Origin of the sequence: Actinospineispora eucalypti (assembly GCF_039543365.1) — a bacterium.
GTDB lineage: Bacteria > Actinomycetota > Actinomycetes > Mycobacteriales > Pseudonocardiaceae > Pseudonocardia > Pseudonocardia eucalypti.
Map to the genome: position 1 here is coordinate 1 of NZ_BAABJP010000044.1, position 56,859 is coordinate 56,859.

Annotated in this window: 52 protein-coding genes and 2 pseudogenes (1 of these 54 only partly in view); 26 read left to right on the plus strand and 28 right to left on the minus strand. The window is 72.7% G+C overall.

Going from position 1 to position 56,859, the window contains the following annotated elements; all coding sequences use genetic code 11:
- From ABEB12_RS33300 to ABEB12_RS42285, 5 genes and pseudogenes are all read right to left on the minus strand, one after another.
- Positions 1-202: pseudogene (locus tag ABEB12_RS33300) on the minus strand (sulfate adenylyltransferase subunit CysD); the annotation flags it as partial.
- 58 nt (positions 203-260) lie between these two features.
- Positions 261-962: a phosphoadenylyl-sulfate reductase gene (locus ABEB12_RS33305; RefSeq protein ID WP_185059963.1), complete on the minus strand. Its 702-nt coding sequence runs from the start codon at positions 960-962 to the stop codon at positions 261-263.
- On the minus strand, positions 959-1,120 hold the full coding sequence (locus ABEB12_RS33310; RefSeq protein ID WP_185059964.1) for an Insertion element protein: 162 nt from the start codon (positions 1,118-1,120) through the stop codon (positions 959-961). Before ABEB12_RS33310 ends, ABEB12_RS33305 begins: the two co-directional genes overlap by 4 nt.
- Entirely contained in the window at positions 1,117-2,829 is a 1,713-nt protein-coding gene (locus ABEB12_RS33315) for a nitrite/sulfite reductase (protein WP_185059965.1), read from the minus strand. The genes ABEB12_RS33310 and ABEB12_RS33315 overlap by 4 nt, the downstream gene beginning before the upstream one ends.
- 116 nt (positions 2,830-2,945) lie before the next feature.
- Positions 2,946-3,107: a putative leader peptide gene (locus ABEB12_RS42285; RefSeq protein WP_425572300.1), complete on the minus strand. Its 162-nt coding sequence runs from the start codon at positions 3,105-3,107 to the stop codon at positions 2,946-2,948.
- Positions 3,108-3,248: 141 nt separating this feature from the next.
- On the opposite strand from ABEB12_RS42285, the gene ABEB12_RS33320 reads away from it, so the two are divergent.
- Together ABEB12_RS33320 and hemW are read left to right on the plus strand one after the other, a co-directional pair.
- Complete coding sequence (locus tag ABEB12_RS33320) at positions 3,249-3,734, plus strand: DUF2867 domain-containing protein (protein WP_221497614.1); 486 nt, start codon at positions 3,249-3,251, stop codon at positions 3,732-3,734.
- Between the two features lie 5 nt (positions 3,735-3,739).
- Positions 3,740-4,954: a radical SAM family heme chaperone HemW gene (gene hemW, locus ABEB12_RS33325; RefSeq protein ID WP_185059967.1), complete on the plus strand. Its 1,215-nt coding sequence runs from the start codon at positions 3,740-3,742 to the stop codon at positions 4,952-4,954.
- Between the two features lie 105 nt (positions 4,955-5,059).
- Here the strand turns inward: hemW and ABEB12_RS33330 are convergent, their stop codons facing one another.
- The gene (locus ABEB12_RS33330; protein WP_185059968.1) at positions 5,060-5,965 is read right to left on the minus strand and encodes a LysR substrate-binding domain-containing protein; all 906 of its coding nucleotides are present in this window, start codon (positions 5,963-5,965) and stop codon (positions 5,060-5,062) included.
- Between the two features lie 75 nt (positions 5,966-6,040).
- On the opposite strand from ABEB12_RS33330, the gene ABEB12_RS33335 reads away from it, so the two are divergent.
- The gene (locus ABEB12_RS33335; RefSeq protein WP_345703361.1) at positions 6,041-7,432 is read left to right on the plus strand and encodes an MFS transporter; all 1,392 of its coding nucleotides are present in this window, start codon (positions 6,041-6,043) and stop codon (positions 7,430-7,432) included.
- 55 nt (positions 7,433-7,487) lie between these two features.
- On the opposite strand, the gene ABEB12_RS33340 is transcribed toward ABEB12_RS33335, so the two are convergent.
- Positions 7,488-9,647, minus strand: coding sequence for a BUD32 family EKC/KEOPS complex subunit (locus tag ABEB12_RS33340; protein WP_185059969.1), 2,160 nt, complete (start codon positions 9,645-9,647; stop codon positions 7,488-7,490).
- Between the two features lie 57 nt (positions 9,648-9,704).
- Positions 9,705-10,625 carry a sucrase ferredoxin gene (locus tag ABEB12_RS33345; RefSeq protein ID WP_185059970.1) on the minus strand — a complete coding sequence of 307 codons (921 nt, stop codon included), beginning with the start codon at positions 10,623-10,625 and terminating at the stop codon, positions 9,705-9,707.
- A 364-nt stretch (positions 10,626-10,989) separates the two neighbouring features.
- Between ABEB12_RS33345 and ABEB12_RS33350 the strand changes: the two genes are divergently transcribed.
- Positions 10,990-12,141, plus strand: coding sequence for a JmjC domain-containing protein (locus tag ABEB12_RS33350; protein ID WP_185059971.1), 1,152 nt, complete (start codon positions 10,990-10,992; stop codon positions 12,139-12,141).
- Positions 12,142-12,164: 23 nt separating this feature from the next.
- Positions 12,165-12,311 (plus strand): hypothetical protein, encoded by a 147-nt coding sequence (locus ABEB12_RS33355; RefSeq protein WP_185059972.1) that lies wholly within the window; start codon positions 12,165-12,167, stop codon positions 12,309-12,311.
- A gap of 235 nt (positions 12,312-12,546) precedes the next feature.
- Here the strand turns inward: ABEB12_RS33355 and ABEB12_RS33360 are convergent, their stop codons facing one another.
- The 8 genes from ABEB12_RS33360 to ABEB12_RS33395 all read right to left on the minus strand — a co-directional run bounded on the left by ABEB12_RS33360 (position 12,547) and on the right by ABEB12_RS33395 (position 20,395).
- Positions 12,547-13,527, minus strand: a complete 981-nt coding sequence (locus ABEB12_RS33360; RefSeq protein WP_185059973.1) for a substrate-binding domain-containing protein — start codon at positions 13,525-13,527, stop codon at positions 12,547-12,549.
- A complete protein-coding gene (locus tag ABEB12_RS33365) occupies positions 13,524-14,555 on the minus strand; it encodes an ABC transporter permease (RefSeq protein WP_345703362.1) in 1,032 nt (343 codons plus the stop codon). Before ABEB12_RS33365 ends, ABEB12_RS33360 begins: the two co-directional genes overlap by 4 nt.
- Positions 14,552-15,316, minus strand: a complete 765-nt coding sequence (locus tag ABEB12_RS33370) for an ATP-binding cassette domain-containing protein (RefSeq protein ID WP_185059974.1) — start codon at positions 15,314-15,316, stop codon at positions 14,552-14,554. Before ABEB12_RS33370 ends, ABEB12_RS33365 begins: the two co-directional genes overlap by 4 nt.
- A 31-nt stretch (positions 15,317-15,347) precedes the next feature.
- Complete coding sequence (locus ABEB12_RS33375; protein WP_185059975.1) at positions 15,348-16,259, minus strand: tagatose-bisphosphate aldolase; 912 nt, start codon at positions 16,257-16,259, stop codon at positions 15,348-15,350.
- The gene (locus tag ABEB12_RS33380) at positions 16,256-17,758 is read right to left on the minus strand and encodes an FGGY family carbohydrate kinase (protein ID WP_185059976.1); all 1,503 of its coding nucleotides are present in this window, start codon (positions 17,756-17,758) and stop codon (positions 16,256-16,258) included. Before ABEB12_RS33380 ends, ABEB12_RS33375 begins: the two co-directional genes overlap by 4 nt.
- Entirely contained in the window at positions 17,755-18,741 is a 987-nt protein-coding gene (locus tag ABEB12_RS33385; RefSeq protein ID WP_185059977.1) for a substrate-binding domain-containing protein, read from the minus strand. Before ABEB12_RS33385 ends, ABEB12_RS33380 begins: the two co-directional genes overlap by 4 nt.
- Positions 18,738-19,709: a PfkB family carbohydrate kinase gene (locus tag ABEB12_RS33390; RefSeq protein ID WP_185059978.1), complete on the minus strand. Its 972-nt coding sequence runs from the start codon at positions 19,707-19,709 to the stop codon at positions 18,738-18,740. Before ABEB12_RS33390 ends, ABEB12_RS33385 begins: the two co-directional genes overlap by 4 nt.
- 104 nt (positions 19,710-19,813) lie before the next feature.
- Positions 19,814-20,395 carry an AAA family ATPase gene (locus ABEB12_RS33395; RefSeq protein WP_185059979.1) on the minus strand — a complete coding sequence of 194 codons (582 nt, stop codon included), beginning with the start codon at positions 20,393-20,395 and terminating at the stop codon, positions 19,814-19,816.
- 358 nt (positions 20,396-20,753) lie between these two features.
- On the opposite strand from ABEB12_RS33395, the gene ABEB12_RS33400 reads away from it, so the two are divergent.
- The 3 genes from ABEB12_RS33400 (at position 20,754) to ABEB12_RS33410 (ending at position 24,367) form a co-directional block, all read left to right on the plus strand.
- Positions 20,754-21,572: a DUF1932 domain-containing protein gene (locus ABEB12_RS33400; RefSeq protein ID WP_185059980.1), complete on the plus strand. Its 819-nt coding sequence runs from the start codon at positions 20,754-20,756 to the stop codon at positions 21,570-21,572.
- A gap of 9 nt (positions 21,573-21,581) precedes the next feature.
- Positions 21,582-23,123, plus strand: coding sequence for an AMP-binding protein (locus tag ABEB12_RS33405; protein ID WP_185059981.1), 1,542 nt, complete (start codon positions 21,582-21,584; stop codon positions 23,121-23,123).
- 377 nt (positions 23,124-23,500) lie between these two features.
- Complete coding sequence (locus tag ABEB12_RS33410) at positions 23,501-24,367, plus strand: alpha/beta fold hydrolase (protein WP_345703363.1); 867 nt, start codon at positions 23,501-23,503, stop codon at positions 24,365-24,367.
- Between the two features lie 63 nt (positions 24,368-24,430).
- Here the strand turns inward: ABEB12_RS33410 and ABEB12_RS33415 are convergent, their stop codons facing one another.
- Positions 24,431-25,078, minus strand: coding sequence for a TetR family transcriptional regulator (locus ABEB12_RS33415; RefSeq protein ID WP_185059982.1), 648 nt, complete (start codon positions 25,076-25,078; stop codon positions 24,431-24,433).
- A 195-nt stretch (positions 25,079-25,273) separates the two neighbouring features.
- Entirely contained in the window at positions 25,274-26,587 is a 1,314-nt protein-coding gene (locus tag ABEB12_RS33420; RefSeq protein ID WP_185059983.1) for an FAD-dependent oxidoreductase, read from the minus strand.
- Between the two features lie 59 nt (positions 26,588-26,646).
- Between ABEB12_RS33420 and ABEB12_RS33425 the strand changes: the two genes are divergently transcribed.
- Both ABEB12_RS33425 and ABEB12_RS33430 read left to right on the plus strand, forming a co-directional pair.
- Entirely contained in the window at positions 26,647-28,059 is a 1,413-nt protein-coding gene (locus ABEB12_RS33425) for an acyl-CoA synthetase (protein ID WP_345703364.1), read from the plus strand.
- 123 nt (positions 28,060-28,182) lie between these two features.
- Positions 28,183-28,800, plus strand: coding sequence for a VOC family protein (locus ABEB12_RS33430; protein ID WP_345703365.1), 618 nt, complete (start codon positions 28,183-28,185; stop codon positions 28,798-28,800).
- Between the two features lie 50 nt (positions 28,801-28,850).
- On the opposite strand, the gene ABEB12_RS33435 is transcribed toward ABEB12_RS33430, so the two are convergent.
- From ABEB12_RS33435 to ABEB12_RS33460, 6 genes are all read right to left on the minus strand, one after another.
- Positions 28,851-29,342 carry a flavin reductase gene (locus ABEB12_RS33435; RefSeq protein WP_185059984.1) on the minus strand — a complete coding sequence of 164 codons (492 nt, stop codon included), beginning with the start codon at positions 29,340-29,342 and terminating at the stop codon, positions 28,851-28,853.
- On the minus strand, positions 29,339-30,532 hold the full coding sequence (locus ABEB12_RS33440) for an acyl-CoA dehydrogenase family protein (protein ID WP_185059985.1): 1,194 nt from the start codon (positions 30,530-30,532) through the stop codon (positions 29,339-29,341). The genes ABEB12_RS33435 and ABEB12_RS33440 overlap by 4 nt, the downstream gene beginning before the upstream one ends.
- On the minus strand, positions 30,529-31,641 hold the full coding sequence (locus ABEB12_RS33445; RefSeq protein WP_345703366.1) for an acyl-CoA dehydrogenase family protein: 1,113 nt from the start codon (positions 31,639-31,641) through the stop codon (positions 30,529-30,531). Before ABEB12_RS33445 ends, ABEB12_RS33440 begins: the two co-directional genes overlap by 4 nt.
- 115 nt (positions 31,642-31,756) lie before the next feature.
- Positions 31,757-32,446, minus strand: coding sequence for an HAD-IA family hydrolase (locus ABEB12_RS33450; protein WP_185059986.1), 690 nt, complete (start codon positions 32,444-32,446; stop codon positions 31,757-31,759).
- Between the two features lie 21 nt (positions 32,447-32,467).
- Complete coding sequence (locus tag ABEB12_RS33455) at positions 32,468-32,860, minus strand: PIN domain-containing protein (RefSeq protein WP_185059987.1); 393 nt, start codon at positions 32,858-32,860, stop codon at positions 32,468-32,470.
- A complete protein-coding gene (locus ABEB12_RS33460; RefSeq protein ID WP_185059988.1) occupies positions 32,857-33,105 on the minus strand; it encodes a FitA-like ribbon-helix-helix domain-containing protein in 249 nt (82 codons plus the stop codon). Before ABEB12_RS33460 ends, ABEB12_RS33455 begins: the two co-directional genes overlap by 4 nt.
- Before the next feature lie 121 nt (positions 33,106-33,226).
- Here ABEB12_RS33460 and ABEB12_RS33465 point away from each other — a divergent pair, with 121 nt between their 5' ends.
- The 3 genes from ABEB12_RS33465 to ABEB12_RS33475 all read left to right on the plus strand — a co-directional run bounded on the left by ABEB12_RS33465 (position 33,227) and on the right by ABEB12_RS33475 (position 37,550).
- Positions 33,227-35,803: a Tex family protein gene (locus ABEB12_RS33465; RefSeq protein ID WP_345703367.1), complete on the plus strand. Its 2,577-nt coding sequence runs from the start codon at positions 33,227-33,229 to the stop codon at positions 35,801-35,803.
- A 142-nt stretch (positions 35,804-35,945) separates the two neighbouring features.
- Positions 35,946-37,118: an ABC transporter permease gene (locus ABEB12_RS33470; RefSeq protein ID WP_185059989.1), complete on the plus strand. Its 1,173-nt coding sequence runs from the start codon at positions 35,946-35,948 to the stop codon at positions 37,116-37,118.
- 168 nt (positions 37,119-37,286) lie between these two features.
- Complete coding sequence (locus tag ABEB12_RS33475) at positions 37,287-37,550, plus strand: antibiotic biosynthesis monooxygenase (RefSeq protein ID WP_185059990.1); 264 nt, start codon at positions 37,287-37,289, stop codon at positions 37,548-37,550.
- 13 nt (positions 37,551-37,563) lie between these two features.
- On the opposite strand, the gene ABEB12_RS33480 is transcribed toward ABEB12_RS33475, so the two are convergent.
- The gene (locus ABEB12_RS33480) at positions 37,564-38,631 is read right to left on the minus strand and encodes an NAD(P)H-dependent flavin oxidoreductase (RefSeq protein WP_345703368.1); all 1,068 of its coding nucleotides are present in this window, start codon (positions 38,629-38,631) and stop codon (positions 37,564-37,566) included.
- 96 nt (positions 38,632-38,727) lie between these two features.
- Between ABEB12_RS33480 and ABEB12_RS33485 the strand changes: the two genes are divergently transcribed.
- Genes ABEB12_RS33485 through ABEB12_RS33525 form a run of 9 tightly spaced genes read left to right on the plus strand, consistent with a single transcriptional unit; the run spans position 38,728 to position 47,083 of the window.
- Positions 38,728-39,849 (plus strand): LLM class flavin-dependent oxidoreductase, encoded by a 1,122-nt coding sequence (locus ABEB12_RS33485; protein ID WP_185059992.1) that lies wholly within the window; start codon positions 38,728-38,730, stop codon positions 39,847-39,849.
- Positions 39,850-39,852: 3 nt separating this feature from the next.
- Complete coding sequence (locus ABEB12_RS33490; protein WP_185059993.1) at positions 39,853-40,626, plus strand: cyclase family protein; 774 nt, start codon at positions 39,853-39,855, stop codon at positions 40,624-40,626.
- Positions 40,623-42,383 (plus strand): thiamine pyrophosphate-binding protein, encoded by a 1,761-nt coding sequence (locus ABEB12_RS33495; RefSeq protein WP_185059994.1) that lies wholly within the window; start codon positions 40,623-40,625, stop codon positions 42,381-42,383. Before ABEB12_RS33490 ends, ABEB12_RS33495 begins: the two co-directional genes overlap by 4 nt.
- Positions 42,384-42,397: 14 nt before the next feature.
- Positions 42,398-42,922: a GNAT family N-acetyltransferase gene (locus ABEB12_RS33500; RefSeq protein ID WP_185059995.1), complete on the plus strand. Its 525-nt coding sequence runs from the start codon at positions 42,398-42,400 to the stop codon at positions 42,920-42,922.
- A 2-nt stretch (positions 42,923-42,924) separates the two neighbouring features.
- Positions 42,925-43,857, plus strand: coding sequence for a DUF4129 domain-containing protein (locus tag ABEB12_RS33505; RefSeq protein WP_185059996.1), 933 nt, complete (start codon positions 42,925-42,927; stop codon positions 43,855-43,857).
- Complete coding sequence (locus ABEB12_RS33510; RefSeq protein WP_185059997.1) at positions 43,854-44,300, plus strand: hypothetical protein; 447 nt, start codon at positions 43,854-43,856, stop codon at positions 44,298-44,300. The genes ABEB12_RS33505 and ABEB12_RS33510 overlap by 4 nt, the downstream gene beginning before the upstream one ends.
- Positions 44,297-45,277: an AAA family ATPase gene (locus tag ABEB12_RS33515; RefSeq protein ID WP_185059998.1), complete on the plus strand. Its 981-nt coding sequence runs from the start codon at positions 44,297-44,299 to the stop codon at positions 45,275-45,277. Before ABEB12_RS33510 ends, ABEB12_RS33515 begins: the two co-directional genes overlap by 4 nt.
- A complete protein-coding gene (locus ABEB12_RS33520; protein ID WP_185059999.1) occupies positions 45,274-46,542 on the plus strand; it encodes a DUF58 domain-containing protein in 1,269 nt (422 codons plus the stop codon). The genes ABEB12_RS33515 and ABEB12_RS33520 overlap by 4 nt, the downstream gene beginning before the upstream one ends.
- A gap of 13 nt (positions 46,543-46,555) precedes the next feature.
- Entirely contained in the window at positions 46,556-47,083 is a 528-nt protein-coding gene (locus tag ABEB12_RS33525; RefSeq protein WP_185060000.1) for a hypothetical protein, read from the plus strand.
- 130 nt (positions 47,084-47,213) lie between these two features.
- Here the strand turns inward: ABEB12_RS33525 and ABEB12_RS33530 are convergent, their stop codons facing one another.
- Entirely contained in the window at positions 47,214-48,161 is a 948-nt protein-coding gene (locus tag ABEB12_RS33530; RefSeq protein WP_185060001.1) for a hypothetical protein, read from the minus strand.
- A gap of 229 nt (positions 48,162-48,390) precedes the next feature.
- Here ABEB12_RS33530 and ABEB12_RS33535 point away from each other — a divergent pair, with 229 nt between their 5' ends.
- The gene (locus ABEB12_RS33535; RefSeq protein WP_185060002.1) at positions 48,391-49,773 is read left to right on the plus strand and encodes an aminotransferase class V-fold PLP-dependent enzyme; all 1,383 of its coding nucleotides are present in this window, start codon (positions 48,391-48,393) and stop codon (positions 49,771-49,773) included.
- 322 nt (positions 49,774-50,095) lie between these two features.
- On the opposite strand, the gene ABEB12_RS33540 is transcribed toward ABEB12_RS33535, so the two are convergent.
- A complete protein-coding gene (locus ABEB12_RS33540; protein ID WP_345703369.1) occupies positions 50,096-51,733 on the minus strand; it encodes a glycoside hydrolase family 13 protein in 1,638 nt (545 codons plus the stop codon).
- A gap of 13 nt (positions 51,734-51,746) precedes the next feature.
- A pseudogene (locus tag ABEB12_RS33545) lies at positions 51,747-51,839 on the minus strand (carbohydrate ABC transporter permease); the annotation flags it as partial.
- An 846-nt stretch (positions 51,840-52,685) separates the two neighbouring features.
- On the opposite strand from ABEB12_RS33545, the gene ABEB12_RS33550 reads away from it, so the two are divergent.
- The 3 genes from ABEB12_RS33550 to ABEB12_RS33560 all read left to right on the plus strand — a co-directional run.
- Complete coding sequence (locus tag ABEB12_RS33550; RefSeq protein WP_185060003.1) at positions 52,686-52,916, plus strand: hypothetical protein; 231 nt, start codon at positions 52,686-52,688, stop codon at positions 52,914-52,916.
- Positions 52,916-54,775, plus strand: coding sequence for a hypothetical protein (locus tag ABEB12_RS33555; protein ID WP_345703370.1), 1,860 nt, complete (start codon positions 52,916-52,918; stop codon positions 54,773-54,775). Before ABEB12_RS33550 ends, ABEB12_RS33555 begins: the two co-directional genes overlap by 1 nt.
- A gap of 91 nt (positions 54,776-54,866) precedes the next feature.
- Positions 54,867-56,859: the 5' portion of a hypothetical protein gene (locus tag ABEB12_RS33560; RefSeq protein ID WP_185060004.1), read on the plus strand. 140 nt of this gene lie beyond the right edge of the window; 1,993 of the gene's 2,133 nt are visible here — the first part of the coding sequence; the start codon lies at positions 54,867-54,869; the stop codon falls past the right edge of the window.

A 56,859-nucleotide genomic window follows, 5' to 3' on the forward strand; every position in this document is an offset into this window, starting at 1 on the left:
GCAGCAGGGAGAACGGCACCGGCGCCGGCGCGAACGCCTTCACCGCCAGGTGCACCAGCAGGGTGGAGTCCTTGCCCCCGGAGAACAGGATCACCGGCCGGTCGAACTCGCCGGCCACCTCGCGGAAGATGTGAATGGCCTCGGACTCCAGGGCGTCCAGCGCATCGAACGCCCGGACCTCCGTCAGCGCGGGCGCTGTCATTGTTCCACCTTCTTGGCGGCCAGTTGGGTACCGGGCGCTCCTGCCGGAGCCGTGGTACTCACTGGTGCAACCCGCACTCGGTCTTGGCCCGGCCGGCCCACCGGCCGGCCCGCTTGTCCTCACCGGGCAGGGGCTTGCGGGTGCAGGGCGCGCAGCCGATGGACGGGTATCCGGCGTCGACCAGCGGGTTCACCAGGATCCCGTGGTCGGCGATGTAGCGGTCCATGTCCTCGTCGCTCCACGCGGCCAGCGGGTTGATCTTGACCAGCTCGAACTTCTCGTCGTAGGTGATCAGCGGGGTGTTCGCCCGGGTCGGCGCCTCCACGCGGCGCACGCCGGTCACCCAGGCGTCGTAGCGGGCCAGGGTGCGCTGCAGCGGGACCACCTTGCGCAGGAAGCAGCAGCGGTCCGGCTCGCGGGCGAACAGGTCCTTGCCCTCGGCGGCGTCCTGCTCGGCCACCGTCCGGTCGGCGGTGGCGTTGACGATCCGCACGTCGTAGACCGTCTCCACCGCGTCCCGGGTGCCGATGGTCTCGGCGAAGTGGTAGCCGGTCTCCAGGAACAGCACGTCCACCCCGGGCCTGGCCCGTGCGGCCAGCTCGACCAACACCGCGTCCTGCATGTTGGACGCGACGATGAACCGGTCGCCGAAGGTGGCCGCCGTCCAGTCCAGGAGCTCCTCGGCTCCTGCGTCCGGGCCGAGCTCGGCCGCGCCCCGCTCGGCCAGCGAGCGCAGGTCCTCCTTGACGGACACACTCATTGTGTTGTCGCCCCCTTCAGGACTCCGACTCCGATCAGCTTCACCGCGAAGGTCCGCAGGCAGCTGGCGCAACGCCACGCACCGTGTGGTTCTTCCACCGGGCGCAGGTCCTCGTCGCCGCAGTACGGGCAGTAGAACGGCACGGCTCTCTCGCTCATGCGAGATCAGCCTCGTCGGCGCGGGCCACCCACTGGGCGAACCGCTCGCCGGCGTCCCGCTGCTTGACGTAGTTGCGCACCACGCGGTCCACGTAGTCGCCCAGCTCGGACGAGGTGACCTTCAACCCGCGCAGCTTGCGGCCGAACCCGGCGTCCAGGCCCAGCCCGCCACCCAGGTGCACCTGGAAACCGGGCACCTGGTCGCCGTCGGCGGTGGTGACGATCTGGCCCTTCAGCCCGATGTCGGCGGTCTGGGTGCGGGCGCAGGCGTTGGGGCAGCCGTTCAGGTGGATGGTGATCGGCTGGTCCAGGTCGGCCTCCACGGACAGGTCTGCCAGCCGTTGTTCCAGCTCGGAGACCAGGTCGATCGCCCGCTGCTTGGTCTCCACGATGGCCAGCTTGCAGAACTCGATGCCGGTGCAGGCCATGGTGTTGCGCCGCCACGGAGACGGCGTGGAGTGCAGGCCCAGTTCGGCCAGCTCGGTCTGCAGCGAGCCCAGCTTGTCGTCCGGCACGTCCAGCACCAGCAGGTTCTGCTGCACGGTGGTGCGCACCCGGCGGGAGCCGGCCCGCTCCACCGCGTCCGCCACCTTGATCAGCGTGGTGCCGGAGACCCGGCCGACGGTGGGCGCGAAGCCGACGTAGTTCAGCCCGTCCCGCTGCTTGTGCACGCCGATGTGGTCGCGCGGGCCGTCCGGGATGGGCGGCGCCGGGCCGTCGACCAGCTTGCGCTTGAGGTACTCGTCCTCCAGCACCTGGCGGAAGCGCTCCGCGCCCCAGTCGGCGATCAGGAACTTGATCCGCGCGCGGTGCCGCAGCCGGCGGTAGCCGTAGTCGCGGAACAGCCCGGTGACCCCGGCCCACACCTCGGCCACCTCGTCCAGCGGCACCCAGGCGTCCAGCCGGACGCCCAGCTTCGGGTTGGTGGAAAGCCCGCCGCCCACCCACAGGTCGAAGCCGGGGCCGTGCTCCGGGTGCACCGAGCCGATGAACGCGATGTCGTTGATCTCGTGCACCACGTCCTGGATCGGCGAACCGGAGATCGCCGACTTGAACTTGCGGGGCAGGTTGGAGAACTCTTTGCTGCCCAGGTAGCGGTCGGTGATCTCCTGGATGGCCGAAGTGCCGTCGACGATCTCGTCGGCGGCGATGCCGGCCACCGGCGAGCCGAGCACCACCCGGGGGCAGTCGCCGCAGGCCTCCAGCGTGGTCAGGCCCACCGCCTCCAGCTTCTGCCAGATCGTGGGTACGTCCTCGACCTCGATCCAGTGGTACTGCACGTTCTGCCGGTCGGTGATGTCGGCGGTGTCGCGCGCGTAGTCCCGGGACACCTCGCCGACCACCCGCAGCTGCTCGGTGGTCAGCGCCCCGGAGTCGATGCGCACCCGCATCATGAAGTAGCGGTCGTCCAGCTCCTCCGGCTCCAGCGAGCCGGTGCGGCCGCCGTCGATGCCCGGCTTGCGCTGGGTGTAGAGACCCATCCAGCGGAACCGTCCGCGCAGGTCACCCGGGTCGATCGAGTCGAAACCCCGGTGCGCGTAGATGTTCTCGATGCGCGCCCGCACGTTGAGCGGGTCGTCGTCGCGCTTGCTGCGCTCGTTCGGGTTCAGCGGCTCGCGGTAGCCGAGTGCCCACTGGCCCTCGCCCCGCTTGCGTTTCGGGGCGGCGGGACGGCGAGGGGTGGCGGTGGCCGTCTGCGTCGGGGCCATGCGATCAGTCCTCCAGGTTGCGGCGGGTATGCGCGGCGACCTGGTCTGGCGAGAGGCGCAGACGTGCGGCGGCCGGCTACCCGGCCGGGATCACTCGTGGTGGGATTCGGCGCGGGTCAGGCGGCGCTACGGCACATCGCGCTGGAGACGCGCTGGAAATCGACGTGGCGACGGGCCACGAGTCGCATGTTCAGCGCGCAGGACACCATGTCATGGTGCCATCGCACGAGGCGGTTTGCCAGCGACGACCGTGATGTTGGGAGGGTTGTCACAGGCATTTGGAAACCGAGATCAATTCACCGCGGTCCCTTTTCTGTCTAAGTTGATAGAAATTGTCAAATTAATCGGAACGGGCGTGACGGCTTCCATTCGGTACCGTATGGTGGGCTACCGTACGGTACCGAATGGAGGGTTCGGGGATGGTGCACAGCGAACACCCGCGCGCGGCCGAGACCGCGGTGCCGGATACGCCGCTGCTGGCCTCGGCGCTGGCCAGGGTGGACTGGTCGGACGCGCACGCCGTGGAGTGCCGGCCCGGCCAGCCGGCCGACCCCCAGGCGTGGGCGGACGCGGTGTTCCGGGACCCGCCCCAATGGGTGGCCGCGCTGCTCGGGCTGCGCGAGTCGCTGGTCGGGCTGGTGGGCATCGCGCGCGGCGGGTCGTCCTCCTTCGACACCCTGGCCCGGAGCGAGCGTGAGGTGCTGCTGGGCACCGACGAGCGGCACCTGGACTTCCGCGCCTCGGTGCTGCGGGAGGCCGACCGGGTGGTGCTGAGCACCGTGGTGACCCTGCACAACGCGCGGGGCCGGGCGTACTTCGCGCTGGTCCGGCCGGTCCATCCGGTGATCGTGCGGGCGATGCTGCGCCGGGCGGCGCGGCGGCTGACGGCACACGGGCACAATTGACGGCGATGACCCTGGAACTCTCGCCCGCCCCGCCGCTACCGGCCGAGCTGCCGGCGTCCGCGCTGCGCGGGCTCGGCGAGCGGCCGTTCGGCGTGTACGTGCACGTCCCGTTCTGCGCGGTGCGCTGCGGGTACTGCGACTTCAACACCTACACGCCGTCCGAGCTGGCCGGGTCCGGTGCCTCGCCGGACGGGTGGCTGGCCGCGTTGCGCGCGGAGCTGGAGCTGGCGGCTTCGGTGCTGGGCCGGCCGCCGCGCGCGGACACGGTGTTCGTCGGCGGCGGCACCCCGTCGCTGCTCGGCGCCGCCGGGTTGGCCGACGTGCTGGCGGCGGTGCGGGGGACGTTCGGCCTGGCCGAGGGGGCCGAGGTGACCACCGAGGCCAACCCCGAGTCCACCTCGCCGGAGTTCTTCGCCGGCATTGCCTCGGCCGGGTACACCCGGGTGTCCCTGGGCATGCAGTCGGCCGCACCGGGCGTGCTCGCCGTGCTGGACCGCCGGCACACCCCCGGCCGGCCGCTGGCCGCCGCCCGTGAGGCGCGCGACTCGGGGATCGACCAGGTCAGCCTGGACCTGATCTACGGAACGCCCGGTGAGACCGACGACGACCTGCGGCGCTCGCTGGACGAGGTGCTGGCCGCCGGGGTGGACCACGTCTCGGCGTACGCCCTGATCGTGGAGGACGGCACCGCGCTGGCCCGGAAGATCCGCCGGGGCGAGCTGGCCGCCCCGGACGACGACGTCTCCGCCGACCGCTACGAGCTGCTCGACGGCACGCTCCGCGCCGCCGGCCTGGACTGGTACGAGGTGTCCAACTGGGCGCGCTCCCCGGACACCCGCTGCCGGCACAACCTGGGTTACTGGCGGGACGGCGACTGGTGGGGTGCCGGCCCCGGGGCGCACAGCCACGTCGGTGGCGTGCGCTGGTGGAACGTCAAGCACCCGGCCCGCTACGCGGCCCTGCTGGACGCCGGCGCGTCACCCGCCGCCGGCCGCGAGGAGCTGACCGAGCCCGAGCGCTACCAGGAGCGGGTGATGCTCCGCCTTCGCCTGGCCGAGGGCCTGCCGGTGGAAATGCTGGACGCCCCGGCTCGCGCGGCGGCCGCCCGCGCCGCCACCGACGGCCTGCTCGCCCCCGACGCCCTCACCGCCGGCCGAGCGGTCTTGACCCCCCAGGGCCGCCTCCTAGCCGACGCCGTAGTCCGTGCCCTCCTGCCCTAACCCCACCCCCTCCCGATTCAGTGCCTTCAGCAGCCTGATTCAGTGGTTTCAGCAGCCTGATTCAGTCAACGGTGTTGACTGAATCACCGTGCTGAAGGCACTGAATCAGGTTTGGGGGGTGGGGGCGCGGGCGAGTTCGAGCAGGGTTGCTCGGAGCCAGCGGTGGGCCGGGTCGGTGTCTGAGCGCAGGTGCCAGGCCATTTCGATGCGGTTCGGGGGCAGGTCCAGCGGGATCTCCAGTACGGCCAGGGGCATCGACCGGGCTGCCCGCCGGGCGAACGGCTCGGGGACCAGGGCGAGCGCGTCCAGCTCGCCGGCCAGGAAACACGCCGCGCTCGCCGTTGGCACGGTGGCCAGCACGGTGCGCCGGTGGCCCAGCTCGGCCAGCAGCTCGTCGACCACGCTGCGTTCCCGGCCACGCCGGGACACGGTGAGGTGCGGCAGCGCGGCGAACCGCTCGACGGTCAGGGGTTCCCCGGCGAACGGGGCGTCCGCCCTGGCCACCGCCGCGTAGCGGTGCTCGGACAGCGGCTGGCTGCGCACGTCGTGCGGCAGCTCGGGCTGCACGCCGACGTCCAGGTCCACCCGGTCGCGCAGCTCGGTGGGCAGCTCCTCGCCCTCGGGGACGATGCGCAACCGGATGCCGGGCGCCTGCGTGGCCGCCCGGGCGGTGAGCGCGCCGCCCAGCACGACGGCCATCGCGTCGTTGGCGCGGATGACGAACCGCCGGGAGATGCTGGCGATGTCGGTCGGCTGTGGTGGTTGCAGGGCGGCGAGCGCGCCGGCCGTGGCGGCCTCGACGCTTGCGCGCAGGCTCAGTGCGCGCGGGGTGAGGGCGAGCCCCCGGCCGCTGGGCACCAGCAGCGGGTCGCCCATCACCCGGCGGAGCCGGCGCAACGTGCGGCTCATCGCCGAGGGTGACACGTGCATCGCCTCGGCGGCCTCGGACACGCTCTCGGTGCGGAGCAGCGCGTCGAGCGCGGGCAAGAGGTTCAGGTCCGGCAGCTGCACTATTGCACCGTACGCAATGCTCACTGAACAAAGCGGAACTGGTGCGCATCAATTCCGTCGTTCAGGCTGGGTGACGTGGAAATCGATACCCGCGCCGGGCTGGATGCCCGGCAACGCAACACCGCGCTGCTCGTCGCGGGGTGCTTCTTCATGGAGATGCTGGACGGCACCATCGTGACCACCGCCGCACCGGCGCTCGGCGCCTCGCTCGGCGTCGCGCCCACGGCGGTCGGGCTGGTGATCACCGCCTACCTGTTGACCCTCGCCGTGTTCATCCCGCTGAGCGGCTGGCTGACCGCCAGGTTCGGCCCCCGGCGGGTCTTCCTCACCGCGATCGCGCTGTTCACCCTGGCCTCGGTGGGCTGCGCGGCCAGTACCAACCTCACCGAACTGGTCGCGCTGCGGGTGCTGCAGGGCCTGGGCGGGGCGCTCATGGTGCCGGTGGGGCGGCTGGTGGTGCTGGCCCGCACGGCCAAACCGGACATTCCCCGGGTGATCTCGTACATCGTCTGGCCGGGACTGCTCGCGCCGGTGGTCGCCCCGGTGCTCGGCGGCGTGATCACCACGTACTGGAGCTGGCACTGGTTGTTCCTGATCAACATTCCGCTGGGCGCACTGGCCTTCGCGGTGGCCTGGCGCCTGGTCCGCGACGACCGGGCGGGCGCGGCGGTTCCGCCGCTGGACTGGGCCGGCGTGGCCCTCACCTGCCTCGGGCTGGGCGGGCTCACCTATGCGGCGCACCTGGTCTCCGAGTCGGTCGGGGGCTGGCCGGCGGTGGCGGCGACCGGCGCGGGCTCGCTGGCCCTGCTCGGGCTGGCGGCCCGGCACCTGCTGCGCACCGAACACCCGCTGCTGGACCTGCGCGCGCTGCGGGTGGCCACGCTGCGGGCGTCGGTGGTCGGCGGCTCGCTGTACTGGATCGTGGTCGGCGCGGTGCCGTTCCTGCTCACGCTGATGTTCCAGGACGCGTTCGGGTGGAGCCCGGTGCGCTCGGGCGCGGTCGTGCTGTTCGTGTTCGTGGGCAACATCGCGATCAAGCCGGCGACCACGTACCTGCTGAACCGCTTCGGGCTGCGGGCGCTGCTGATCGGGTCGACGGCGGCGATGACCGCCACCGTGGCCGGTTGCGGCTTCCTCACCGGGGCCACTCCGCTCGCGGTGATCGCGGCGGTGGTGCTGGCCAGCGGGGTCGCCCGCTCGGTGGGCCTGACCGGGTACACCACCATCGCCTTCGCGGACATCCCGCCCGCGCACATGCGGCAGGCCAACACGCTCTCCGCGACGGCCACCCAGGTGGCCACCGGGCTGGGCGTCGCCGCCGCCACCGTCGCCCTGCGGATCGGCGAACTGGTCCCCGGCGACGCCTACCGGGTGGCGTTCCTGCTGCTCTCGCTGGTCACCGTGGCCGCGATGGTCGGTGCGCTGCGGTTGGGGCGCACCGCCGGGGATGCCGTCCGGACCCGCTGACCCGTGAGTGATTTGTGTGGCTACAGCCACACAAATCACTCACGGGTCACCCGCGTCAGCGGTGACAAATGGCGGCGGGTTTGGCCGAGGAGTGCCGCTGCTCCGGCTGGAGGACCTGCAGAGTGATCACCGGGTCCGGGATCGGGGAGCTGGCCGGGTCCCAGGGCCGCTCCACCTCCAGTTGGGTGCGCCCCTCGGCAATCTTCTGCGTGTTCACCGTGCCGGCGCCGATGTCCCCGGTCCAGCCGTACGCGATGGTGCCCGACTTGCCGTTGGTGGTGATCACTCCGATCAGGGTGCAGCTCGGCCCGGCCCACCGGGTGCGCAGCGCCACCGAGGTGATCTGCAGCTCGGACGGCCCGTCGTCGGACCGGCCGAGCAGCATGTACAGGTCGGCCAGGGTGGCCACCACGGCGACGGCGACCAGTACCCGCAGCGTCTTCACGTACCGGCGGGACCCGAGCCACGGCTCGCGCGGCTTGGTCGCGGATTCCGGAGGTGTGGTCGCGCGCTCGGGCGGGGCGGTGGCGCGTTGTTTGTCCTTGTCCCACGTGTCCCAGGTGTTCCACGGGCTGCCGGTGGGGACCGTCGACTCGGGGTTGCGGGTGGACGCCGCCCGCTTCGGGTTGCGCCCGGGGGGGAGCGGGGGTGGCGGCAACGGCCGCCGGGTCGGGGGGCTGGCCATCGGGCGGGGCGGCGTGATGGGCAGCACCGGGATCGCCTCGGTGGGCGGCTCGGGCTCGGTGTCCGTCTCGCCGGCGGTCTCGGGCTCGGGCCCGGTCCGCCGGGCCGGGGTCTCCCTGGGCGGCGGCTGGTCCAGCAGACCGGGCGGCACCAGCGTCGGCATGTCCGGCGTGACCTTGACGCCCTCGTCCCGGCCGGTGTTTCGGGCGGGTTCGGTGGTGGGCGTCGAGGTCGGGTCCGGCTCGGCCTCCGGCGGTGCGCCCGGGTCGGCCTCGGAGCTGGCCTCGGCTGCTTCCGGGTCCGGGCGGGCCCATTCCGACACGGGTTGCGGCGCGGTGGTCCCGGTCGGTGGCCCGGCCGCCGTCGGTTCGGCCGGGGTTGGTGCCGACCCGGTCGCCGACGTTCCGTCGGCCGGAATGGGTGTCGAGCCGGGCGGGATGGGTGTCGAGCCGGGCGCCGATGTCCCCTCGGCCGGGATTGGTGTCGACCCGGGTGTCGGCGTCCCCTCGGCCGGCGGCGTGGCCCACGCGGCCGGCGTTGGCGCGGCCGGCGGGGCCGCCCATGCCGCCGGAGTTGCCGGTGGCGCGGGCGTGTGCGCCGAAGCGGGCGCGGCGGGAGTCACGGCCGGATCCGGCGAGCCGCCGGGACCGGCGAGTTCCGGTGCGCCGGGCGGTGCCGTCGGGCCTGGGGTGCCGGGCGGCGTGGGGGGGACCGGCCGCCCGGCCGCGGCCGGTTCCGGGGGCGCGGGAACGTCCGAGGGCGCGGCCGGTGCCGCCGGTCCGCCGGGCGCGAGCGCGGCCGGGGTGGCCTTGGGGCGGGGCTTGCGGCGGGGTTCGGGCGGGTCCTCGGCCAGCCGGGCGAGCAGGTCGCGGCGCTCCTCGCCGTGCAGCTCGCGGAGGTGGTCCATGGCGGCGTGCAGGCCCTGCGTGAGAGCCGCGTTGGCCGCCCTGGCCAGCGGCGCCGCCGCGACCACGTCGGCGCACCAGAACTCGGCGAGCAGCTCGGTGAGCCGGGTCCAGGCGCGGATGTCGCCGTTCGGCGTGGCGTCCTCGTCGGTGCCCCAGTCGGTGATCAGTGCGGCGCCGCCCCGGCCGATCAGCACCGACCGGGCGTCCAGCCGGCCGTGCGCCAGCCCGGCCTGGTGCACGTTGACCAGCGCGCTGGCCACGTCGGAGAGCAGCGCGGCCGCGTTGGCCGGCGTCCGGTGCTCGCCCTCGTCGAGCACGTCGTCCAGGGTCGGCTGCGCGGGCTCGGCGGTGACCAGCCAGTTGCGCCCGGCCTGTTGCACCAGCTCGGGCTGGGGCCGGTGCACCCCGACCAGGTTCAGCTCGGCCAGCCGCTCGATGGTGGGGCGCAGCACCTTGAGGTCCACCGCCGGGTGGACCAGCAGTAACCCGGCCGGCGCGCCCGCCGGGTCGATCGCCGGGAACCAGGTTCCGGCGCGGGTCGTGCGCAGCCGGGAACCCCGGTGGTAGTCACCGACCGTGGGGCCGGAGCGGGAGATCCGCTGCCCTGTGCTGGAAGCCTTCATTGCCTGCTAGACGATACGTGTCGACGAAGATCGGGACCAGCGCTGGACCCCCCTTGATCAGACGGGCAGCGCGGTCTGCACGTCGAGCACCTCGAACCGGTGCGGCCGGGCCTCTCCGGAGCAGACCGAGTGCCCCTGCACGCCCAGCGGGAACCGGCGCACGAGCACCCGGTACGCGCCGCCGAGGACGGTGTTGACCTCCACCTCGGCCCGGTCCTCGCCGATCTCCCGGGGGCCGAGGGCGAGCACCTCGTCCAGCCCGGTGAGGCCGGTGCGTTCGCGCACGGCGATCTCGGCGACCTGGGCGAACGGGTCGGTGCCCACCCGGCCGCGCAGGTTGGCCAGGCTGATCCGCCCGGCCCCGGCCAGCTCGGCCACCGGCAGCGCGGTCGCCGGGGTGAGCTGCCCGTACATGAACCCGTGCGGCGCGACGAGCAGGTTGCCGGCCCACCGGTCGCCGCCGAAGTGCGTGCACTGCCAGGTCTGCTCCGGGTACAGGGCGCCCAGCGTGTCGGCGACCGGCCGGCCGAGCATCGCGCAGCAGGCGTCCTTGCGGCCGTGCGTGCAGACCAGCAGCAGCGGCCCGGTGACCGGCTCGCCGAAGCCGCCGGTGCCGGTGGCGATCCGCACCGGGTCCAGGTCGGCAAGATCGCGGTACGAGTCGATCTGGAAGCGCTCCAGCCAGCGCTGACCTGGCCGGCACCCGCCCACGTAGACCGTCGGACGGTCCGGCGCGCGGTTCCGGCCGGGCTTGCGGATGATCAGCGCACGCAGCCCGAGGCCCACGTGCAGGCGGTCCATGCGCTCCGGCGCGCCGGGGCCGAAACACTCGGTGAGAACGCGTTCGCGCACGTCAACCGGCCAGGTCCCGGCGTGCTCAATGAGCAGCACCGAGCCGATCCGGGACGCGGTGCCGATCGGCAGCTCGCCGAGCTGGCGGGCCAGCGCGGCGCAGTGCGGCAACTTGGTCGTACTCACCTGAATAAGGGTAGCCTAACTAATCCTGAAGATCCTCGGGGGGCGGCAAATGTCCCCTTGACGGGGTCACCGGCCACCTGGTCAGGTTAATAACGGCCTGGTTTCCGGGCTTCTCGTGATCGACCGTTTCGGTGATGTCGGGGCTTGGGAAGGAGGTGGAACCATGGCTGACCAGGACGCGCTGCTCCTCGGTATCGAGGAGGACCGGGTCGTTGCCCGCCGGGAGACAAACGGGGACAACGACGGCGGTGACCGTAGCTCGGACTTCGTCTGAGCAGCAGTGAAGTGAACTGATGAGGCCGTCTCGCCGGGGACACGTGATGGCCCCGGCGAGGCGGGCTCGCGGACCGTAGGAAGCGAGCGCATGCCGTCTCTGTTCACCGAGAGATTCGTCACCGAGGTCGGGGCCGACTTCGTGACCGACCGGCTCGGCCAGGATTTCGTCCGGGCCAGCCTGGGCGCCGAGGCGGTGGCCGACCTGCTGCCGTGGTCGGCGTTGAACCACATCCTGAGCACCCATCAGCTGAGCGCCCCCCGATTGCGGCTGTTCCGGGACGGCACACAGGTGCCGGTGGCCCGGTACACCCGGGACGAGGCGCTCCTGCCCGACGCGCTGTACGCCGAGCTGCGCGACGGGGCCAGCTTGGTGCTGGACTCGATCGACCGGATCCACCCGCCGATCGCGGCCGCCGCCGACGACCTGATGCGGCTGGTCCGTGAGCTGGTGCAGGTCAACCTGTACCTGGTCTGGGGTAGTCATCAGGGTTTTGCTACCCACTGGGACGACCACGACACGGTGATTGTGCAACTGGCCGGCAGCAAGGGGTGGACGGTGCACGGCCCGGGGCGGCCCTACCCGATGAAGGTGGACAACGACCACGGCCACGAGCCGCCGGAAACCGTGGTGTGGCGCGGCGAGCTGCGGCCGGGCGACGTGATCCACGTGCCGCGCGGCTGGTGGCACGCGGTCCGGGGGACCGGCGAGATGAGCATGCACCTGACCTTCGGGTTCACCCGCCGCACCGGCATCGACTGGGCGAACTGGCTGGTCGAACGGCTCTACGACGAGGAACCCTTCCGGAAGGACCTGCCCCGGTTCGGCACCCCCGAAGCGCGCGCGACCCACGCCGAGGAGCTGGCCCGCACCCTGGCCAAGGTGATCGCGGACCACTCGCCGGACGACTACCTGGCCACCCGCGACCGCCGCTTCCCACGCCGCCCGGAGATCAACCTGCCCTGGCCGGTGGACGGCGCCGAACCGCCCGACGACGCGATCGTGGAGCTCACCGCCCTGTTGCCGCCGACGCTGGAGACCGGCCCGAACCAGGTGGCGCTCACCGTGGCCGGCAAGACCTTCCGTTTCGCCGCCGCGATGCGCCCGATGATCGAAACCCTGATCGCGCAACGTACCGTCGAGGTCTCCCGCCTCCGCGAAACCAGCGCCCTACCCCCGGCCACCTTCGCCACCGCGTTGCGCCTGCTCACCCAACAACACCTCGCTGTACTGAAGCTATAACACGGTCGGTCATACTGGCCGCTATGCCTGAGGTCGAGGTCTACCTGCCGGACGAGCTCTACCGCGAGGCACTCGAAGCGGGACTCCCGCTTTCCGCTCTAGCCCAGGAGGCCGTCGAGCGAGCCCTCCGGGACGGCGAGCCGCCGGAACGTGTTTCGCCGATGAGCTGATCGTCTTGCGCATGCGGGTGGCCATGACCGCCACTGATAGCGATCACCTCCACCACGGGCGCCGTGCACCCGGCGGGTACCAGCGACGGCTAGCCGCACCATTGGGCAACAGCCTCATCTCCGACGCTCAACCACCAGGAGCGACGATCACCCCGCGAGTCGGCGTTCTCAGCACGCTGGGTGGTGCTAGACGTGCCAACTCATGGTGCTGAGAGTGCCGACTCGCGGGGTGGGGTCAGCAGCTGGACTTGTAGAGGGCGGACTGGCCTTCGGGCTTGTCCACGTTGTCCCTTGTCACGATCGTGAAGCCGGTCTGGATCTTGGCGGTGACCGGCTGGTTGTTCAGGGCGGCCAGGGCCTGCTTGATGCCTTCCTCGCCGATTTTGCCGGGTTGCTGGGCCACCAGGGCCTGGACCGTGCCGTCGCGCAGGGCCTTGACCTGGTCCGGGCCGGCGTCGAAGCCGACGATCTTGACCTGGTCCTGCTTGCCGGCCTGGCGCACTCCGGTGGCCGAGCCCTCGGCGGAGAACAGGTTGGTGGCGAACACGCCGACGATGTCCGGGTCCTTCTGCAGCGCGGCGGTGACGATCTGCGCGGCCTTCTGCGGCTCGTTCATCGAGTACTGCACGCCCAGGTCGGTGTAGCGGGGGTCGGCCTTGACCGCGTCCTGGAAGCCCTTGGCCCGGGCGTCGGTGGTGCTCACCCCGGGCTGCACGCTGACCACCAGCACCTTGCCGCCGTTCGGGGCCAGCTGCTTGATCGCGTCGAACGCCGCCTTCCCGCCGCCCTCGTTGTCCGAGGCGATGGCCGACGCGGCGACGGACGGGTCGCGCAGCGTGGTGTCCACCAGGACCACCTTGATGCCCTGCTGGGTGGCCTGTTCGATCGGTTTCTGCATGGCGGAGACGTCGGTCGGGGCGATCAGGATGGCCTCGGGCCGCGACGAGACCACCGACTGCAGCACCGGGGTCTGCATGGTCGGGTCGAACTTCTGCCCGCCCTGGGTGGTCAGCGTCGCGCCGGCGGCCTTGGCGGCGGACTGCGCGGCGCAGTCCATGGTGATGTAGAACGCGTCGCCGGCCACCCCCTGCACAAAGGCCAGCCGGTGCGCCCCGGCCCCGCCGCTACCCCCGCCGGAGCCGCCGGACCCGCAGGCGGCGGTGAAACCGAGCGCGAGCACGGCAACGGCTGACAACACTGTCTTGTGCCGGATCATGAACTTTCCTTCCTGAGTCCCAACTGGGTCAAAAGAGAGGTGCGGGTCGAGGTGCCTCGCTGCGCGGCGGCCCGCCGCGCCTGGTCCACGTAGACGGCGGCGATCAGCACCGCGCCGACCACCACCTGTTGCCAGAACGGCTGTACGCCGAGGATGACGAACCCGTTCTGCAGCGTGGACGGGATGAACAGCCCGACCACCGTGCCGAACACCGAACCCACCCCGCCGAACAGGCTGGTGCCGCCGATCACCACGCCGGCGATCACGTTCAGGTTGGTGTTGCTCTGCCCGGCGATCGTGGTGGACTGGAAGAACGACAGGTTGAGGATGCCGGCGAAGCCGGCGAGCAGCCCGGCCAGCGCGTACACCTTGATCAGGTGCCGGTCCACCTTCACCCCGACCCGGCGGCCCGCCTCCGGGTTGGACCCGATGGCGAACGTGTACAGGCCGAACCGGGTGTGGTGCAGCAGCACGATGCCTAGGGCCACCACGAGCAGCGCGATCACCGACAGGTTGGGCACCTGGCCGACCAGGTTGCCGAAGCCGATCGTGTCCACCAGCACCTCGGGGGCGTCCCGCAGGTCCAGGCCGCCGGTGATGATCTGCGCGATGCCCAGCGCGGCGCCCAGGGTGCCCAGGGTGACGATCAGCGGTGGCACCTTGGCCCTGGCCACCAGCACCCCGTTCACCAGCCCGCAGGCCAGCCCGGTCAGGCAGGCCACCACCGCGCCCAGCAGTGCAACCCCCCAGCCCTGCCCGCCGGCCGCCGCCATGGACTTGGCCGCGAGCACGCCGGAGAGCACCAGCACGCTGCCCACCGACAGGTCGATGCCGCCGGTGACGATCACGAACGTCATGCCGACGCCCAGCACGGCCAGGATGGAGGTGTTCACCACGATGCCGCGCATGTTGAACCCGGACAGGAACGCCTGCGGGGCCAGCACGCTGAACACGATCACGATGAACAACAGGATCAGCACGATCTGCAGCGCCTGCAGCCGGGCCAGGCGAGCCCACCGGGCCTTCACTTCTCGGCTCCGTTGCTGCCGTCCAGGGCCCCGGTCATCGCGCCGACCAGCTCCTCCATGGTGGTGTCGGCGGCCCGGTAGCTGGCCACCCTGCTGCCCCGGCGCATCACGTGCACCCGGTCGGAGACCTCCAGCACGTGCGGCATGGAGTGGCTGATGAAAACCACGCCGATGCCGTTGTCCCGCACCCGGCGGATCAGGTCCAGCACGTTGCGGGTCTGCACCACGCCCAGCGCGGCGGTCGGCTCGTCCAGGAAGATCACCTTGCTGGCCCACGCGGCGGCGCGGGCCACCGCGACGCCCTGCCGCTGCCCGCCGGACATCGAGCCGATCGGCCCGGCCAGGTCGAGCACCGTCGCGCCGAGGTCGTCGAACGCCTTGCGGCTGCCGTCCCGCATGGCCGCGTTGTCCATGAAGCCCAGCCGGCCGAGCAGCCCGGGCCGCATGATCTCCCGGCCCAGGTACATGTTCCGCACCGGATCCAGGTGCGGCGCCAACGCCAGGTCCTGGAACACCGTCTCGATACCCAGCTCGCGGGCGTCGGTGGGCGAGCCGAAGCGCACCCGGTTCCCCTCGAAGAAGATCTCCCCGCCGTCCGGGGACTCGCTGCCGGAGAGCAGCTTCACCACGGTGCTCTTGCCCGCCCCGTTGTCCCCGATCAGCGCGACCACCTCGCCGGCGTCCACGTCGAAGTCCGCCCCGGCCAGCGCCCGCACGTGCCCGTACTCGCGGACCAGGCCGCGCGCCTCGAGCAGCTTCATTGCCGCCCCCTCTCCGTTTTGAGATCGCGGCCTAACGTGCCTTGGTCCACGGCGTGGCCCGGCCGGAAACCGCCGCCAGGCAGTCGTCCAGCCGCCGCCGCGCGGTGCCGTCCAGGAACTCGGCCCTGGCCGGTCCGTCCAGCCCGACCGCCTCCTTCCACAGCGCCCGGCCGGCGATGAACCCGGCCGCGCCGCCCTCGTCGCAGCTCACCCGGAGCACCCGGGAGAACTCCTCGAACGGCACGCCGGCCGACAGCACCGCCCATGGCCGCCGCACCGCCTCGGCGATCCGCCGGCAGCCGGCGGGTGACCCCGGGTACTCCAGCTTCAGCAGGTCCGGGCCGATCCCGTCCAGCAGCCGGGCGGACTCCACGATCGCGTCCTCCTTGGCGGCCGGGGTGAGCTCGTCCTCGCCGGGCAGCTGGTAGACCACGTTCTCCACCACCGATGGCAGCCCGACCTTGCGGCAGTCCTCGACCACCCTCTCGACGACCTCGAGCACCTCGGCCACCAGGTCCGGCTCGCCGGCCACCTTCGGCCGGTCCGGGCGCAGCTGCACCAGGAACTTCACCGCGTGCCCGCCCAGGTCGCGCACCCAGGCGGCGTCCCGCTCGGGCAGCCGGAACGCCCTCGGCTCGCCGTTGTGGTTGCCCCGCGAGGACGGCTCGGCGGCGATCAGCAGGCCGGTCCCGCCGGCCAGTGCGCCGGCCCCGCGCACGGCCGGCACCCCGATGTCCGGGTCCAGCAGCACCGCGCTGGCGGCGGGGGAGAGCGCGCGGATGACGTCCGCCTTCACCGCTCCCAGGGCTTCCTCGGTGGCCTCGCGTTCGACGGCGGCGAACATCCGGCGCAACGTGTTGCGCTGGTCCATGGCCACGATGGCGAACACTCCGTCCGGCCCGGCGATGCGGTCCAGGCCGGTGGTGGCGGATTCAGTGGTCAACGGTTGCCTCCTTGTTCTCCCGCGCGCGCCGAACTGGGCGCGCGCTCGGCCAGCGCGTTCCCGCGCTGCTCGGGGGTCAGGGTCAGAGCGTTGGTGCGGAGTGGTTCGGCGAAGTCGAGCAGCTCGCCGGGGGAGCCGGCGGCCGCCCAACCGGCGCACAGCGCGGCGCCGAACGCGCCCGGTTCGGCCAGCTCGGTGAAACGCACGCCGGGCAGCAGCCGCCGTTTGGTCTCCCGGACGCTGCGCATCCGGGTCCAGCCGCCCACCGCGACGGCCGCCCTCGGCGCGCCGACCACCGACGCCATGCCGTCCAGCAGCTCGCCGGTGACCTCGCCGGTGTGGGCCAGCGCGGCCGCCCACAGCGCGTCCGGGCCGGTGTCTCCGCCGGGTGTCGAACCGGGCGCCCGACCCGTGCCCCCGGCTCCGCCGGGGGCGTATCCGTCGAGCCGCACGTGGACCGCCTCGTCGCCCGGCCGGGCGCCGGTGAGCGTGACCCCGGAAGGGGTGACCGGACGCCACGCGTCGTCCAGCCGGGCGCGCCCGGCCGGGTCGTCGGCGCCGAGCAGCGCCAGTACCCGGCGCATCACCAGGCCGCCGCGCAGCCCGCCGATCAGCACCGATCGCCCGGCGATGACGTGCCGGCCGGCCTCGATGCCCCGGGACACCAGCGCCTCGCGCTGGTCGTCGGTCAGCTCGCCGGGCACCGCGCGCAGCACCACCTCGGCGGTGCCGCAGGAGTTGAGCAGGTCGTGCGGGCCCACCGCGCCGACGCCGAACGCGGCCACCGGGTGGTCGTGCCCGACCACGGTCACCACCGCGCCGCGCAGCCCCTCCGGCACACCTTCCGCGCCGACCCGGCCGGCGGAGTGGCCGGCGGGCAGCAGGGGCGGCAGCAGGTCTGAAGGGGCGTCGAGCAGGCGCAGGGCGGCCGGCCACGGCCGGCCGCCGGCCTGGTCCAGCAGCCCGGTCCGGGAGGCCAGCGACGGCTCGGTGACCTGGTCGGCGCCCAGCGCGTGCGCCAGGTACTCCGGCACGTTCAGCCACCGGCTGCCCGGCTTCATGCGCACGCCGGTGCCGCGCAGCCAGAGCAGCTTGCCGATCGTCCACTGGGGCAGCACGGGCAGGCCGGTGCGGCGGGGGAACTCGGCGCGCAGCTCCGGGTCCAGGGCGGCCAGCTCGGCCCGGCCGCGCTGGTCGAACCAGGCGATCACCGGGCTCACCGGGGCGCCGGAAGGGCCCAGCAGCACGCCGCTCTCCGCGAACCCCGCGATGCCCAGGCCGAGCGCGCGCACCCGGGCACCCAGCCGGTCGCGCGCGGCGTCCAGCGCGTCCGCCACCGCGCCGAGCAGGTCGCCGAGCAGCGCGTCCGCCGTGGTCTCCACCCGGGTGGTCCAGCTGGTCGGCCGGCCGGCGAAGCCGACCTGGGCGCCGTCGGGCGTGATGACCAGCGCCTTCGTCTCCGTGGTGCCGAGGTCCACCCCCACCAGCACGCCGGTCACGCGGGCACCTCGCCGGAGCCGCGGGGGATCAGCCGCAGCGGCGCGGTGATCACCTCGGTGGGCAGCGGGCGGCCGGCGATGCGGTCCATCAGGCGCGCGGCGGCCAGCCGGCCGACCACCTCCGGCGCATGGTCGATGACGGTCACCCCGGGGGTCAGCGAGTCGGCCAGCGGCAGGTCGCCGAAGGCCACGAAGCCGACGTCCAGCCGGCCCAGCCGGTGCAGCACCGGCAACACCCGCATGGAGCTGCGGGTGGACGGGGAGAAGATCGCGGTCGGCGGCCGCCGCGACGCCAGCAGGTCGGCCGTGGCGTGCACGATCTCGTCCCGGTCCGGGCTGCTGGCCACCAGGAACTCCTCGGTGATGCCGGCCTCGTGCAGCGCGGCCCGGTAGCCGGCCAGCCGGCGGCGCAGCGTGTCCAGCTCCGGCTCGTGCCCGACGAACGCGATCCGCCGGTGCCCGTGGTCGACCAGGTGCCGCACGGCGGCGTGCGCCCCGCCGTGGTCGTCGACCACCACCGAGTCGGCCTCCATGCCGGTGGCCCGGCGGTCCACGAAGACCACCGGGCAGCTCAGCCCGGCCAGGTGGGCGTGGTCGCCAGAGATCGGCGCGACGATCAGGCCGGCCACCCGGCGCTGGGCCATCCGCTCCAGCACCTCCCGCTCGTGCTCCTGGTCGCGGTTGGTGCTGGCGATCATCACGGTGATCCCCTTGGGCAGGGCGATCCGCTCGATCTGCCCGGCCACGCTGGCGAAGAACGGGTCGGCCACCGAGTCCACCACCACGCCGATGGTGTCGTCGGTGCCCCGGCGCAGCGAACGGGCCAGCGGGTCCGGCTGGTAGCCCAGATCCAGCACCGCGCGCCGCACCCGGTCCCTGGTCGCCTCGGACACCCGGGGGTCGCCGTTGATCACCCGCGACACGGTCTTCGGGCTGGTGGCGGCGGCCGCCGCCACGTCCCGCAGCCGTACCCTCGGGCTCACGTCACGGCCCCGGACGTCAAACCGGTGAGCAGCTCGGCCACCCGCTCCGGGTCCACCCCGCCGGCCAGCAGGACCTCGCAGGAGGCGCTGGCCGTGGCCACCCCGCGCAGCACGGCGGCCAGCCAGGCCGAGCGCTCGACGGTGCCGGAATCGGCCAGCGCCAGGGCCAGCCCGGCCACGAACGAGTCGCCGGCGCCCACCGCGCTGACCACGTCGACCTTCGGCGCCGGCACCCAGTCGGTGACGCCCTCGGCGTGGAACGCCACGCCGGCCACGCCGGCCGTGACCGCCGCCCGCCCGGCGCCCAGCTCGCACAGCCGCCGGGCGGCCTCGGCGGCCCTGGCTGCCACCTCGTCCTCGACGCCTACCAGCACCTCGCCGTTGCCGTCGCCCAGCGCGGCCTCGGCCTCCTCCAGGTTGGGGGTGACCAGGTCGGGGCGGCCGGCCAGGCTGGCCCGCAGCGGCCCGGGCGCGCTGTCCACCACCGTCGCCACGCCGGCCACCCGGGCCAGCTCGACCAGCTCCGCGTACCCGCCCACCGGCGCACCGGGCGGCAGGCTGCCCGAACACACCAGCAGCCCGCCCGCGTCGGCCAGCCGCCGGGACACCGCGTCCCGGTAGCGGGCCCAGCTCGGGCCGTCCAGCGTGCTGCCCGGCTCGTTCAGCACCGTGGTCCGGCCGGAGTCCTCCAGCATGATGACGGCCATCCGGGCGTGGCCGGGCGCCGGGACGCCGACCACGTCGGCGCCCTCCTCGGCGAGCAGCGCGAGCAGCCGCTCCCGGTCGTGCTCGGCGGTGAGCCCGACCAGGATGGCCGGCCGCCGGTAGGCGCGGGCCACCCGCGCCACGTTGACCCCCTTGCCGCCGGCCGTCACGGTGACCTCGCGCGCCCGGGCCACCGCGCCGGGGACCAGCTCGGCCAGCCGCTCGGTGCGGTCCAGGCAGAGGTTCGGCGTGGCGATGAGCATCAACGCTCCCAGTGGTCACAGCCCTGACATCGTTGTCACCATCGAGGAAGGTAAACGATGTCACGGACGGGTGCGGGGAGTCTCTCCGCACGTCAGGCCCGTTGTCAAGGGGTGGGCCATGGACCGTTCCCGACACGGGCACCGCCGGCCGCCAAACGGGCGGCGAGCCGGTCCGCCAGCCACTCGGTCGGCCTAGTCCCGTCCAGCTCGATGTGCTCCACCCGGGGTGGTTCGGCCGCCACGGCCAGGCGGGCCGGGTCGGCCAGCTTGCCCCGGTCCCGGCCGGCTCCCCGGGCCCGCATGCGGCGCAGCAGCTCGTCCGGCTCCACCCGCAGCCACACCAGCGCCGGGCGCCCCCCGGCGGCGCGCAGCCGGTCGCGGGTGGCGGCCCAGGCGGCGGGGTCGGACCGTTCACGGGTGAACGGGCCCACCGCGACCACCGGCCGCCCGACCCCCAGGTTGGCCACCGCCGTGGCCAGCACCGACTCGTAGCGGGCGGCCCGGGTGCGGTCGCGCAGCGCCGGGTCGTCCAGGTCGTCGGTGCCCACCAGCCCGGCGACGACCTCGGTGAGCGGCCCGGTGATCACGTCCTGGTCCAGCAGCGCCGCGCCCAACCGCCGGGCCAGCGCCGCGCCCAGGGTGGACTTCCCGCTCGCCGGTGCCCCGCTCACCAGCACCACCAGCACCACAGGAGTCCCTCCGCCACAAGGCCTGGTCACGACGGCCGGACGAACTATGGACGGCCCGTGCCGCCGCTCGCAAGAACGGGCAGTATTCACCCCCGCCGACCGCGAGTTCCCAGGCGGATGCGGAGACCTGGGGCGGCCGGTCCCCAGCTTGGACGGCGCAGTGTGATCGCCGATGTTCGTCGAGTGCTGGCTCAGTCCGCTCATTCCTTGATCGGAACCGGACTCAGCGCGCGCTCGGCGCGGGCGGCCGCCCGGCGCCGTCGGCCCGCCGTCTCAACTGTCCCATCCGGCACCCGAGGCCGCGGAGCGCGTCCGCGAGTTCTCAGATGCGCCCTGGGTGGAGGATGATGAGGTCATGACAGGGTTCGATGATCGACCGGTGGTCGGCGTCTTGCATCCCGGCGCGATGGGAGCGGCCGTCGGGTCGGCGGTGAAACCGCGCGCCGGCGCGGTGATCTGGGCCGCCGAGGGCCGTTCGCAGTCCACCTCCAAGCGCGCCGAGCTGGCCGACCTGGTCGCCGTGCCGGACGTCGCCGCGCTGGCCCGCCGGTGTGACCTGATCGTGTCGATCTGCCCGCCGCACGCCGCCCTCGAGGTGGCCGAGCAGGTGGCCGCCGCACTGGAGGGCCAGGCCAAGCGGCCGTTCTACCTGGAGGCCAACGCGGTCGCCCCGGACACCGTGCACCGGATCGCCACGCTGCTCGGGCCGGACCGGGTGGTGGACGGCGCGGTGATCGGCCCGCCGGCCTGGGAACCGGGCACCACGGTGCTCTGGCTGTCCGGAGTGGCGGCCAAGACGGTGGGGGCGCTGTTCGCCGGTTCCCCGTTCGAGGCGCGGGTGCTCGGCGCCGACCTGGGCGCGGCCAGCGTGCTGAAGGCCTGTTTCGCGCTGCAGAGCAAGGCCCTGCCGGCCGTGTGGCTGCTGCTCGCCGAGGCGGCCGAGAAGGCCGGGGTGACCGAGGCCCTGTACGGCGAGCTGGCCCACCACGGCGTGGACCTGACGGCCCAGCTGGCGCAGATCTCCGCCCGCGCGAGCACCAGGGCCTGGCGGTGGGCCGGCGAGATGGACGAGGCGGCGGAGACGATGGCCTCGCTGGGCCTGCCGGACGGCTTCTCCCGGGCCGCGGCCGAGGTCTACCGGCGTTGGAGCGCCGAAGGCTTTAATTCCGATTAGAGTTTCCCCATGTTCCCAGGAACCCACGCCGCCAAGAACCCGGACAAGCTTGCCGCGCTGCTGGTGGACACCGGTGACCAGCTCAGCTACGGCGAGCTGGACGACCGCTCCATCCGGCTGGCCCGGGTGTTCGCCGGGGCGGGGCTGCGCAAGGGCGACGGTGTGGCCGTGCTCAGCCCGAACGACCTGCGGTTCTTCGAGGTCCTCTGGGCGGCGATGCGTTCCGGGCTGTACTTCACCCCGGTGAACCACCACCTCACGGCGGAGGAGGTGGCCTACATCGTGAACGACTCCGGGGCCAGCGCGCTGGTCGTCTCGGAGAGCAAGCGGGAGCTGGCCGAGGAGGTGGCCGGGCTGGTTCCGGGGCTGCGGCTGCGGCTGGCCTACGGCGGCGAGGTGGCCGGCTACGACGACTACGCCCAGGCGCTGTGCGGCGCCTCCGCCGAGCCGCTGGGCGAGGAGCCGTGCGGTGCGGCGATGATGTACTCCTCGGGCACCACCGGCCGGCCCAAGGGCGTGCGCCCGCCGCTGCCGGACCGCCAGGTCGACGAGCCGGACATGCTCAGCCTGGTGCTGGCCAACGGCTTCGGCCTGACCGAGGACGTGGTGTACGGGTCCCCGGCGCCGATCTACCACGCGGCCCCGCTGGGCTGGTGCGGCGCGGTGCAGCGGCTGGGCGGCACGGTGGTGATGACCAAGAAGTTCGACCCGGAGCAGCTGCTCGCCACGATCGAGAAATACCGGGTGACCGCCGCGCAGTTCGTGCCGACCATGTTCGTGCGGATGCTCAAGCTGGACGAAGACGTGCGCACCCGCCACGACGTGTCCTCGCTGAAGCTGGCCATCCACGCCGCCGCGCCCTGCCCTGTCGAGGTCAAGCGGAAGATGCTCGACTGGTTCGGCCCGATCCTGGTCGAGTACTACGGCGGCACCGAGGGCAACGGCCTCACGATCATCAACACCGAGCAGTGGCTGGCCAAGCCGGGTTCGGTCGGCAAGGCCGCCCTCGGCGTGCTGCACATCTGCGACGACGACGGCAACGAGCTGCCCGTCGGGGAGATCGGCACGGTGTACTTCGAGCGGGAGATCGTGCCGTTCACGTACCACAACGACCCGGAGAAGACCCGGTCCTCGCAGCACCCCGAGCACCCGACCTGGACGACCCTGGGCGACATCGGCCGCCTCGACGAGGACGGCTTCCTGTTCCTCACCGACCGCAAGGCGTTCACCATCATCTCCGGCGGGGTCAACATCTACCCGCAGGAGATCGAGAACGCGCTGGCGCTGCACCCGGCGATCATCGACGTCGCGGTGATCGGTGTCCCGGACCCGGAGATGGGCGAGTCGGTGCTGGCCTTCGTGCAACCCGCCCCCGGCGCCCAGCCCGGTCCCGAGCTGGAACGGGAGATCATCGAGTTCGTCCGGTCCCGGATCGCCCGGTTCAAGGCGCCGCGCGCGGTCCGTTTCGTGAACGACCTGCCCCGCACCCCGACCGGCAAGCTAGTCAAGGGCGAGCTCAAGCGGGCCTACCTGGCCGAAACCGGCGGCTGAGCCGGTGCCCGCCGGCCCGCCTGGCCGGATCGTCTGGGCGCTGCGCGTGGTGGCGCCGGGGCCGGCGGACCGGGTGATGGAGGTGGGCTGCGGGCTCGGGTGACCGAATCACCGCGCCCGTCGCCCGGGCGTTGGGTAACCACGGTCTCCGAGACGTAACATCTATCACCGATATGGATGGTTTAGGGATCTTCGCAACCGTTCCCTGACCTCGTAATTGACACGCTCCGTGTTCGAACTAGCCGCCGATCGGCTAGTTATCACATCGTGCGTCACAGGTTCTTGCCCGGCTACTCCTCGTTCACTTAACGTCGATGAAACGAGGGGAGGGCAACGACGCCGTGACCACACTTTCCTTGGCCGGGCAACCATCCCCGATGCCGCTCGAGCTGACGCCGTACTACCGGGCGGGCCGGGGGACGCCGCTGGTGATGCTGCACGGCGCGAGCATGTCCTGGCGGGCCTGGCGCCCGGTGCTGCCGCTGCTCACCGGCCGGCACGACGTGTTCGCCCCCACCCTGCCCGGCCATCGCGGCGGTCCCGAACCGGTCAGCAATGGCGAGCCCAACATCGACACCGTGGCCGACCAGCTGTGCGCGCAGCTGGACGAGGCCGGGATCGAGACCGCGCACCTGGTCGGCAACTCACTGGGCGGCTGGCTGGCCTTCGAGCTGGCCCGGCGCGGCCGGGCGCGGTCCGTGCTGGCCATCTCGCCCGCCGGAAGCTGGCAGGCCCGCCGGGACCTGGTGAAGCTGCTCTGGACGTTCCGGGTGGGCTTCACCGCCGTGGACAACCCCCGGTTGAGTCCGCTGTCGGGCAACCGGCTGCTGCGCCGGGTCGGGCTGAGCCGGGTGCTCGCGCACCCCGGTCGGCTGTCCGAGGCGGACGAGCAGAACATGGTGGACGACATGCGCGCCTGCACCCTGCTGCGCGCGCTGATGGGCGGTTCGGTGCGGGTCGAGCCGATGACCGACTTCGACGTGGCCCTCTGCCCGGTGCACATCGCCTGGGCGGAACGCGACCGGATCATCCCGTACCGGCGTTACGGCCGCCCGATGCAGCGGGTGGTCCGCGGTGCCCGGTTCAGCGTCCTGCCCGAAGTCGGCCACGTGCCCATGCACGACGACCCCCGTCTGGTCGCGCGCACCATCCTGGAGCAGACAACCGCCGTGGACGCGGATGCCGCCACCGAGGAGCCCGGGCCAGGGCTGGCTCGGTTCCGTCGGCGGCGACGCTCGGCTTGAGCCGTGGTCGGGTCCTAGAGACTGCTGGGACGGCGGACCAACCCAGCCACCCCACACGAAGGCTCAGTTCGACGGGTTGGCCAGGCCGTTGCGGGCGATTATCTGGGCGGTTTCGATGACCTTGCGGAGGGATGCGCCCTTGTTGGGGCTCCACCACTCGGTGGCCCAGTTGAGGCCGCCGAGCACCAGCATCCGGGCGGCCCGGGTGTCCAGGTCCGGGTGGATCTCCCCGGCGTCCGCCGCTTCGTCGATCAGCTTGCGCCATATGTCGCCGTACTCGCGCTGCCGGATCAGCTGGCGTTCCCGCAGCTCGCTGGGCAGTTGGGGGCCGTTGCGGATGGCGGCGGCGCAGTAGTCGGACAGCCGCAGCACCATCTCCAGGTGCGCGCCGACCGCGACGCAGATCCGGTCCAGCCCGGTGGCGCCGGGCGGCAGCGCCGTGACCTCCTCGGTGACGTGGTCCAGCGCCCGGGTCAGGCCGATGGTGATGACCTCTTCGATCAGCTCGTCCCGCGAGGAGAAGTAGTAGTAGAGCGCGGGCGCCTGTACCTCGGCGAGCTCGGCGATGTCGGCCAGCCGCGTGCCGGCGTAACCGTTGCGGCTCAGTACCTTGGCCGCCGCGTCCAGGATCCGCTCGCGGGTCCGGGAGGACTTGGTCTGGGTCTCGGTCTGGGACCGCCCGTTCGCGCGGACGGTACGGGGCTTTGGCACACATCACATCTTAGGTGGTGCGCTCGGCCGGCTCCGACACCTCCGCTTTGCCCGCCGTCAACCGGGCCGATACCGCGGCGGCAAGGGACCCGCCCCGAGGTAGGTTGCGGCGGGTGGGCCGCGCTGCTGGTCGGGTTCTACTTCCGGCAGAGCCGGCCGATCGTGTTCAACCAATCTGGTTGCGTGAGGGCGCGCTCAGGCCCGTGCCGGTGCCGGGTAGCGCTGTCCGACCGCCTCGACCACCAGTTGGGCGGTCTCCGCGCAGGCGGTGGTGCCGCCGTTGCCGTACTGCTTGACCGCGTCGCCGACGTGCCACAGGTTGGGCAGCGGGGTCTCGTGCGGCAGGTCGAAGCCGGCCACCGCGCGCTGGGGCGGCCAGTCGTCGCGCATCACCGCGGTGGACAGGATGCGGGCCTCCTCGAAGCCCGGCACCTCGTCCCGCAGGTCGGCCATGATCAGCTCGGTCTCCGCCTCGGCGTCGAAGTCGCCGACCGACGGTTTCGGCACCCCGGCACCGGCGTACAGGTGCCAGCCGGGCGGGGCCATCTCCGGGCAGGTGGCGGTGAAGTTGGCGACGTAGCAGAGGCGCCGGGTGGCGCCGAAGCTGGTCAGTCCGGGCGCCTCCAGCAGCGGGCGCCGGCTGGCGAAGTTGACCGTGATCATCGCGCACGGCTTGGACCGGGCGGTGACGTCCGCCCGGTACTCCTCGCCCAGGCCGGGGCAGATCGCGGCGGTGGCCACCGGGCCGATGCCGCTGACCGCGAACCGGCAGCCGACCTCGATCTCGCTGCCGTCGGCCCGCCGCACGGTGGCCCCGGTGACCAGGCCGTCCGCCGTCCGAAGCTCGGTGACCTCGGCCGAGAGCAGCACCTCGCCGCCGTGCAGCGTCACCGCGTCGGCCAGCGCGGCCATCGCGCCGACCGTGCCCTCGGGGTGGAAACCGAACTTCTTGAACGCGCTGCGGCGGGTGAAGTAGGTGAGGAACACCCGCGCCGGCAGCTCCTCCGAGCCGACCGCGAACACCGAGGCGCACATGTTGCGGAACACCGCCTGCACGTTCTCGTTCTTGGTGTACCTGGCCACCCACTCGGCGGTGGTCAGCTGCTCCTCGGGCAGGCCGCTGTCCTCCCGGGCCGCGCCGAGGCCGGACAGCAGCTTGGCGCCGTGCCGGGTCAGCCGGGACAGCAGGAAGCCCCAGCCGCCGCCGGTGATGTCCAGGGTCTTGCCGCCGATGCGGTACATCAGCGGCGGCTTCGGCATGCGGACGTCATAGGGCGCGCCGACCTCGGCGAACGTCTGCTCCATGATGCCGCCGAGCTCCAGCACGATGGCCCCGTTGTTCACCTTGAAGCCGTCGATGTCGTGCGTGGAAGCCCGGCCGCCGACCTGGTCCAGCCGCTCGACCACCATGGTGCGGTAACCCTGGTGGGCCAGCCGCGCGGCCGCGCACAGCCCGCCGGCGCCGGCGCCGATCACCAGTGCGTCCACGTCAACCCGTGTGCTCGTCACCGTTTTGAATTTAGATTAAGTGACCGGCGGCGGTCAATGCCCGGACGTAGGGTGGGCGGGTGGGTGACTTGGGGTTGTTGGGCCCGGCCGACCTGGGCGACCGGCGGGCCGCGGTGACCGTGGCGGGGCAGGGCCTGCGGCGGGACGAGCTGTTCGCCGCCGCCTCGGCCGTCGCGGACCGGGTGGCCGGGGCGGGCGCGGTCGCGGTGCACGCGCGGCCGACGCTGGAGACCGTGGTGGCGATCGCCGGCTGCCTGCTGGCCGGCGTGCCCTCGGTGCCGGTGCCGCCGGACTCCGGGCCGGCCGAGCGGGCACACCTGTTGCGCGACTCCAGCGCCCAGCTGTGGCTGGGCCCGCCGCCGGCCGAGCCACTCACCGACGGGCCGGAGATCGTGCCGGTCGACCTCGCCGCCCGGTCCGGCTCGACCTGGGCCGCCCGGCCGCCCGGCGACACCGCGATGATCATGTACACCTCGGGCACCACCGGCAGCCCGAAGGGCGCGGTGATGTCCTACCGGGCGATGGCCGCCGGGCTGGACGGCCTGGCCGATGCCTGGGCGTGGACCCCGGACGACGTGCTGGTGCACGGGTTGCCGCTGTTCCACGTGCACGGGCTGATCCTGGGTGTGCTCGGCGCGCTGCGGGCGGGCAGCCCGCTGGTGCACACCGGCCGGCCCCGCCCGGAGGCCTATGCGGCGGCGGCCCGGGAACACGGGGGCACGCTGTTCTTCGGGGTGCCCACCGTGTGGTCGCGGATCGCCGCCGACCCGGACAGCGCGCGGGCGTTGGGCTCGGCCCGGCTGCTGGTGTCCGGCAGCGCCGCGCTGCCGCCGTCGGTGTTCCGGGACGTCGCCGCGCTGGCCGGCCAGCCACCGGTGGAGCGGTACGGCATGACCGAGACGATGATCACCGTGGCGGTCCGGGCGGACGGCGAGCGGCGCGCCGGCTGGGTCGGGGAGCCCATCGCCGGGGTCCGCACGCGGGTGGTGGACGACGCCGGCCTACCCGTGCCCGACGACGGCGAGACCATCGGTGACCTGCAGATCCAGGGCGACACGTTGTTCGACGGCTACCTGGGCCGGCCGGAGGCCACCCAGGCCTGCCGGACCGCGGACGGGTGGTTCCGCACCGGTGACGCGGCGGTCCGGGACGCCGCCGGCTATCACCGCATCGTGGGTCGCCGGTCCTCCGACCTGATCAAGACCGGTGGCTACCGGGTGGGAGCGGGCGAGGTGGAGGCGGCGCTGCTGGACCACCCGGCGGTGGCCGAGGCGGCCGTGGTCGGGCTGCCCGACGACGACCTCGGCCAGCGGATCGTGGCCTTCGTCGTCGCCGACCGGGTGGCCGCCGAGGCGCTGATCGCCCACGTAGCCACCCAACTCTCCGCCCACAAACGCCCCCGCGAGGTCCGCCTGGTGGACACCCTCCCCCGCAACGCCATGGGAAAGGTCCAGAAGTCCCGCCTCACGTAGGCCGCCCGCTCGGCGGCTCGCACACACCGTTTGGCGCTTGCACACGCTCTGTAGCCCGTGTGCCAGCGCCAAACCGTGTGCGCCAGCCTGAACTTCCGCTCCCGAAGTGGGATGGTGGCGGCCGTGTTGGATCACATTGTGTACGCGGTGCCGGACCTGGCCGCCGGGGTGGAGGAGTTCACCGAGCTGACCGGGGTGGTGCCGGCCAAGGGTGGGCAGCACGTGGGCATCGGCACGGCGAACTACCTGGTCGGGCTCGGCGCGGACGCCTTCCTGGAGATCATCGGGCCGGACCCGGCGCAGGAGACGCCGACCCGGCCGCGCCCGTTCGGCATCGACGGGCTCGGCGAGCCCTGTGTGATGGCCTGGGCGGTGCGCACCAACGATCTCGACGCCGCGGTCGACGCCGCCAAGGAGCGGGGCTACGACCCCGGCGAGATCGCCCCGATGTCCCGGGCGACCCCGTCCGGCGAGACCCTGAACTGGCGGCTGACCTGGGCCGATGTGCGGGACGGGCCGGCGCTGGTGCCGTTCCTGATCGACTGGGGGGCCACCCCGACGCCGCCCAGTCGAGGCCTGCCCGAGATCGGTCTGGAGGCCTTCGAAGCAACGCACCCGATACCGGACGGGGTGCGTGGCGCGCTGCGCGCGCTGGACGCCGACCTGCCCGTGGACGCCGGCAACCGCGCCGCCCTGGTGGTCACCCTGGCCGGCCCCAACGGCCGGGTGGTGCTCACCTAGCGTGTCCCGGACGCGCCCAACTGGGCGCGCGCTCAGCAAGCGCCTTCGGCCTAGTCGCCGTTGGCCAGGAACCGCCCGTAGCCGCCCTGGAAGAACACCAGCGGCTGCTTGCCGGCGTCGGCGTCCAGGTCCCGCACCCGGCCGAGCACGAAGTAGTGGTCGCCGGCGTCGGTGATCGACTCGAAGTCGCAGTCGATCCAGGCCGCCACGCCGTCCAGCCGGGGCGCCCCGGACTCCGTCTCGAACCATTTGACCCCGGCGAACTTGTCCCCGCCCCGCTTGGCGAACGAGCGGCAGAGCTCCTCCTGGTCGGCGGCCAGCACGTTCACGCAGAAGCTGGACGCCGTGCGGATCTTGGGGAAGCTGGTGGAGGAGCGGTCCGGCAGGAACGCGACCAGCGGCGGGTCCAGCGACACCGATGTGAAGGAGCCCACCGCCATGCCGGCCGGCGCGCCGTCCGCGTCGATGGCGGTGACCACCGTGACCCCGGTGGGGTAGCTGCCGAGGACCCGCCGGTACTGCAGGGGGTCTATCAGGGTCATGACCTGGGCACGTCCTTCCACGGCAGGTCGCGGTCGGTGCGGGGCTCGCCGGGAAGGCCGAGCACCCGCTCACCCAGGATGTTCCGCATGACCTCGGAGGTGCCGCCCTCGATGGAGTTGGCCAGCGAGCGCAGGTAGGTCTTGCGGATGTCCGCTTCCGGGCTGGAGACGGTGGAGTGGTCCGGCTGGGCCATGGTGTAGTCGTTGATCAGCATGCCGTCGGTGCCCTGGAGGTCCACGCACAGCTCCAGGATCGCCTTGTTCAGCTCGGCGAACTGCAGCTTGGCGATGGAACCCTCCGGCCCCGGGGTGCCCACGCCGGCCTGCGCGGCGGCCCGCACGTTGGTCAGCCGGGCCGCCTCGGCCCTGGTCCACAGGGACATCAGCTTGTCCCGGGTGGCCGCGTCCGTGGTGCCGGCGGCAGCGGCCGCGCGGAACGCCTTGATCGCCTCGGAGATCGGGCCCTCGCCGCGCCGCGAGCGCCGGCGCCCGATGGACACCCGCTCGTTCATCAGCGTGGTCATGGACACCCGCCAGCCCTCGCCGACCGCGCCCAGCCGGTCCGCCTCCGGGACCGCCGCGTCGTTGAAGTAGACCTCGTTGAACTCGGCCTGCCCGGTGATCTGGCGCAGCGGCCGGACCTCCACGCCCGGGGCCTTCATGTCCACGATGAAGTAGGTCAGGCCGCGGTGTTTGGGCAGGTCGGGGTCGGTGCGCGCGACCAGCAGCCCGCGCCGGGCGACGTGCCCGAGCGAGGTCCACACCTTCTGCCCGTTCACGATGTAGTGGTCGCCGTCCGGGACCGCGCGCGTGGCCAGCGAGGCCAGGTCCGAGCCGGCCCCCGGCTCGGAGAACAGCTGACACCAGATCTCCTCGCCGGTGAACAGCGCCTTGAGGTACTTGCGGCGCTGCTCCTCGGTGCCGTGCACGTAGACCGTCGGGGCGGCCATGCCCAGCCCGATCACGTTGAACCCGGACCAGTTCTTCGCGCCCGCGTCCAGGAACATCTGCTCGACCACGCCGTTGAGCGACGAGTCCAGGCCCAGTCCGCCGTGCCCCTTCTCGTGGTGCACGAAGGCCAGCCCGGCATCGAACCGCGCCGCCCGCAGCTCGCGGTCCGGCGTGCTCTCCACCGGATGTTCGGAGAGGAAGTCCTTGACCAGCCGCTCCACCGTCGCTCGGTCGCTCACGCCACTACCTCCGGGATGTCCAGCAGGCCGGCCAGCCGGGCGCGGTGCTTGGTGGGCGAGCCGAGGAACAGCTGCGAGCTCTTGGCCCGCTTGAAGTAGAGGTGCGCGGGGTGTTCCCAGGTGAACCCGATGCCGCCGTGGTTCTGGATGTTGTCCAGGGTGACCCTGGTGTACACCTCGGAGCACAGCGAGCCGGCCAGGCAGGCGGAGACCGGCAGGTTCTCGGGCTCGAACGCCGCCGTCCAGGCGCCGCTGTAGGCCACCGAGCGGGCCGACTCCACGTCCACCAGCATGTCCGCGCAGCGGTGCTTGATGGCCTGGAACGAGCCGATCTTGCGGCCGAACTGGACCCGGGTGTTGGCGTACTCCACCGTCATCTCGAGCACCTTCTGCGCCCCGCCCAGCTGCTCGCAGGCCAGCAGCACGACCGCGCGGTCCACGGCGGTGCGCAGCTCCTCGTCCAGCGTGCCCGGGATGCCGACGGCGCGCGCCGGGGTGGCGGTGAAACGCAGCTCGGCCAGCTTGCGGGTGAGGTCCAGCGGGGTCAGCGGGGTGGCCTCGGCGCCGCCGGCGGTGACCGCGAACAGGCCCAGTCCGTCCGGCGTGCCGGCCAGCACCAGCACCAGGTCGGCGGTTGCGCCGTCCACCACCACCTCGGCCGTGCCGGCCAGCCGCCAGCCGCCGTTCGCCGGGCTGGCGGTGATCGTGCTGGCCAACGGGTCCGGCCCGCCCCAGGCCAGGGTGGCGCGGGTGGTGCCGTCGGCGATGCCGGGCAGGTGCTGCCGGTTCGCCTCCTCGTCACCCGCCGCGAGCAGCGCGTTCGCCGCCAGCGCCACGGTGCCGAACAGGGGGCTGCAGCACAGCGAGCGCCCCATTTCCTCGAACACCACGCCCAGCTCGACCAGCGTGGCGCCGGAGCCGCCGTGCTCCTCCGGGACGATCAGCCCCGGCAGGCCCAGCTCCTCGGCCATCTGCCGCCACACCGCCGGGTCGTAGCCGTCCTCGGTCTCCATCAGCCGGCGCACTTCCGCCTCGGCGGAGCGTTTCTCCAGGAACCCGCGCAGCACGCCGCGCAGCTCCTCCGCCTCGGGTCCGGGGATGAACGTCACGCTCTTGCCTCCCTGCTCGGGGCCACGGCGTTATTATCCTAACGCCATTTGGTTTAGTGTGCCGGCCCCTCTTCGGAAGGTATCTCCGGACCGGGCGTCGCGCGACCCGAGTCGGTCACTGCCGGACACCAATTTCGTCCAGGTGCGCGAGCAGGTCGGCCGGATCCTGGTAGACCCGGTAGGCGCCGGCCCGCTCCAGCTCCTCCCGGCCGTAGCCGCCGGAGAGCAGTCCGACGCCGAGCGCGCCGGCCCGGCGGGCGGCCAGCAGGTCCCACACGCTGTCCCCGACCACGATGGCGTGCCGGATGTCCACGCCCACCTGGTTGGCGGCGGCCAGGAAGAGGTCCGGGTCGGGCTTGGCGTAGCGGACCTGGTCGCGGGTGACCATCGGGGTGTCCTGGGACTGGCCGAGCAGCTCCAGCGCGAAGCGCGCCGACGCGGCCAGCCCGCTGGTGGCGATGCCCCAGGTCACGCCCTGTTCGGTGAGGGTGTCGAGCAGCCTGCTCGCGCCGGGCAGCGGCCGCACCGACTCGCGCAGCCGGGCGTAGGCGGCCGCGTGCGCCTCGGTCAGCGCGCGAACCTTCTCCTCGTCCAGCGGCCGCCCGGTCTCCCGGGCCAGCGCGCTGACGAACAGCCCGCCGCTCATCCCGATCCGCCGGTGGATCCGCCAGATGGCCAGGTCCAGGTCGAACTCGCTGAGCGCCTCCCGCCAGGCCAGTACGTGTTGGTAGACGCTGTCGATCAACGTGCCGTCCAGGTCGAACAGCAGGGCCGGTGGCTCGGTGCTGACTGGGTTCCGCGTCATGCCTCCACCCTGCCCGATCGGTCAGACCAGCTCGACGCCGCAGTGCGCGGCGGCGGCTCGGGCAAGTCGGGCGTCGGCCGTGAAAAGCGTGGACTTTCGGACCTGGGCGAGGGCCACGTAGGCGCTGTCGTGGCCGCTGATGTTGTCGCGGAGCCGCCACATCCGGGCGAGTAGCCCATCGAGCTGCGCGGATTCGACGGCGAGGTGAGGGAGCTGGACAACAGCCTGGATGGCGATTGCCTCGTCGATCTTTTGCCCGATAGCCAGGCTCCGGATGACCGAGAAGACCTCGACTTTCCAATGCTCCGGGGCGGTCCAGTCGGCGTCTCGGAGCAGCGCCTCGCGTGCTTTTTGTCCGTCTCCGTCGGCGTACACGAGCAGGTTTACCAGGACTGAGGCATCGACGACGATCACGTGCGCCGGGCGCGTTCCTGCTCAAGGACCTCCCAGGAGCGTGGCGCGTCCGGGCCAGCACCGCCGCCTTTGCCGAGTTCTTCTTCGATTTCGGCGATTATCTGCCGGTTGCGGCTGAACGCGGCCTGCTGTTGCAACGTGTGCAGCACCAGGGCCTGGAGTGACTGGCCGCGCTCCCTGGCCTGCTCGACCAAGGCGGCCTTGACGTCGTCCGGCACGCCGCGGACGGTGATGACGGAACTCATGACTGCATTTTGCAGTCATACCTCCTCGGGGGGCAAGCCGCCTGCTCTACCAGAGAAGTGTGGCGACGAGCCCGCCGGCCCCTGCTTTTGTTCGGGCAGCGGAGACGCCACCATTGTGGGTGTGAGCGAGGCAGTTGCGCGCAAGATCAATCTCCGGATCGCCGAAGAGCTGGCCGTGCGGCCCAACCAGGTGGACTCGGCGGTGGGCCTGCTGGACGACGGGTCGACGGTGCCGTTCGTCGCCCGCTACCGCAAGGAGGTCACCGGGGGGCTGGACGACACCCAGCTGCGCACCCTGGAGGAGCGCCTGCGGTATCTGCGTGAGCTGGAGGAACGCCGGGCCGCCGTGCTCGAGTCCATCGAGTCGCAGGGCAAGCTGACCGACGAGCTGAAGGCGCGCGTGCTGGAGGCGGACTCCAAGGCCCGCCTCGAGGACATCTACCTGCCCTACAAGCCCAAGCGCCGCACCAAGGCCCAGATCGCCCGGGAGAACGGCCTCGAGCCGCTGGCCGAGTCGCTGCTCGCCGACCCGACCCAGGACCCGGCCGAGCTGGCCGGCGGCTACCTGAACGAGAACGTGGCCGACGCCCCCGCCGCGCTGGAGGGCGCGCGGGCCATCCTGGTGGAGAAGTTCGCCGAGGACGCCGACCTGATCGGTGAGCTGCGGGAACGCATGTGGACGCGCGGGCGCATGATCGCCAAGGTGCGTGAGGGCAAGGAGGAGGCCGGCGCCAAGTACGCCGACTACTTCGACTTCTCCGAGCCGTTCGGCAAGCTGCCCTCGCACCGCATCCTGGCGCTGTTCCGCGGCGAGAAGGAAGAGGCGCTGGAGCTGGTCCTCGAGCCGGAGGAGCCCGTCGAGGACGGGCCGTCCAGCTTCGAGCGGAGCATCGCCGCCCGGTTCGACGTCACCGACCAGGGCCGCCCGGCCGACAAGTGGCTGCAGGACACCGTGCGCTGGGCCTGGCGCACCCGGGTGCAGGTGCACCTGGGCATCGACGTGCGCACCCGGCTGTGGCAGGCCGCCGAGGACGGCGCGGTCGGCGTGTTCGCGGCCAACCTGCGTGACCTGCTGCTCGCCGCGCCGGCCGGCACCCGGGCCACCCTGGGCCTGGACCCGGGCCTGCGCACCGGGGTGAAGGTGGCCGTCGTGGACGCCACCGGCAAGGTGGTGGACACCGCCACCATCTACCCGCACGAGCCGCGCCGGCAGTGGGACGACTCGCTGATCACGCTGGCCGGGCTGATCAAGCAGCACAACGTGGAGCTGGTGGCCATCGGCAACGGCACCGCGTCCCGGGAGACCGACAAGCTGGCCGGCGAGCTGGTCAGCAAGATGGTCGGGCACAAGCTGACCAAGGTGATGGTGTCCGAGGCCGGCGCCTCGGTGTACTCCGCGTCGGCCTACGCATCGGCCGAGCTGCCCGAGCTGGACGTGTCGCTGCGCGGCGCGGTGTCCATCGCCCGCCGGCTGCAGGACCCGCTGGCCGAGCTGGTCAAGATCGACCCGAAGTCGATCGGCGTGGGTCAGTACCAGCACGACGTGTCCGAGGTGAAGCTATCGCGCTCGCTGGACGCGGTGGTGGAGGACTGCGTGAACGCGGTCGGGGTGGACGTGAACACCGCGTCCGCGCCGCTGCTGCGCCGGGTCTCCGGCATCACCGAGACGCTGGCCACGAACATCGTCGCGCACCGGGACGAGAACGGCCCGTTCCGCGAGCGGACCGCCCTGGCCAAGGTGCCGAGGCTGGGGCCGAAGGCGTTCGAGCAGTGTGCGGGCTTCCTGCGCATCCCCAGCGGGTCCAACCCGCTGGACGCATCGGGGGTGCACCCCGAGGCATACCCCGTGGTGCGGCGCATCCTGGCCTCGGCCGGCACCGAGCTGTCCGGCCTGATCGGCAACGGCCAGGCGTTGGCCACCCTGGCGCCGGCCGACTTCGTCGACGAGACCTTCGGGCTCCCCACGGTCACCGACATCCTGGCCGAGCTGGAGAAGCCGGGCCGCGACCCGCGCCCGGCCTTCAAGACCGCCAGCTTCGCCGAGGGCGTGGAGAAGATCGCCGACCTGAAGGTGGGCATGGTGCTGGAGGGCGTGGTCACCAACGTCGCCGCGTTCGGGGCGTTCGTGGACGTCGGCGTGCACCAGGACGGCCTGGTGCACGTCTCCGCGCTGGCCAACCGCTACGTGTCCGATCCGCGCGAGGTCGTCAAACCGGGTGACATCGTTCGGGTGAAGGTCCGCGAGGTGGACATCCCCCGCAAACGGATCTCCCTGACCATGCGGCTCGAGGATGAGCCGGGCCGCGAAGGACGCGGTCGTCCCCAGCGCGACGGCGGCCAGGGTCGAGAAGGCGGCCGGGACGGTGGCCGCGACGGTGGCCGGGGTGGTCGCCGCGAGGGCGGTCGGGGCGGCGGCCGCGACGGCCAGGGCCGCAACGGCGGCCGAGCCGGTGCTGGCCGCGACGGCCAGGGCGGCGGCGGTGGCCGGGACGGTGGCGGCCGCGACGGCCAGGGCGGTAGCCGGGACGGCCGTCGGGACGGTGGTCGCGAGGCCGGCCGAGAAGGCGGCCGCGAGGGTGGCCGGGACGGCCGGCGCGGCGGCGGTCAGGGCGGTCAGGGCCGCCGCGAACGCCCCGCACCCAGCGGCGCGATGGCCGACGCACTGCGCCGCGCCGGCTTCGACGTCGGCAAACGCTGACGGCTACCGGCCGCCCGACGGACGTCGCGATCGAGCCGCTTCATAGGAAATCCATAGCCGAAAACCCACACACGGGCCGTAGTGAGCTGTCACCCTTTCGGGTGTGAAATTTGCGGAGACCGTGGTTGTGGCGCTACGTAGCTTGCGCAGCAATCGTTTGCGCTCGCTGCTGACCACGATGGGCATCGTCATCGGTGTGGGCGCGGTGATTGTGCTCGTTGCGCTGGGCAACGGCATGCAAGCCGGCTTCGACGAGCAGTTCAGCCGGCTGGCCAACCAGCTGACGGTGAGCAAGGCCGACGGCATGGGCTCCGCGCGCGACCTGACCGACCAGGACGTCGAAGCCCTGAAGGACAAGGCGCACACCCCGGACATCGCCTCGGTGACCCCGACCACCGGCGGCACGGCGGTGCTTTCCGCCGGTCAGGCCACGACCAGGGCGAAGACCGTCGGCGCCCCCGATGAGTACCTGGACGTCTCGGACCGCTCCATGGCCTTCGGCTCCTGGATCAGCCGGGCCGAGCAGCGCTCCGGCGCCAAGGTCGCCGTGATCGGCCAGGACACGGTGAGCGAGCTGTGGGGCAGGAGCGCCAACCTCGCCGAGGTGGTCGGCCAGGAGGTCCGGATCGGCCGCACGCCGTTCAAGGTGATCGGCGTGCTGGCCCGGGACAAGCAGCAGGACAAGGTGGCCATCGTCCCGATGGAGGCGGCCCGGGCCTACCTGACCGGCAGCGGAAACGTGGTCGAGCAGATCATCGTCAAGGCCACCGGCGCCGCCACCGTCCCGGCCGCCACCGAGCAGGTGAACCGGGTGCTGGATTCCCAGCACCGCATCCGCACCGAGAAGGACCGTGACTTCAACGTACGCGGGTACCAGAACATGCTGGACCGTCGCAACGAGTACATGACCTTCCTGACCGTCTTCACCACCGCCGTCGCCGCGATCTCCCTGGTCGTGGGCGGCATCGGGGTCGCCAACATCATGCTGGTGTCGGTCACCGAACGGACCCGGGAGATCGGCATCCGCAAGGCGATCGGCGCGCCGAGGCGGGCCATCCTGAAGCAGTTCCTGATCGAGGCGGTGGTCCTCACCGGCCTGGGCGGGCTGGCCGGCGTGGCGATCGGCGTCGGCCTCTCGATGATCGGCAGTTTCGCGTTGCCCAAGCTGTTCCCCGCGTTCCCGGTGCCGATCGTGACCATGCTGCCGGTGCTGGTGGCGTTCGGGGTGAGCCTGGCGATCGGGGTGGTGGCCGGGGGTTACCCGGCCCACCGCGCGGCCCGCCTTCGCCCCATCGAAGCCCTCCGCTTCGAGTAGGCCGGCCAGCTGGCACACACGAGTTGGCGATGCTCCGCTCCGCCGCGGCCCGGCGCTCCATGGTCAAGTAGCGGTGGGAGCCCTTACCGGCTGGTAGAAGGTCGCTCATCGCGACTTGACCATGAAACCTGCGGTGTTGCACAGCCGGTGGTCATTTCATGATCAACGGTGTCCAGCCAGGTTCGGCGGGAGGCCTACCTCGCCAGCTGTGTCGAAGTCGTCGAGCAGGCGCGCCGCGAGCCGGGTTGCCTCGACTTCGCCATCGGCGCGGACCTGGTGGACCCGGGTCGGATCAACATCGTCGAGCGGTGGGACTCGCGGCAGTCCGTCGAAACCTTTCGCGGCGACGGTCCCAGCGGCGAACAGGCGGCCTCGATTCTTGCCGCGGCGGTCGCCGAGTACGACGTGGCTGAGTCTCGGAGCTTGACCTAGTCCGCGAGTCGCTTCAGAGGCCGAGCAGGGTGCTGGCGTCCCACCACATGCGGGCGACCACCTCGCCGGCGGGTTCTTCGGTGGCCATCGCGGCGCTCTGCCCGGCCCAGTGGTTGGCCCGGTCCAGCTCGGTCACCTGCTCCGGGGCCAGCCCGCCGCGCCACTGCGCCACCAGCCGGCGCTGCACCGGGTAGGGCGCGGGCGGCGGCGCGCCGGGGGCCGTCCAGGCGCGCACGTAGGGGGTCGGCGCGGCGCGGCCGAGCCGGCCGGAGTAGGCCCGGGTGGGCACCGTGTGTTCGGGTGCGAGCCCGTCCAGGGATGCGGCCCAGGCCTTGCTGATACCGGTCTCGGGGCAGCGCAGCAGCGCGGTGCCGACCTGGACCGCGCTCGCGCCCAGCGCCAGCGCGGCGGCCACCCCGCGACCGTCCGCGATGCCGCCGGCCGCGATCACCGGCACGTCCAGCCCGTCGGCCAGCCGGGGGAGCAGGGCGAACAGGCCGACGTCGGTGGCCTCGGCGTCGGCGGGGTCGAACGAACCCCGGTGCCCGCCGGCCTCCATGCCCTGGGCCACCACGGCGTCCGCACCGGCCTCCTGGGCGGCCAGCGCGTCGTCCAGCGTGGTGGCGCAGGCGAACCAGGCGATGCCGAGCGCCTTCATCTCCCGCACGAACGCCGGCTCGTACAGGCCCATGATCGAGGTGATCGCGGTCGGCCGGGCGGCCAGCATCGCGGCGCACTGGTCGTCGAACACCGGAGCGGCGCCGCCGGCCGGGCCGGGCGAGCTGTAGCGCCCCAGGAACCCGCGGGCCAGCGCCTCCTTCCGGTCGGCGTCCGGGTCGGGCGGGTCCGGGATCCAGTTGTTCAGCTGCACCGCGCCGGTGGAGCCGGCGCGGAACCGGGCCATCCACTCGGCGATGCGCTCCGGCTGGTCGAGCAGCACCCCGGAGGCGCCCATCCCGCCCGCCTCGGCGACCGCGACGGCCAGCTCGGGCGGGCAGGCGCCGGCCATCGGCGCCATGAGGATCGGCACCCGTAGCCGGTGGCGCTGGCAGAAGTCCCGTACCCGCTCGGCGATCGACACATCGCGCACAGTACGGCGTATCGTCATCCGTTGCCCGTCGTCACGCTTACGTGATACTCATTCGTGGCTGGGTACGCGGACGAGCGGGTGATCCGAATGAGCAACACCCTGGTCGACGGGCAAGACTTCAAGCTCGGCCTGTTCTCGCCGAACTGTTCCGGCGGGCTGGCCGTCACCGCGATCCCGGAGCGCTGGAGTGCCAGCTGGGCGGACAACCTGAGGTTGGCTCAGCTTGCCGACCAGGTGGGTATCGACTTCATCCTGCCGATCGCCCGGTGGATCGGGTACGGCGGCGAGACGAACTTCCACGAGGGTGTGCTCGAGCCCATCCCCTGGGCCAGCGGCCTGCTGGCCAGCACGCGGCGGGTGGTCGTGTTCGCCACCGTGCACACCGCGTTCAACCATCCCGTGGTGAGTGCCAAGCAGCTGGCAACGGTCGACCACGTCGGCGGTGGCCGCGCGGGCGTGAACGTCGTCGCCGGGTGGAACGAGCCCGAGTACCGGGCGATGGGCGTGGAGCTGCCCGAGGCGCACGACGACCGGTACGCCCGCGCGCAGGAGTGGTTCGACCACCTGCGCGCGCTGTGGACCACCGAAGGCCGGGGCGACCGGGAGGGGCGGTTCTTCACCCTGCGCGGCGTGGAGTCCATGCCCAAGCCGGTGCAGGGCGTGCTGCCGGTGCTGAACGCCGGGTCCAGCCCGCAGGGCCGGGACTTCGCCGCGCGCAACGCCAACTTCGTGTTCACCATCATCGGCGACGCCGACGAGGGCGCCAAGGTGGTCGCCCAGCTCACGGAGGCCGCCCGGACCCGCTACCAACGGGCGGTCGGCGTGATGTCCCCGGCGCACGTGGTCTGCCGGCCCACCCGGGCCGAAGCGCGGGAGTACCTGCACTACTACGCCGAGGAGAACGCCGACTGGGAGGCGGTGGACAACCTCATGCGGCTGCAGGGGCTGCACGCCCAGTCGTTCACCAAGGAGATGCTGGCCGGCTTCCGGTCCCGGTTCGCCGCCGGGCACGGCACCTGCCCGCTGATCGGCACGCCGGACGACGTCGCCGACGAGATCGAGCGCTACGCCAAGGCCGGCCTGGCCGGCATGACCCTGTCCTTCGTGGACTACATCGGTGAGCTGAGGCAGTTCGCCGACGAGGTGATCCCCCGGCTGGAGGCCAGGGGAATCCGGCAACCCCGCCCCGCACTTGACCAGGAGGCCTGACGGATGTCCCTGCTGACCGAGGTGTTCGCGGCACTGCGCGAACAGCGGCTGGAGATCGTCGACCTGACCGCACCGCTGACCTCGTCCACCCCGGTGCTGCGGCTGCCCGAGCCGTTCGCCAACACGATCAACTTCCAGCTGGAGGAGATCAGCCGTTACGACGAGCGCGGCCCGCGCTGGTACTGGAACAACATCCACACCGGCGAGCACACCGGCACCCATCTGGACGCGCCGAACCACTGGCTCTCCGGCAAGGACGGGCCGGACGTCGCCGGGGTGTCGCTCCGGACACTGGTGGCGCCCGCGGTGGTGCTGGACGCGTCGGCCCGAGTGGCCGAGGACCCGGACTTCCTGCTCCAGATCGATGACGTGCGCAAATGGCAGGAGGAGCACGGTCCGCTGCCGGACGGCGGCTGGCTGCTCTACCGCACCGGCTGGGACACCCGGTCGGACGACGCGGACGAGTTCCTGAACGTGGACGACACCGGCTCGCACACCCCGGGGGTGGCCGCCGAGTGCGCCCGCTGGCTGGCCGAGGAGACCCCGATCGCCGGCCTCGGGGTGGAGACCGTGGGCACCGACGCCGGCCGGGCCATGGAGCTGGACCCGATGTTCCCCTGCCACGAGCTGATCCTGGGCGCCGGCAAGTGCGGCCTCACCCAGCTGCGCAACCTTGACCGGCTGCCGGCCACCGGCGCGCTGCTGCTGGTCTCGCCGCTGCCCATCGTGGGCGGCTCGGGCAGCCCGGCCCGGGTGCTCGCGCTGGTCGAACGGTGAGGGTCGCCGAGCTGGTCGGGCGGACGCTCGCGCGGCTCGGCGCCGGCCCGGTGTTCGGGGTGGTGGGCAGCGGGAACCTGCGGGTGACCAACGCCCTGCGGGCGCACGGTGTGCGGTTCGTGGCCACCCGGCACGAGGCCGGCGCGGCCACCATGGCCGACGCCTGCGCCCGGATGAGCGGCCGGGTTGCGGTGGCCACCACGCACCAGGGCTGCGGGCTGAGCAACGCGGTCACCGGGATCGGCGAGGCGGCGAAGAGCCGCACCCCGATGCTGGTGCTGGCCGCCGACACCGCCGGGTCCGCCGTGCTCTCCAACTTCCGGATCGACCAGGACGCCCTGGTGCGCGCGGTGGGTGCGGTGCCGGAGCGGGTGCACTCCGCCGACACCGCCGTCGCGGACACCGTGCGCGCCTACCGGACCGCGCTGCAGCAGCGCCGGACCGTCGTGCTCAACCTGCCGCTGGACGTCCAGGAGCTGGACGCGCCGGAAACGGACGCGCCGGAAACGGACCTGCCGGGAGCGGACCTGCCGGGGGCGGACCGGCTGGGAGCGGACCCGCCGGGGGTGGCGCCGGTGGTGGTGGCGCCGGCGAGCCCGATCCGCCCGGACCCGGACGCGGTGACCGCGCTGGCCGGGATGCTCGCTAGAGCCCGCCGGCCGGTGTTCGTGGCCGGCCGAGGCGCCCGGGAGGCGGCCGCCCCCCTGCGCGCCCTGGCCGAATCCACCGGGGCGCTGCTGGCCACCTCGGCCGTGGCGCACGGGTTGTTCCACGACGAGCCGTGGTCGCTGGGCATTTCCGGCGGGTTCGCCACCCCGCTGGCCGCCGAGCTCATCTCGGACGCGGACCTGGTGGTCGGCTGGGGCTGCGCGCTGAACATGTGGACCATGCGGCACGGCCGGTTGATCAACCCGGCGGCCACCGTGGTGCAGGTGGACGTGGAGCAGGCCGCGTTGGGCGCGCACCGGCCGGTCCACCTGGGCGTGCTCGGTGACGCCGGGCAGACCGCCGCCGACGCACTCGCGGCGCTGCGCGGTCACCAGGGCGACGCTGCCGGCCGTGCTGGCGCCGGCGAGGAAGGCGTCGCCGGTGAGCACCGCGCCACCGGGTACCGGACCCCGGAGATCGCCGGGCGAATCGCCGCCGAGGGCCGGTGGAACCAGGTAGCGCACACCGACCTGTCCACCGAAACCGCCATCGACCCGCGCACCCTCACCGCCCGGCTGGACGAGCTGCTGCCCGCCGACCGGCTGGTGGCGGTCGACTCGGGCAACTTCATGGGCTACCCGAGTGCCTACCTCGGCGTGCCGGACGAGTTCGGCTTCTGCTTCACCCAGGCCTTCCAGTCGGTCGGGCTGGGGCTGGCCACCGCGATCGGCGCCGCCGTGGCGAGGCCGGACCGGCTGACCGTAGCCGCCCTCGGCGACGGCGGTTTCCACATGGGCGTCGCCGAGCTGGACACGGCGGTGCGGCTGCGGCTGCCCATGGTCGTGGTGGTGTACAACGACGCGGCCTACGGCGCCGAGGTCCACCACTTCGTCGAGGACGACCTGGGCACGGTGAAGTTCCCGGACACCGACATTGCCTCGGTCGGGCGCGGCTTCGGCTGCGCCGGGCTGACCGTGCGCACCCTCGCCGACCTGGAGGAGGTCGGGGACTGGCTGGCCGGTCCGAGGGACAAACCGCTGGTGATCGACGCGAAGATCGCCGACGATGGGGGTTCCTGGTGGCTGGCCGAGGCCTTCCGGGGGCACTGAGGGGAGCCGCGCGGGTGCGTATAAGACAGGTGCGCGAGGACGAGCTCGATGCGCTGCGGGAGATCGAGCGCGCGGCCGGGGCGCCGTTCCGCGAGCTGGGCATGCACCTGGTGGCGGACGGGGAGCCGATGTCGGTGGCCGAGCTGGACCGGTTCCGCCGGGCCGGCACCGCCTGGGTGGTCACCTCGGAAGACCGACCGGTGGGCTACCTGGTGGCCGAGCCGGTGGACGGCGAGCTGCACATCGCCCAGGTCTCGGTACACCCGGATGCCGCCCGCCGGGGGCTGGGCCGGGAGCTGATCGAGCATGCGGACCGGCACGCGGTGGCGGCCGGCGGGTTCGCCGGGATGTCCCTGACCACCTACGTCGAGGTGCCGTGGAACGGGCCGTACTACCGCCGCCTGGGCTTCACCGAGCTGCCCGAGTCGCGCTGGGGGCCGGGTGTGCGGGCGATCCGGGAGGCCGAGGCGGCCGCCGGGTTGGATCTCTGGTCGCGTGCGGTGATGACCAGGGGGTTAGGCTGTAGCGCCAAGGTGTAACCATGGCGCAGCGACAGGACGAGGACAGCCGGAGCACCACCGCGTCGGTCCGGGTCGGCGCGGTGGCGGTGCTGCTTGTGCTGGTGGTGGTCGCGGCCAGGGCGCGGGCCGCCGGACTGACCCCGCCGCACGTCCCCGGCCCTTCCGGGAACTTCGTCATGGGCGTCATCCAGGTGTTCGGCACCGCCGTGCTGACCGCGGGCATGGTCCTGCTGCTGTGGGGCCGCTGGGTGCGGCGCAACACCGAGACCGTCACCGTGAAGAAGCGCAAGCGCCCTCCGCTCGGCCTCGAGGACCGCAAACGGGTGATCATCGCGGCCGGGGTCGGGATGGCCGTCGCGCTGCTGTTGCAGCTGCTCGGCTCGTTCCGCGAGCCGGTCCGCGAGGAGCCCCCGCCGAGCGCGCCGGATGCCCCGATGCGCCCGCCGGCCGCTTCCGACCTGGGCCTGGGGAACCTGCAACAGGCGCAGGACCACTCCACCAGCATGACCACCTACGTCACCTCGGCCGTGCTGCTCGCCGTGCTGGCCGCCGTGATGTTCGCGGTGCTCGGCCGGGACCGGGTGGAGGTGGTCGAGGAGGACGAGGAGCTGGACCCGGAGCAGGTGGCGCAGGCGGTGGCCGCCGCGCACGCCGCCGTGCGGGACCGCACGATCACCGATCCCCGGCAGGCCATCGTGGCCTGCTTCGCCGCGATGGAGCGGGCGCTCGCGGCCCGGGGCGCCGACCATGCGCCGAGGCTCGCGGACACCCCCGAGGAGGTGCTCCAGCGCGGCCGGGGCCTGCTGCCGGAGGAGCCCGCCGGCACGCTGTTGCGGCTGTTCCGGGAGGCACGGTTCAGCACCCACCCGATGCACGAGGCGGACCGGGAGGCCGCCGACCGCGCGCTCACCGAGATCCTGGCCGCGCTCGGCGTCGAGGAGGGCAGCCGATGACCCTGCTGGCGATCCCGCTGGTCGGCACGCAGGCGGGCCTGGTGGTGATGGGCGTGCTCGCGTTGATCTTCATCACCGTGGTGGTCGCGGTGAACACCTGGCTGAAGCTGCAGCGCCTGCGCAACCGCCCGCCGCCGGTGGACCCGAACACCATCGAGGCATCCCATTCGTACCGCCGCTACCTGGTGGCGGCGGCCTGGGCCGGCGGGTCGGCGCGGGACTGGGACCACAGCGTGCGGCCGGTTCTGGCCGACCTGGTGGAGTTCGCCATGGGCGAGCGGCGCTACCAAACGGGCGACGCGCGGCAGTCGGCCCGAGAATGGCTGGGCCCGGAGCTGTTCGCCCTGGTTGACCGGAAGGCCCGCCGCTCGGAGGACCGGTCGGCGCCCGGGCCCGGCCGGGCCGCGATGGTCCGCATCCTGGAAAGGTTGGACGAGCTGTGAAGCCTGACTTCGACACCGCTAGACGCGCCTCGGCCGTGCTGGACGAGATCGAGCGCGTGGTGGTGGGCAAACGGGGCGCGCTGGAGCTGATCCTGACCGCGGTGCTGGCCCGCACCCACGTGCTGATCGAGGACCTGCCGGGGCTGGGCAAGACGCTGATCGCGCGCTCCTTCGCCACCGCGCTGGGCCTGGACTTCCGCCGCGTGCAGTTCACCCCGGACCTGCTCCCGGCCGACCTCACCGGCACCACCGTGATGGACCAGGCCGAGGGCGAGTTCCGGTTCCGCCCCGGGCCGGTGTTCGCCAACCTGCTGCTCGCCGACGAGATCAACCGCACGCCGCCGAAGACCCAGGCCGCCCTGCTCGAGTCGATGGCCGAGGAACAGGTCAGCGTGGACGGCCACTCGCACCCGCTGCCCCAGCCGTTCATCGTGCTGGCCACCGACAACCCGATCGAGTACGAGGGCACCTACCCGCTGCCCGAGGCGCAGCTGGACCGGTTCGGCATGCGGGTGCGGATCGGTTACCTGCAGGCGTCCGACGAGGTGGAGATGCTCGGCCGGCGGATGAGCCGGGGCTCCGACCGGGCCGAGGTGCGCCGGGTGCTGGACGCCGGGACCCTGCTGGAAATGCGTGAGTCGGTGGAGTCGGTCTCCGCCGAGCCGGACGTCCTGGACTACGTGGTGCGGATCGTGGCCGCCACCCGGCAGGACAAGGACGTCGTGGTGGGAGCCAGCCCGCGCGCCTCGCTGGCGCTGCTGCAGCTGGCCCGGGCGCGGGCGCTGCTCTCCGGCCGGGACTACGTGATCCCCGAGGACGTGAAGGGCCTGGCGGTAGCCGCGCTGGCGCACCGGCTCAGCCTGCGCCCGGAGATGTGGGTGCGCCGGATCGACGCCGAGGAGATCATGCGCCGGGTGCTGGCCGTGGTCCCAGCGCCCCGGGCCAGCTCCCCCCGCGAGGTGGGAGCGCCCCGGTGAAGGACCGTCGGCTGGACTGGGTGCCGGCCGGCTGGTTGGTCGGCGTGGTCGCGGTGGCCGGTGTGCTGGCCCTCGCGGTGGTCATCGCCGGCCGGTTCGACCTGGTGGTTTTCACCGCCCCGCTGTTCGGCGCGCTGGCCGGCGCCTGGTGGGGGGTGCGGCCGAACCGGATGCTGGAGCTGACGGTGGAGCAGTCGGTGCAGCGGGCGTTCGAGGGCGAGTCGGTGACCCTGCACGTGGAGCTCACCGCGCCGCCCGGGGTGGAGCTGCAGCGGGTGGAGATGCAGACCAGCTACCAGCTGGAGGCATCGCTGGTCGGGCTGACCCGGCCGACGCCCAACCGGGTGCACGGCGAGTGGCGGCTGGAGGCCGGGCACTGGGGCCGGGGCTGGGTGCGGGCGCGGATCACCGCGCGCGGGGCCGGCGGGCTGCTCAACGGCAGCGCACTCTGCCAGGTGACCGAGGTGGCGGTGTTCCCGCACGCCGACCGGATCGGCGTCGCGCCGTTCCCGAAGGACCCGCCGGACCTGCTGGGCGTGCACATCGGGCGGCGCAAGGGCGGCGGCGTGGAGTTCGCCGGGCTGCGCGAGTACCAGGCCGGTGACTCGCTGCGTTCGGTGAACTGGCCGGTCAGCGCCCGGCGGGGCACGCTGCACGTGACCGAGCGGCTGACCGAGCAGGCGGCCAAGCTGGTGGTGCTGGTGGACGCCTCCGGGGAGATCCGGCAACCCGGTCGGACCACCCTGGAACTGTCCGTGCAGGGAGCGCTGGCCGTGGTGTCCGCCGCGCTGCGCCGGGGCGACCGGGCCGGGGTGATCGCGCTCGGCGGCATGATGCGCTGGCTGCAGCCGGGCATGGGACACCGGCACTTCTACCGGATCGTGGAGGCGCTGCTGGACGTGGAACCCGGCGCCGGGTCCGCGCCGGCCGACGCGGACGCCTTCCCTCCGTCCATCCTGCCCCGGGGCGCCGCGCTGGTGGTGTTCACCCCGCTGCTGGACGAGCGGGTGGTGCACTCCCTGATCGACCTGCGGCGACGGGGTTTCGGGCTGGCCGTGGTGGATGTGCTGCGCGCCCGGCCCCGGCCCCGGCCGCGCCAGGAGTACGACCCGATCGCCGTCCGGATGTGGCGGATAGGCCGGGCCGGCGTGCACAACCGACTGGTCGAGGCGGGCATCCCGGTGGCCGAGTGGGCCGAGGGCACCGAGCTGGAAGAGGTGCTCCGGCCGATCACCACCCGGGCGCTGAGCGGATCCCGGCTATGAGCGGATCACGGCTGTGAGCGGCGAACCCGAATCCAGGGTCGGGCGGCCCGGCACCTGTCTGCTGGCCGGCGGGATGATGCTGGCGGTGCCCACCGCGCTCGCCCTGCCGGCCCTGGACCTGCCGACCCCGTTGGCCACGCCCCGGCTGGGCCTGCTGATCACGGTGGTGCTGGCCATCGGCGCGGCGGCGGTGGTCGCCTCGGTGCTGCAGCCGCAGGGCGGGATCATGCCGGCGCTGGCCGTGCTGTGCACCGTGCTGGCGCTGATCGTGGAGCCCCCGATGGCCATCGGCGACGGGTTGTGCGGGTTGGCCTGCCTGGGGTTCCTGCTGGCCGTGCGGCTGCACCGGCAGACCCGGGCTGGCCCGGTCGACACCTCCCAGTGGATGCTCACGCACCGGCCGATGATCATCGGTGCGGCGGTGACCACGCCGGCCGCGATGGCCGCCGCGGTGTTCCCCGCCGCCGGCTGGGGCCTCCTGGCCGCCGCGCTGCTCGGCATCCTCTGCGCGGTGGTCGCCGCCGCCGTCCTCACCTCCTGAAACCCGCCATATCGCGGGTTTCACCAGCCCATGTCGCGGGTTTCGGCTGAACGCCTGCCGGGCTCGGGCGCGCGGCGGTGGTACGCGAATCCGCGACACGGGGTGCGCGAATCCGCGATATGGGTGGGGGTCAGGGGGCGGGCATGTTGGGGGGCCAGGCTACGTCGGTGGAGATCAGGGCGGTAGTCAGCCGGGTGCTGGAGTCGGCGTTGAGCGCGTCGGCGAGTTGTTTCAGCGCCTGGTTGGGGGAGTTGCCGGTGCGCGGGCAGGGGCCGCGCTGCTGGCAGGCGGTCTCCTGGGTGAGCACGCCGACCAGTCGCAGCGGGCCGGCCCCGTTCTTCGCTCCCCAACGGCTGATCGCCGCCCACTGCCGGGCCTGGATCCCATCGGTCCGGTAGATCTGCGGCACGGCGACCACGGTGGACTTGGCGCCGGTGGACACGTAGTGCACGTCGGCCATCGTCCAGCCGTTCCCGCAGGTCTCCTTGCCGCCGTCGGCGGCGCAGCCGTCGGCCGAGTTGGCCGCGTAGAGCATGCGGCCGGTGCCGGCCACGTAGGCGTCCACCCAGCCGCGCGCCCAGTCCGGCTTCGACCAGCCCGGCTCGCCGTCCAGCGCGCCGGTCACGGTGACCCGGTCGGCCGGGGCGTTCGCGCCCACCCGCTCGACCAGCCGCGCCCAGGACGCCCCGGCGTTCGCCGGGTCGGCCCCGCCGTCGGTCTTGTTGTTCACCCCGAGCGCGAGCACCGCCCTGGACGAGCCGCACTCCGCGTAGCCGCGGATCCAGCCGCCCGCCGACTTCGCCACCCAATCCTCGCTGATCCGCACGGCCGGCGAGGCGTTGGTGGTGCCGGGCGGCCGCAGCTGGCCGTCCTGTTGCTGGGTGCCGAAGAACAGCAGGTGCAGCCCCGAGCGGCCGATCCGCCCGTCGGCACAGCCGCTCTGGTAGCCCTGTTCCTCGGGTTGCTGGTCGGTGCCCACGCTGACGACGTAGTGGCTCGGCGTGGCCGGCTCACTGGGTTCCGCGTCGGTCAGGCCGGAGGACGCGACGGTGATAGCGGTCACAGCCAGGGCGCTCACCCGCGACAGCCACCCGTCCCATTGACGCACGATCACGGAACGTAGCCGCGACCCTCGCGTGCGGCGGGTAGGCGCGCTTGGCGGTCGCCTGAAAGAGTTACCCCGGGGTGGGGAAGCGTGGCGGCCGGTCACTCCGACAGTGTGTCGTGTGCGCTCGGTCTATCCGGGGGTGGGGCAGGCCTCATGGCGCTAACTTCACTAAATCACTCGAATTAGCAAGGATAGCGACGTGACCGATCTGCTGGACGAACAAGCGATTTCCCCGGGCGCGCCGACGCCCGGCCTGCCCAAGGTGCTCGGCGCCGACTCGCGCACCCGGCTGGCCGACGGCCGGGAGGTGCGGGTGGTACAGCTGAACAACGCCGCCACCACGCCCCCGTTCGAGCGCACCGCCCGAGCGGTGACCGAGTTCCTCGCCGACTACGGAGCGCTGCACCGGGGCGCGGGACCGAGGGCCCGGGCGACGGTGGAGGCGGTGGAGCTCGCGGTGGACCGGATCCGCGGGTTCATCGGCCACCCGGCGGACAACGGCCTGCTGTTCACCGCCAACACCAGCGCCGCGATCAACCTGCTCGCCCGGCTGCTCCCGCTCGGACCGGACGACGTGGTGCTCACCTCGGAGATCGAGCACACCTCGAACAACCTGCCCTGGCGCTACAACACCCCGGCCCGGGTGCTGGACGTGCGCGCGGACGACGCCGGCGCGCTGGACCTGGCCCACCTGGACGAGCTGTTCGCCGCCCATCCGGGTCGGGTGAAGCTGCTCGCCGTCACCGGTGCGTCCAACCTCACCGGCTACTGCCCCGACCTGGCCGCACTGGCCGACCGGGCCCACGCGGCCGGGGCGCTGCTGTTCGTGGATGCCGCGCAGCTGGCCCCGCACCGGCGGATCGACATGGCCGCCGCCGGGGTGGACGCGCTGGCCTTCTCGGCGCACAAGGTGTACGCGCCGTTCGGGCTGGGCGTGCTGTCCCTGCCCCGCCGGGTGCTGGACCGCCAGCCGCCGGACCCGGGCGGCGGCTCCATCGACATGATCTCCGATATGGGCGCCGTGGTGTGGGCGCCGCCGGGGGAGCGGCACCAGACCGGCACCTGGAACGCCACCGGCATCGTCGCCCTGGGCGCCTCCTGCGCGGCCATCGCCGACGCCGGCTGGGAGACCATCGAGGCCCACGAACGGTCCCTGGTGGCCCGGGCGGCCGAGCTTCTCTCCGGCGTACCCGGGGTGCGGCTGACCGTGCCGGCCGACCGCTACCGCTCGGACGACCGGATCGGCACCTTCCCGTTCGTGGTCGACGGCCTGCACCACGCGCTGGTCGCGGCGGCGCTGGAGCACGAGCACGGCATCGAGGTGCGGGCCGGCACCATCTGCAACCACCGGCTGGTGCGCCGGTGGATCGGGGTGCCCGACGCCGAGCAGGCCCGCATCGAGGCCGAGATCGCCGCCGGCGACCGCCTGGCCAGCTACGGCATCGTGCGCGCCAGCCTCGCCTGCCACACCGACGAGGACGACCTCACCCGCCTGGCCGAGGCCCTCACCGCCCTGACCACCCACGGCCCCAGGTCGACCTACCTCCCCCACCCCGCCGAGGAGACGTATCTGCCGGGTTAAAACGTCCGGCGAATGAGGGATCCCGTTCGCCCCCCTTCGCCGAGTGCTCCGGTGATCCCGGCGACGGCTGGGCGGACTTCCTCGGCTTGGTTACCGTCTGTGCTCGAATTATGGACAACCCGGGTGACCACCGGGGCCGGTTTATGGGTGATCGCCGTTCGTGGCGGTTCAGCCTCGAAAATCGACGCTGAACCGCCAGAGACCGTGATCATGCCCCGCCCGGCCGGACCACGGTCCGTGACCGAGCCCCCGACCAGCGTAAGAGGCCGCACCCGAGTCGCGGCAGAGCACCCGACCGCGCCGTCCGAGCGCACTCGGTGACTCAGACGCGCAACCAGGCCGCCGTGTCGGGCGGGAGCCGGCCACCGGAGAGCGGGGCGCTGGTCAGCAGGGTCTCCTGGTGGGGCGGGAGCTCGACCGGTGAGTCGGAGAGGTTCAACACGCAGGCGAAGCCGGGGTCGCGGGTGAAGGAGAGCACGTCCGGGCCGGCGTCCGACCAGGTCAGCGTGCCGTCGCCGAGCGCGGGATGGGACCGGCGCAGGCGCAGCGCGGACCGATAGAGCTCCAGCATGGAGTCCGGGTCACCGGTCTCCGCCGCCACCGACAGCGATGCCCAGGTCGGCGGCTGTGGCAACCACGGTGACGCGCCGTCGGGGCTGAACCCATAGGGCGGCGCGTCCCCGGACCACGGGATCGGCACCCGGGCGCCGTCCCGGCCCCGGTCGGCCCCGCCGGAGCGCACGAAGGTGGGGTCCTGCAGTACCGAGTCCGGCAGGTCCTCCACCTCGGGCAGGCCCAGCTCCTCGCCCTGGTAGACGTACGCGCCGCCGGGCAGCGCCAGCATGAGCAGCGCCGCGGCGCGGGCGCGCCGGGTGCCCAGCACCAGGTCGGGTGTGCCGGTCCGCTGGTAGCCCTCGTTCGGCCGCCAGGTCGTGGGCGGCCGGCCGTAGCGGCTGGGGTGGCGGGTCACGTCGTGGTTGGACAGCACCCAGGTGGCCGGCGCACCGACCGCGCCCAGGTTGCCCAGGGTCGCGTCGATCACCGAACGCAGCTCGGCGGCCCGCCACGGGGACTGCAGGAACTCGAAGTTGAACGCGGTGTGCAGCGCCCCGGCCCGCACGTACCGGGCCAGCCGGTCGGCCGAGTCGGTCCACGCCTCGGCCACGAACTTGCGCTCGCCGGGGTAGGAGTCGGCCACCTTGCGCCAGCCGGCGTAGACCTCGAGCACCTCGTCCCGGTCCCAGTGCGGGTGGGTGCCCGCCGGGTAGCGGTAGCCGGAGCCGCGCGGCGCGACCAGGTCGGGCAGTTCCTCGTCCTTGATCAGCCCGTGCGCCACGTCGATCCGGAAGCCGTCCACGCCCCGGTCGAACCAGAACCGCAGGATCGACTCGAACTCCGCGCGCACCTCCGGGTGCGCCCAGTTCAGGTCGGGTTGCTCGGGGGCGAACAGGTGCAGGTACCACTCGCCGGGGGTGCCGTCCGGGTTGGTCGTGCGGGTCCACGCCCGCCCGCCGAACACGGACTCCCAGTTGTTCGGCGGCTCGTCCCCGTCCGGGCCGCGACCGGGACGGAACACGTAGCGTTCGCGCGCCACGCCGCCCGGGCCGCCGGCCAGCGCCTCCCGGAACCAGGCGTGCTGGTCGGATGTGTGGTTGGGCACCAGGTCGGGGATCACCTTGATCCCGTGGCCGTGCGCCTCCTCGATCAGCCGCTCGGCGCCCTCCAGGGTGCCGAACAGCGGGTCGATCTCCCGGTAGTCGGCCACGTCGTAGCCGGCGTCCGCCTGCGGTGACCGGTACCACGGGTTGATCCAGATGGCGTCCACCCCGAGGTCGCGCAGGTAGCCCAGCCGGGACCGGATGCCGGCGATGTCGCCCATCCCGTCACCGTTGCCGTCCGCGAAACTGCGCAGGTAGACCTGGTAGATGACGGCATCCCGCCACCAGGGGTTCTCCGACACTCAGCAAACCTCTCTACTTGACTCCGCCGGTGGTCAGGCCAGCGACGATACGTCGTTGACCGAGCAGCACGGCTATGAGAAGCGGCACGGTGACCACCACGCCGGCCGGCACGCCCAGCACCCTGAGTTGGCGTTCCTAGCACGCCGACTCGCGGTGCCAGGAACGCCGACTCGCGGGGGTAGGGGTGTCGAGATGGGGCTCGCTTGGGTGGTGGGGTGATTGCGGAGCGTGATGATGGCGCTCGGATGTCGTATTGGTGATTGCGGAGCGTTGTTGGGGGCCGGGCGGGTGGCGGGTTGTTCCGGGGTGGGGTCGCCAATGGGTGATGCCTGGGGGGCGTCCGGTACCGGGGGTGGCTGAACACCGGTTGGTTCACACGATGCGGTGGACCGGGCCGGGGCGGGGAACCGGGCCACAAATCCCCTAAATCCACTAATTCAGTCAAGTTTAGGCGGAGTGTGGTGGCCTGGGTCACGGTGCTGGAACGATTCAGTTCACCTGATTGGTGACCTTGGTCGAGACGGCCGGGAGGCGGTACCGGGGGCGGGGTTTGACCGTTCCGTTATCCCGATGCAAATATCTCGGCGTGCGAGATTGGAAACTATTTGCTCACCGGATCCACGTGGATCTCCGGCGGCAAGCCAGCGCACTCTGTATCGCGCTAGCGAGCTGATCCACTTCCGGTCGGCCATTCGACGGCGTCGGGGCAGAGGACGTCGAATGCGCGGTCATGCCGGAACCGGATCGGCTCGCCGATCTCGCCTTTCTGAGCAGCTCGTGGAGCCACGCGGCACGGAGGCTGTCCACCTCCAGCCGTAGTCCCGAACCGACTGCTCGGTATTTCTCACGGCCTTTTTCAGCCGATCCCCCACATCGCGCTGAATGCTGCTCATTTTATGGCGGGCCGTGGTCGCTCCCCATTCGAATTCGGTTAACGAGGTGCAAGAGACTGTGCAGAAACTCAGACGCGCGGCCGTGGTCGGCCTGGTGCTGACCGGTGGCGTCCTAGCGGTGGCCGGGCCGGCCTTCGCCGACGAGGACGAGTCGGCGGGCGCCGCCCAGGGACCCAGCTCGGCCAACGACGTAACGCCGGCCGGTGTGCCGGTCTTCGGCCTGCTGGAGTCCGTTGAAGGCGCGCCGAAGCGGCTTTCCCCGGAGCCAGAGTCCACCGAGGACCGCTGATGGGCGGTTTCCTGGCCGGGTTGAAGACCCGGCACAAGATCCTGGCCGGGGTCGCGGTGCTCGCCGTGGCCGCCGGCCTGACCACGGTGCCCACCCTGACCGGCTCCGCCGACGCCGACATCCAGCCCCTGAAGTCTCTGCTCAAGGGCAAGGACGGCAAGGACTACTGGGTGGAGAACCACGTCGACGGAAAAAAGGCCGAGGAGTCCCGCGACCACGCCCGCAAGAACGGGAAGCGCCCGGAGTACCTGATCGTCTGGGCGGGCGACGAGAACATCGCCGACACGGTCGTCCCGGACATCAAGAAGCTGCCCGGTTCGCTGCTCAACGACACGGTCGGCAAGGTGAAGAACGCCCTGCCCGGGCCGGACTTCCTGGCGGTCATCGACGCCACCGAAGGTTCCCCGACGTATGGCAAGGTGATCAACACCGGCACGGTCGGCCCGCTGGTGGAGAACGAGCCGCACCACATGCAGTACGTGTGGCACAAGGGCGAGAAGATCTTCGCCGGCGGCCTGTTCAGCGCGGCGACCTACGTGTTCGACGTGTCGAAGCTGCCCAGCCTGAGCCTTTCCGGGGTCAGCCTGCCGAGCAACACGCTGTGCGGGTCGGTGCCGGACGCGTACTGGGTGCTCAAGGACGGCAGCGCGTACGGCACGTACATGGGTGGCCCGGTGGCGCCCGGGCCGTGCCGCTACACGCACGGCGAGGTGCGCACCGGCAACGGCTTCGCCGGCACGCCCGGTGAGCTGGTCCGGCTCGGGCCGGACGGGAAGAACCTGGTGGAGGCGCCGGCCGCGACCGGCAAGCCCGAGGACCGCAAGCAGTGCCTCAACACCCCGGCGCTGTCCGAACCCTCCTGCGCCAACCCGCACGGCATCCAGGTCCGCGAGGACCTGAACACCGTGGTCACCAGCGACTTCGCCGAGCCGCGCACGGTGATCCTCGACCCGATCAAGACACCGTCGCCGTACCTGCGCCGGACCACGGTGCGGACCTGGGACATCAGCGACAAGAACCACCCGAAGATCCGCTCGGTGTCCTACCTGCCGACCGGTCCCCGCTCCGACCCGAACAAGCCGCTCTACAACGAGAACCGGGCGGCCATGGAGGTCACGGTGACCAACCGGCCGGGGCACAAGGGCGCGTTCGCGGAGACCATGCAGGGCGCGGCGATCTTCTACACCGCCGACATCACGGACCCGAACCCGAAGTGGGTCCAGGTGTTCGACAACACCACGGCGGACCGGGAGATCACCGGGCCGAACGCCAAGGGCGCCGGGGACAACGCGGCCTGGATCCAGACCAGCCCGGACGACAAGACGCTGTTCCACTCGGTGCAGGGCCGCAAGCCCGGCACGCTCGGGCCGGACGACCCGGGCACCGTCGGCGGCGTGTTCAGCCTGGACATCTCCAAGCTGGTCGGAGCGGGCAAGGACTTCAAGTGCAACATCGACAACGAGAAGGAGATCGCGCACGGCGGTCAGGAGTCCGACTGCCCGAAGCTGAAGGGCACCGTGGCCATCGGCCCGGACAAGAAGGCCGGCGGCCCGCACTGGGGGGCGCTGGACAACCTGAAGCTCGGTCACGACGGCTACTACCACGAGGACGACGACCCGAAGCGGCTCGCCACGGCGAACTACTTCGTGGCCCGCAACGGCCTCGACGGTGATCACAAGGTGTGCATCGTGAACATCGCCAAGGACGGCAAGCTCTCGGTCGACAAGAACTTCAAGGACGAGAAGACCGGCGAGACCTGCGTCAACTTCAACCGTGCCGACTGGCCGCATGGCGCGTTCGGCAACGCGAAGCCGCACTCCATGTTGTTCGTGACGGCTGATGAAGACATCAAGAAGTAGTTCGGAAACCGTCCGGACCCAGCGGCGCCCCCTGCTCCCAGGGCGCCGCTGGGCTCCGGCCCTATCTTCCCGCGCCGCCGCCGCGGTGATCGTGTCCGTCGTCGCCACGGCGGCGGTCTTCGCGCTGGTCCGGTTCGGCGGCGGTGACCCGGACTGGCACCCGATCACCGCGCTGGTCGACCCGAGCCCGGCCCCCGCGGCCACTGCCGTGCGGGTGCTGCTGCTCGCGGCCAGTGCGCTGACCGCCGGCGCCGGTCTGGTCCGGGCTCTGCTCGGGGACGGCACCCTGCTTCGCGGCGGCGCCCTGCCCGCGGACGGCGGCGTGCCTGGAGACGGCGGGGCGCCTGGGAACGGCGTACCCGGAGACGGCACCCTGCCCGCCGGGGTGCGGCGGTCGGCCTGGGCCGGCGGTCTGGTGGTTGCCGGGGCCTGTGTGGTGGCCGTGTTCACGGGGCAGGCGGCCGCGTACGTCGCGGCGGTGCAGCTTGCGCTCGCGCTCGCGGTGCCCCTGCTGCTGGCCTCGGCGCGCCAGGTGGTGGCACCGTCGGTGCTGCTCGCCGGGCTGCTCGCGGCCGAGCAGGGCAGTGCCCGGGAGGGGCTGCCGCTGGTGCTGGACGTGGTTTACGCGCCGGCCGGGGCGGCGCTGCTCGGCGCCGCGCTGTTCAGCATCACGCTGCCCCCGTCGGCCCGGCTGGGACGGGTGGCGCTCGGCGCGGGACTGGTCGCCTCGGTGACGGGGACCGCGCAGCTGCTGATCACCGGCCCGCGCACCGACTACGACGCGCTGCACACGGCGTACGGGCTGGCCGCCCTGGCGCAGGCCGCCGCGCCGGTGCTGGCCACCCTGATGTGGGCCTATCCGCTCGCCTCCCGGCACCGCGCCGGCGAGCTGAGCCGGATGGCCGCCGGCGGGCTGCTGGTCGCGTTCGCGGCCGCCGCCGCGCTGGCCACGCTGCCCCGGCCGGCCGCGGCGCCGGAGCCGGGCCAGGCCCTGCTGCGCCCGGTCGACCTGCCGCTGCGGCACCTGGCCGTGCAGGTGCTGCCCATGCGTCCGGGGCCGAACCTGGTGCACATCGGGGCCACCGACCCCAGCGGCGCGCCGATCCGCCAGCACCACGGGGCGCCACTGCCCAGCGGCTCGCCCGGCGGGCTGCTCGTGAGCGTGGGCGAGGACGCGCCCCAGGTCACGGTCGCGGAGCGGCCCGGTGCGCCGGGCGGCTGGGCGGTGGTGGACATCCCGGTCGGTGCGAACCGGCTCACCATCACCGGCGACGGGGTGTCCGCCGACGTGCCCGTCGACGTGGGCACCGAGCCCGGCGACCCGGCGGTGCAACGCGCGCTGACCGGCCCAGACGGCCCGGAATGTGCCAGCGCCGCCCTGGGCGCACTGGTCGCCGGGCACCCGTCCGACGACCCGCGTGGAGCCACCGAGCCGACGCTTCCCGACAGCGCCGCCTCGGCCGCGCCGGGCGATCTGGCGCCGGGCGATCTGGCGCCGGGTGGTTCGACGCCAGGCGAGCCGGCGCCGAGTGCGTCCGGCAGCGCCGCGTCGGCCGCGCCGGACCGGGTGGCGCTGCGGGCGTTCGACACCGCCGAGGCGGGCGAGGGCTGCCCGTCGGCCGCGCTGTCCGCCGCCGACACTGTCGCGCTGCGGGACACCGTGAACTTCCTGGCCCAGCGCGGGATCACCGGCGTGCACCTGGTCGCCGACGACTCGCCCCGCGCCGTGGCCGCCCAGGCCCTGGTGCGGGCCGAGGCGGCGGCCCGGCGGCTGCCGGTGACCGCCATGCCCCAGACCGGGGACACCCTGCTGGTGGTGTCCGGGTGGGCGCGGGCGGCCGGCGCGGTCGCCGAGGCCACCGAGCGGGCGGCCGGCGCGCCGTCCGGCGGGGTTGTGCTCGCACCCTGGCTGCTGGCCAGCCACGTGCTGAACAAGGCGCCGTCGGAGGTGCTGCCGCTCTCCTTCAACCCGCAGGAGACCGAGCCCCGGCAGTACGCGACCACGGTGGCCGCGGTGTTCCCCGGGGAGACCCCGTCGGCCGGCGGCTACCTGGCCTGGGCGTGGCGGTCTGGGAACCCGGTGC

Bases quoted from the DNA above. Each gene is read 5' to 3' on its own strand.
- ABEB12_RS33460 (WP_185059988.1), bottom strand. From the start codon at position 33,105: ATGAGTTCCGTCATCACCGTCCGCGGCGTGCCGGACGACGTCAAGGCC.
- ABEB12_RS33355 (WP_185059972.1), top strand. From the start codon at position 12,165: ATGCCTGAGGTCGAGGTCTACCTGCCGGACGAGCTCTACCGCGAGGCA.
- ABEB12_RS33370 (WP_185059974.1), bottom strand. From the start codon at position 15,316: ATGAAGCTGCTCGAGGCGCGCGGCCTGGTCCGCGAGTACGGGCACGTG.
- ABEB12_RS33435 (WP_185059984.1), bottom strand. From the start codon at position 29,342: ATGACCCTGATAGACCCCCTGCAGTACCGGCGGGTCCTCGGCAGCTAC.
- ABEB12_RS33450 (WP_185059986.1), bottom strand. From the start codon at position 32,446: ATGACGCGGAACCCAGTCAGCACCGAGCCACCGGCCCTGCTGTTCGAC.
- ABEB12_RS33405 (WP_185059981.1), top strand. From the start codon at position 21,582: ATGTTCCCAGGAACCCACGCCGCCAAGAACCCGGACAAGCTTGCCGCG.
- ABEB12_RS33310 (WP_185059964.1), bottom strand. From the start codon at position 1,120: ATGAGCGAGAGAGCCGTGCCGTTCTACTGCCCGTACTGCGGCGACGAG.
- ABEB12_RS33490 (WP_185059993.1), top strand. From the start codon at position 39,853: ATGTCCCTGCTGACCGAGGTGTTCGCGGCACTGCGCGAACAGCGGCTG.
- ABEB12_RS33400 (WP_185059980.1), top strand. From the start codon at position 20,754: ATGACAGGGTTCGATGATCGACCGGTGGTCGGCGTCTTGCATCCCGGC.
- ABEB12_RS33390 (WP_185059978.1), bottom strand. From the start codon at position 19,709: ATGCTCATCGCCACGCCGAACCTCTGCCTGGACCGCACCGAGCGGCTG.
- ABEB12_RS33305 (WP_185059963.1), bottom strand. From the start codon at position 962: ATGAGTGTGTCCGTCAAGGAGGACCTGCGCTCGCTGGCCGAGCGGGGC.
- ABEB12_RS33555 (WP_345703370.1), top strand. From the start codon at position 52,916: ATGGGCGGTTTCCTGGCCGGGTTGAAGACCCGGCACAAGATCCTGGCC.
- ABEB12_RS42285 (WP_425572300.1), bottom strand. From the start codon at position 3,107: ATGCCTGTGACAACCCTCCCAACATCACGGTCGTCGCTGGCAAACCGC.
- ABEB12_RS33360 (WP_185059973.1), bottom strand. From the start codon at position 13,527: ATGATCCGGCACAAGACAGTGTTGTCAGCCGTTGCCGTGCTCGCGCTC.
- ABEB12_RS33315 (WP_185059965.1), bottom strand. From the start codon at position 2,829: ATGGCCCCGACGCAGACGGCCACCGCCACCCCTCGCCGTCCCGCCGCC.
- ABEB12_RS33485 (WP_185059992.1), top strand. From the start codon at position 38,728: ATGAGCAACACCCTGGTCGACGGGCAAGACTTCAAGCTCGGCCTGTTC.
- ABEB12_RS33350 (WP_185059971.1), top strand. From the start codon at position 10,990: ATGCCGTCTCTGTTCACCGAGAGATTCGTCACCGAGGTCGGGGCCGAC.
- ABEB12_RS33320 (WP_221497614.1), top strand. From the start codon at position 3,249: ATGGTGCACAGCGAACACCCGCGCGCGGCCGAGACCGCGGTGCCGGAT.
- ABEB12_RS33410 (WP_345703363.1), top strand. From the start codon at position 23,501: ATGCCGCTCGAGCTGACGCCGTACTACCGGGCGGGCCGGGGGACGCCG.
- ABEB12_RS33340 (WP_185059969.1), bottom strand. From the start codon at position 9,647: ATGAAGGCTTCCAGCACAGGGCAGCGGATCTCCCGCTCCGGCCCCACG.
- ABEB12_RS33510 (WP_185059997.1), top strand. From the start codon at position 43,854: ATGACCCTGCTGGCGATCCCGCTGGTCGGCACGCAGGCGGGCCTGGTG.
- ABEB12_RS33505 (WP_185059996.1), top strand. From the start codon at position 42,925: ATGGCGCAGCGACAGGACGAGGACAGCCGGAGCACCACCGCGTCGGTC.
- hemW (WP_185059967.1), top strand. From the start codon at position 3,740: ATGACCCTGGAACTCTCGCCCGCCCCGCCGCTACCGGCCGAGCTGCCG.